49 protein-coding genes and 2 pseudogenes (2 of these 51 running past the window's edge) are annotated in these 57,671 nt (G+C 75.3%); 29 read left to right on the top strand and 22 right to left on the bottom strand.

Translation table 11 applies throughout. The features are described 5' to 3' along the window. Positions 1-406 carry the 3' portion of a CBS domain-containing protein gene (locus J0910_RS10390; RefSeq protein WP_420161945.1) on the top strand. Its footprint begins 23 nt before the window's first position, so the window shows 406 of its 429 coding nt (coding positions 24-429); the start codon falls outside the window, past its left edge; it ends in the stop codon at positions 404-406. Between the two features lie 72 nt (positions 407-478). Here J0910_RS10390 and J0910_RS10395 read toward each other — a convergent pair whose 3' ends face one another. After that, positions 479-796 (bottom strand): hypothetical protein, encoded by a 318-nt coding sequence (locus tag J0910_RS10395; RefSeq protein ID WP_420161946.1) that lies wholly within the window; start codon positions 794-796, stop codon positions 479-481. Between the two features lie 179 nt (positions 797-975). On the opposite strand from J0910_RS10395, the gene J0910_RS10400 reads away from it, so the two are divergent. The 3 genes from J0910_RS10400 to J0910_RS10410 all read left to right on the top strand — a co-directional run bounded on the left by J0910_RS10400 (position 976) and on the right by J0910_RS10410 (position 5,383). After that, positions 976-1,929 (top strand): ornithine cyclodeaminase family protein, encoded by a 954-nt coding sequence (locus J0910_RS10400; protein WP_420158307.1) that lies wholly within the window; start codon positions 976-978, stop codon positions 1,927-1,929. Between the two features lie 280 nt (positions 1,930-2,209). Then, a complete protein-coding gene (locus J0910_RS10405; protein ID WP_420158308.1) occupies positions 2,210-3,949 on the top strand; it encodes an SPFH domain-containing protein in 1,740 nt (579 codons plus the stop codon). Then, a complete protein-coding gene (locus tag J0910_RS10410; protein WP_420158309.1) occupies positions 3,950-5,383 on the top strand; it encodes an SPFH domain-containing protein in 1,434 nt (477 codons plus the stop codon). It abuts the gene before it with no gap. Positions 5,384-5,649: 266 nt separating this feature from the next. Here J0910_RS10410 and J0910_RS10415 read toward each other — a convergent pair whose 3' ends face one another. From J0910_RS10415 to J0910_RS10425, 3 genes are all read right to left on the bottom strand, one after another. Continuing rightward, a complete protein-coding gene (locus J0910_RS10415) occupies positions 5,650-5,841 on the bottom strand; it encodes a hypothetical protein (RefSeq protein WP_017594338.1) in 192 nt (63 codons plus the stop codon). 172 nt (positions 5,842-6,013) lie between these two features. Beyond that, positions 6,014-6,703: a hypothetical protein gene (locus J0910_RS10420; RefSeq protein ID WP_420158310.1), complete on the bottom strand. Its 690-nt coding sequence runs from the start codon at positions 6,701-6,703 to the stop codon at positions 6,014-6,016. Between the two features lie 73 nt (positions 6,704-6,776). Further along, positions 6,777-7,310, bottom strand: a complete 534-nt coding sequence (locus J0910_RS10425) for a histidine kinase (protein WP_420158311.1) — start codon at positions 7,308-7,310, stop codon at positions 6,777-6,779. A 193-nt stretch (positions 7,311-7,503) separates the two neighbouring features. Between J0910_RS10425 and J0910_RS10430 the strand changes: the two genes are divergently transcribed. From J0910_RS10430 to J0910_RS10445, 4 genes are all read left to right on the top strand, one after another. Next, entirely contained in the window at positions 7,504-8,190 is a 687-nt protein-coding gene (locus tag J0910_RS10430) for a ribonuclease HII (RefSeq protein WP_420158312.1), read from the top strand. A gap of 933 nt (positions 8,191-9,123) precedes the next feature. Beyond that, positions 9,124-11,562, top strand: a complete 2,439-nt coding sequence (locus J0910_RS10435) for an AAA family ATPase (protein WP_420158313.1) — start codon at positions 9,124-9,126, stop codon at positions 11,560-11,562. Positions 11,563-11,742: 180 nt separating this feature from the next. Continuing rightward, positions 11,743-12,465: a nucleotidyltransferase family protein gene (locus J0910_RS10440; RefSeq protein ID WP_420158314.1), complete on the top strand. Its 723-nt coding sequence runs from the start codon at positions 11,743-11,745 to the stop codon at positions 12,463-12,465. Between the two features lie 161 nt (positions 12,466-12,626). Next, the gene (locus J0910_RS10445; protein ID WP_420158315.1) at positions 12,627-13,409 is read left to right on the top strand and encodes a tyrosine-protein phosphatase; all 783 of its coding nucleotides are present in this window, start codon (positions 12,627-12,629) and stop codon (positions 13,407-13,409) included. Between the two features lie 209 nt (positions 13,410-13,618). On the opposite strand, the gene J0910_RS10450 is transcribed toward J0910_RS10445, so the two are convergent. After that, positions 13,619-15,220, bottom strand: a complete 1,602-nt coding sequence (locus tag J0910_RS10450) for a hypothetical protein (protein WP_420161947.1) — start codon at positions 15,218-15,220, stop codon at positions 13,619-13,621. Positions 15,221-15,355: 135 nt separating this feature from the next. Beyond that, on the bottom strand, positions 15,356-15,613 hold the full coding sequence (locus J0910_RS10455) for a hypothetical protein (protein ID WP_017594330.1): 258 nt from the start codon (positions 15,611-15,613) through the stop codon (positions 15,356-15,358). A 629-nt stretch (positions 15,614-16,242) separates the two neighbouring features. Between J0910_RS10455 and J0910_RS10460 the strand changes: the two genes are divergently transcribed. Beyond that, positions 16,243-18,282, top strand: a complete 2,040-nt coding sequence (locus J0910_RS10460; RefSeq protein ID WP_420161948.1) for a SpoIIE family protein phosphatase — start codon at positions 16,243-16,245, stop codon at positions 18,280-18,282. 419 nt (positions 18,283-18,701) lie between these two features. After that, entirely contained in the window at positions 18,702-20,303 is a 1,602-nt protein-coding gene (locus tag J0910_RS10465) for an RNA polymerase sigma factor (RefSeq protein WP_420161949.1), read from the top strand. Between the two features lie 422 nt (positions 20,304-20,725). Here the strand turns inward: J0910_RS10465 and yaaA are convergent, their stop codons facing one another. Then, positions 20,726-21,523: a peroxide stress protein YaaA gene (gene yaaA / locus J0910_RS10470; protein WP_420158316.1), complete on the bottom strand. Its 798-nt coding sequence runs from the start codon at positions 21,521-21,523 to the stop codon at positions 20,726-20,728. Positions 21,524-21,729: 206 nt separating this feature from the next. Next, positions 21,730-21,960, bottom strand: coding sequence for a DUF7455 domain-containing protein (locus tag J0910_RS10475; RefSeq protein ID WP_420158317.1), 231 nt, complete (start codon positions 21,958-21,960; stop codon positions 21,730-21,732). 484 nt (positions 21,961-22,444) lie between these two features. On the opposite strand from J0910_RS10475, the gene J0910_RS10480 reads away from it, so the two are divergent. Continuing rightward, on the top strand, positions 22,445-24,550 hold the full coding sequence (locus J0910_RS10480) for a DNA gyrase/topoisomerase IV subunit B (protein WP_420158318.1): 2,106 nt from the start codon (positions 22,445-22,447) through the stop codon (positions 24,548-24,550). A 682-nt stretch (positions 24,551-25,232) separates the two neighbouring features. Continuing rightward, positions 25,233-25,688, top strand: a complete 456-nt coding sequence (locus J0910_RS10485; RefSeq protein ID WP_420158319.1) for an RDD family protein — start codon at positions 25,233-25,235, stop codon at positions 25,686-25,688. Between the two features lie 21 nt (positions 25,689-25,709). Here J0910_RS10485 and cds1 read toward each other — a convergent pair whose 3' ends face one another. From cds1 to J0910_RS10505, 4 genes are all read right to left on the bottom strand, one after another. Continuing rightward, entirely contained in the window at positions 25,710-26,837 is a 1,128-nt protein-coding gene (gene cds1, locus J0910_RS10490; protein WP_420158320.1) for an L-cysteine desulfhydrase Cds1, read from the bottom strand. A 162-nt stretch (positions 26,838-26,999) separates the two neighbouring features. Beyond that, positions 27,000-27,326 (bottom strand): tetratricopeptide repeat protein, encoded by a 327-nt coding sequence (locus J0910_RS10495; protein WP_420158321.1) that lies wholly within the window; start codon positions 27,324-27,326, stop codon positions 27,000-27,002. A 126-nt stretch (positions 27,327-27,452) separates the two neighbouring features. Beyond that, positions 27,453-27,956, bottom strand: coding sequence for a beta-class carbonic anhydrase (locus J0910_RS10500; RefSeq protein ID WP_420158322.1), 504 nt, complete (start codon positions 27,954-27,956; stop codon positions 27,453-27,455). 147 nt (positions 27,957-28,103) lie between these two features. Then, positions 28,104-30,599, bottom strand: a complete 2,496-nt coding sequence (locus J0910_RS10505) for a DNA gyrase/topoisomerase IV subunit A (RefSeq protein WP_420158323.1) — start codon at positions 30,597-30,599, stop codon at positions 28,104-28,106. 516 nt (positions 30,600-31,115) lie between these two features. Between J0910_RS10505 and mbhE the strand changes: the two genes are divergently transcribed. The 8 genes from mbhE (at position 31,116) to J0910_RS10545 (ending at position 39,547) form a co-directional block, all read left to right on the top strand. After that, positions 31,116-33,560, top strand: coding sequence for a hydrogen gas-evolving membrane-bound hydrogenase subunit E (gene mbhE / locus J0910_RS10510; protein ID WP_420158324.1), 2,445 nt, complete (start codon positions 31,116-31,118; stop codon positions 33,558-33,560). After that, positions 33,557-34,168 (top strand): MnhB domain-containing protein, encoded by a 612-nt coding sequence (locus tag J0910_RS10515; protein WP_420158325.1) that lies wholly within the window; start codon positions 33,557-33,559, stop codon positions 34,166-34,168. The genes mbhE and J0910_RS10515 overlap by 4 nt, the downstream gene beginning before the upstream one ends. Continuing rightward, a complete protein-coding gene (locus tag J0910_RS10520; RefSeq protein ID WP_420158326.1) occupies positions 34,165-34,542 on the top strand; it encodes a sodium:proton antiporter in 378 nt (125 codons plus the stop codon). The genes J0910_RS10515 and J0910_RS10520 overlap by 4 nt, the downstream gene beginning before the upstream one ends. Continuing rightward, complete coding sequence (locus tag J0910_RS10525) at positions 34,539-36,065, top strand: Na+/H+ antiporter subunit D (RefSeq protein ID WP_420158327.1); 1,527 nt, start codon at positions 34,539-34,541, stop codon at positions 36,063-36,065. Before J0910_RS10520 ends, J0910_RS10525 begins: the two co-directional genes overlap by 4 nt. Next, on the top strand, positions 36,062-36,652 hold the full coding sequence (locus J0910_RS10530) for a Na+/H+ antiporter subunit E (RefSeq protein ID WP_420158328.1): 591 nt from the start codon (positions 36,062-36,064) through the stop codon (positions 36,650-36,652). Before J0910_RS10525 ends, J0910_RS10530 begins: the two co-directional genes overlap by 4 nt. Beyond that, positions 36,649-36,927: an MrpF/PhaF family protein gene (locus tag J0910_RS10535; protein WP_420158329.1), complete on the top strand. Its 279-nt coding sequence runs from the start codon at positions 36,649-36,651 to the stop codon at positions 36,925-36,927. The genes J0910_RS10530 and J0910_RS10535 overlap by 4 nt, the downstream gene beginning before the upstream one ends. Beyond that, complete coding sequence (gene mnhG, locus J0910_RS10540; RefSeq protein ID WP_420158330.1) at positions 36,914-37,303, top strand: monovalent cation/H(+) antiporter subunit G; 390 nt, start codon at positions 36,914-36,916, stop codon at positions 37,301-37,303. The genes J0910_RS10535 and mnhG overlap by 14 nt, the downstream gene beginning before the upstream one ends. 120 nt (positions 37,304-37,423) lie before the next feature. After that, on the top strand, positions 37,424-39,547 hold the full coding sequence (locus J0910_RS10545; protein WP_420158331.1) for a DEAD/DEAH box helicase: 2,124 nt from the start codon (positions 37,424-37,426) through the stop codon (positions 39,545-39,547). Positions 39,548-39,935: 388 nt separating this feature from the next. Here J0910_RS10545 and J0910_RS10550 read toward each other — a convergent pair whose 3' ends face one another. Continuing rightward, positions 39,936-40,838 carry a carbohydrate kinase family protein gene (locus tag J0910_RS10550; protein WP_420158332.1) on the bottom strand — a complete coding sequence of 301 codons (903 nt, stop codon included), beginning with the start codon at positions 40,836-40,838 and terminating at the stop codon, positions 39,936-39,938. A 254-nt stretch (positions 40,839-41,092) separates the two neighbouring features. Here J0910_RS10550 and J0910_RS10555 point away from each other — a divergent pair, with 254 nt between their 5' ends. From J0910_RS10555 to J0910_RS10580, 6 genes are all read left to right on the top strand, one after another. Beyond that, positions 41,093-43,825: a bifunctional acetate--CoA ligase family protein/GNAT family N-acetyltransferase gene (locus J0910_RS10555; RefSeq protein ID WP_420158333.1), complete on the top strand. Its 2,733-nt coding sequence runs from the start codon at positions 41,093-41,095 to the stop codon at positions 43,823-43,825. Positions 43,826-44,392: 567 nt separating this feature from the next. Beyond that, positions 44,393-44,968: a DUF5998 family protein gene (locus tag J0910_RS10560; RefSeq protein WP_420161950.1), complete on the top strand. Its 576-nt coding sequence runs from the start codon at positions 44,393-44,395 to the stop codon at positions 44,966-44,968. Between the two features lie 49 nt (positions 44,969-45,017). Continuing rightward, complete coding sequence (locus J0910_RS10565; RefSeq protein WP_420158334.1) at positions 45,018-46,187, top strand: alkaline phosphatase family protein; 1,170 nt, start codon at positions 45,018-45,020, stop codon at positions 46,185-46,187. A gap of 61 nt (positions 46,188-46,248) precedes the next feature. After that, positions 46,249-46,722, top strand: coding sequence for a peroxiredoxin (locus J0910_RS10570; protein WP_420158335.1), 474 nt, complete (start codon positions 46,249-46,251; stop codon positions 46,720-46,722). An 81-nt stretch (positions 46,723-46,803) separates the two neighbouring features. Continuing rightward, positions 46,804-47,595 (top strand): enoyl-CoA hydratase-related protein, encoded by a 792-nt coding sequence (locus tag J0910_RS10575; RefSeq protein WP_420158336.1) that lies wholly within the window; start codon positions 46,804-46,806, stop codon positions 47,593-47,595. 8 nt (positions 47,596-47,603) lie between these two features. Then, positions 47,604-48,257, top strand: a complete 654-nt coding sequence (locus J0910_RS10580; protein ID WP_420158337.1) for an MBL fold metallo-hydrolase — start codon at positions 47,604-47,606, stop codon at positions 48,255-48,257. Between the two features lie 429 nt (positions 48,258-48,686). Here the strand turns inward: J0910_RS10580 and J0910_RS10585 are convergent, their stop codons facing one another. Together J0910_RS10585 and J0910_RS10590 are read right to left on the bottom strand one after the other, a co-directional pair. Beyond that, positions 48,687-49,085 (bottom strand): DUF2203 domain-containing protein, encoded by a 399-nt coding sequence (locus tag J0910_RS10585; protein ID WP_420158338.1) that lies wholly within the window; start codon positions 49,083-49,085, stop codon positions 48,687-48,689. Between the two features lie 58 nt (positions 49,086-49,143). Next, positions 49,144-51,588: a CHAT domain-containing protein gene (locus J0910_RS10590; protein WP_420158339.1), complete on the bottom strand. Its 2,445-nt coding sequence runs from the start codon at positions 51,586-51,588 to the stop codon at positions 49,144-49,146. A 260-nt stretch (positions 51,589-51,848) separates the two neighbouring features. Here J0910_RS10590 and J0910_RS10595 point away from each other — a divergent pair. Beyond that, a pseudogene (locus J0910_RS10595) lies at positions 51,849-52,010 on the top strand (helix-turn-helix domain-containing protein); the annotation flags it as partial. A 222-nt stretch (positions 52,011-52,232) separates the two neighbouring features. Here the strand turns inward: J0910_RS10595 and J0910_RS10600 are convergent. Further along, positions 52,233-52,802 (bottom strand): hypothetical protein, encoded by a 570-nt coding sequence (locus J0910_RS10600; RefSeq protein ID WP_420158340.1) that lies wholly within the window; start codon positions 52,800-52,802, stop codon positions 52,233-52,235. Beyond that, positions 52,792-53,418, bottom strand: a complete 627-nt coding sequence (locus J0910_RS10605; protein WP_420158341.1) for an RNA polymerase sigma factor — start codon at positions 53,416-53,418, stop codon at positions 52,792-52,794. Before J0910_RS10605 ends, J0910_RS10600 begins: the two co-directional genes overlap by 11 nt. A 217-nt stretch (positions 53,419-53,635) precedes the next feature. Between J0910_RS10605 and J0910_RS10610 the strand changes: the two genes are divergently transcribed. After that, the gene (locus J0910_RS10610; RefSeq protein ID WP_420158342.1) at positions 53,636-54,130 is read left to right on the top strand and encodes a DUF3145 domain-containing protein; all 495 of its coding nucleotides are present in this window, start codon (positions 53,636-53,638) and stop codon (positions 54,128-54,130) included. Between the two features lie 50 nt (positions 54,131-54,180). On the opposite strand, the gene J0910_RS10615 is transcribed toward J0910_RS10610, so the two are convergent. Together J0910_RS10615 and J0910_RS10620 are read right to left on the bottom strand one after the other, a co-directional pair. After that, entirely contained in the window at positions 54,181-54,651 is a 471-nt protein-coding gene (locus J0910_RS10615) for a DUF1707 SHOCT-like domain-containing protein (RefSeq protein ID WP_420158343.1), read from the bottom strand. Between the two features lie 34 nt (positions 54,652-54,685). Continuing rightward, a complete protein-coding gene (locus tag J0910_RS10620; protein ID WP_420158344.1) occupies positions 54,686-55,117 on the bottom strand; it encodes a DUF1707 SHOCT-like domain-containing protein in 432 nt (143 codons plus the stop codon). A 415-nt stretch (positions 55,118-55,532) separates the two neighbouring features. Between J0910_RS10620 and J0910_RS10625 the strand changes: the two are divergent. Next, positions 55,533-55,751 (top strand): annotated as a pseudogene (locus J0910_RS10625) (integrase core domain-containing protein); the annotation flags it as partial. Here the strand turns inward: J0910_RS10625 and J0910_RS10630 are convergent. The 3 genes from J0910_RS10630 to J0910_RS10640 form a co-directional block, all read right to left on the bottom strand. Further along, the gene (locus tag J0910_RS10630; protein WP_420161951.1) at positions 55,748-56,203 is read right to left on the bottom strand and encodes a DUF1707 SHOCT-like domain-containing protein; all 456 of its coding nucleotides are present in this window, start codon (positions 56,201-56,203) and stop codon (positions 55,748-55,750) included. The pseudogene J0910_RS10625 and the gene J0910_RS10630 sit on opposite strands and share 4 nt — an antisense overlap. A 245-nt stretch (positions 56,204-56,448) precedes the next feature. Further along, entirely contained in the window at positions 56,449-57,264 is an 816-nt protein-coding gene (locus tag J0910_RS10635; protein WP_420158345.1) for a 3'(2'),5'-bisphosphate nucleotidase CysQ family protein, read from the bottom strand. Next, positions 57,261-57,671, bottom strand: partial view of an ATP-grasp domain-containing protein gene (locus J0910_RS10640; protein ID WP_420161952.1) — the 3' end only. Its footprint extends 603 nt past the window's final position; only the last 411 of its 1,014 coding nucleotides appear in the window; its start codon lies beyond the right edge, outside the window; its stop codon occupies positions 57,261-57,263. The genes J0910_RS10635 and J0910_RS10640 overlap by 4 nt, the downstream gene beginning before the upstream one ends.

The following is a 57,671-nucleotide window of genomic DNA, read 5'->3' on the forward strand; positions in this document are numbered from 1 at the left end:
CGCCAAGGGCTCCGACGTGGTGACGGTCCGGCCCGATACCGGGGTGGCCGAGCTGCTCACCCTGCTGGCCCGGCACAACATCGGAGCCGTCGTCGTCCTGGAGGGCGGGAGGATCGCGGGGATCGCCTCGGAGCGCGACGTCGTGCGCCGCCTGGAGGAGCACGGCGCGGAGCTGCTGGAGCGGCCCGTCCGGGACATCATGACCACCAACGTGATCACCTGCAGGACCTCCGACACCGACGACGCCCTCACCGTGCTGATGACCGAGAACCGGGTCCGGCACGTGCCGGTGCTCTCCGCCGGGGAGCTGATCGGGATCGTGAGCATCGGGGACGTGGTCAAGAGCAGGATCCGCCAGCTGGAGCTGGACCGCCAGCAGCTGGAGGCCTACATCACCCAGGGGTGAGGCCGGGCCGTCCGGGGCGAAGGCCGGGCGGTGCCGCGGCGGCCGCCCCGCCCGGCACCGCCCGCGGCCGGCTCAGGCCCCGTCCGGGGCGCCGCCGCGCTCGCCGAAGGCCCAGGCCGCGGCGCCGGTGGCCGCGGTGACCGCGAGCACCGAGGGCCACGCGCCGATCTTCTTGGCCAGCGGGTGCGAGAGGCCGAAGGCGCCGAGGTAGACGCCGGTGAGCGCGGCCGCGGTGGCCGGGCCCGCGGTGCGCCGCCAGGACGCGAAGGCGGCCGCGCCGAACCCGGCGAGCACGGCGCCGCCGAGCGGGCGGACGCCGGTGGCGCGGGCCGCGGCGTATCCGCCGATCAGGCCGGCGGAGGTGAGCACGGGGCTGGGAACGGCGGGCATCGGCACGGTGCGGGCTCCTCACGTACGGTCCGGGGCCGGGCGCCCCGCGGGTCTTCCCGCTCCACGCTATCCCCGGTGCCGGCGGGCCCCGGCGCGGCCCCGGATCCGGCTCCCCCGGGGGAGGGGCGCAGGGGCGGGGTCCCCTGGCTGCCGGCGGCCGCAAGGGGGATGATCGGACTGTGACACTCTGCCTGGGCCGCTCCGACCTGCTCCGCCTGCTGGACGTGCACACCTGCATCGACCGGCTGTGGAGCGGGTTCACCGCGGAGCCGGTCGGGGTGGACGCGCAGCGGGTCCGCGCCGACCTGCCCGGACCCGGCACGGCCACCGCGCTCATCCCCGGCCTGCTCCCCGGCATCCCCGCCTACTCGGTCAAGGTCAACGCCAAGTTCCCCGGCGCCCGGCCGGCGCTGCGCGGCGTCGTCTGCCTGCACGACCTGGGCACCGGGGAGCTGCTCGCACTGCTCGACTCGGCCACCCTCACCGCGTGGCGCACCGGCCTGGCCGCCGCGCTGGCCGCGCACAACCTGGCCCGCTACGACGCCGAGGTGCTGGGAATCGTCGGCTGCGGCGCCCAGGCCGGCCTGTTCACCCGGGGGATCGTCGGGATGCGGCCGGTCTCCGCCATGGTGGTGACCGACACCGACCGCGCCCGGGCCGGGGAGTTCGCCGACCGCTGCGCCGAGGAGTTCGGGCTGCCGGTGCGGGTCGCCGACGACGCGCCCGGAGCGGCCGCCGAAGCGGACATCCTGCTCACCGCGACCTGGTCGCGCACCCCGCTGCTGCACGCCGCCGACGTGCGCCCCGGCACCCAGATCACCTCGCTCGGCGCCGACGAGCCGGGCAAGATCGAGCTCGCCGCCGACCTGCTGCTCGCCTCCCGGGTGGTGGTGGACGACGCGCGGCTCGCGCTGGCCGGCGGGGCGGTGGGCAACGCGGGCCTGGACGCCTCGGCCGTCTCGGCGACCCTGGGCGAGGTGCTCACCGGCGCGGTCCCGGCCCGCGGCGGCCCGGACACCGTCACGGTCTACGCGCCGGTCGGCGTGCCCTGGCAGGACCTCGCGCTGGCCTGGCACGGCTACCGCGCCGCCGGCGAGGCCGGAGCCGGAACGCCGATGGACTTCCTCGGCTAGACCGCTCGGGCGATGATCTCGACGTTGCGGGGGTATCGGAGCGCTCCGATACCCCCGCAACGTCGAGATCATCGGGGAGAGGGGCGGGCGCCCGGTTTCGGCCCGCGCCTCCCGAATTCCGGACACGCTGGGTATCGATACCCGATGGTCACTCGGAAGACGCAGGTGGGCGGGGTCCCGTGTGGGAGGATTCCGCCACCGCGAACGGGACCGTGGGAACCGGGCGAGCCGTGCCCGCGTCGGACCCACAGGTCCGTCACGAGCAAGGAGTCACCAACATATGTCCTTCGCACAGACCGTGCGCGGGGCCGCCGAGAGCATCGCCCAGGGCGGCGATCCGCGGGCGGCGGTCACCGACGCGCTCAGTGAGGGGGCGGAGGGATTCGGACTCGATCCGGGAGACTTTCTGGCCGCCCGGGATCAGGGCGCCTCGACGGGTACCCGGATCGAGCAGAAGACCACGTCGCTCAATAACGCCGGCGAGGCGCTGAACCAGAGCACGTTCGAGCGCGGCTCGGACGGCCCGGTCAACGTCATCTGCCCGATGGTGATCCCGCGCGGCCGGACGTTCGCCGCGCTGCTGCCGTCGATCCTGCTCGCCGTGGTCGGCGGGATCGGCCTGGGCGTCACCGCGCTCCCGCTCGGCTTCCTCCTCAACCCCTTCTTCGGCCCGCACTACTGGGTGGTGCTGCTGCTGTTCACCGCGTTCATGTGGTGGCGGCAGGGCATGGTCATGGTCCCGGACGGCTGCCAGGCGCTGATCACCCGGTTCGGCAAGCTGGAGCAGATCGTCGGCCCCGGCCGGGTCACCCTGTTCAACCCGTGGAAGCGGGTCTCCTACATCGTCAACACGACCCGGGAGTACCCGTTCAACGCGCCCATCCGCGAGGCGCCCACCAAGAGCGGGGTCAAGGCCTCCATCGACCTGTTCGTCCAGTTCCGGATCGAGGACCCCGAGCAGTTCATCTTCGTCCTCGGCGCGGTGCAGGGCTTCCAGGAGAAGCTGAACAACGCGATCAGCGAGACCACCCGCAGCCTCATCTACGAGCAGCAGGCCGCGGAGATCTACGACCTGGTCGGGGAGAGCACCTCCCGGATGGTGGAGCAGCTCAACGCGCAGTTCCTGCCCGCGGTGCGGCTGACCAACGCCAACATCACCCACGCCGAGCCGTCCAGCCAGGAGTACCGGATGGACCTGGCGGCCACCGAGATGGTCCGGGTGGCCAAGGAGGCGTACACCTACCAGTACGAGCTCCAGCTGCGCAAGGAGCAGAACGAGGGCGACCTCAACCGCGAGCTGGCCTCGCTGAACGAGACGCTCTCGGCGATCCAGGCCGACATCGCGCAGTACCAGGCCCAGATGGACACCGCCCTGGAGCGGGAGACCAACCGGGCGCGCGCCCAGGCGCGGCAGCGGTTCGTGGAGGCGGAGAGCACCGCCAACGCCAACGCCGCGCTGCTGGAGGCCCAGGCACTGGACATCCGCGCGGTCAGCGCGGCCGAGGCGCCGGAGATCCTCAACTACCGCTACCAGCAGGACCTGCTGGACAAGCTGGAATCGGTCGCCGACAGCCTGCCCCAGGTGCTGCACATCGGCGGCGCCGACGACTCCAGTGTCGACTTCCTCCGGGTGGCGCAGGGCATCATCGGCGAGTCCGAGGCGCAGCTCTTCGACGAAGAGGACATGGCGGCCATCCGCACCCGGCTGGCGGAGATCTCCGAGCGCATCGCCGCCCGGGAGGCCGAGATCGAGGCGCTGCTCGCCGAGGAGCAGGCCACCGTCGAGACCCCGGACCCCGAGGACCACGAGGTCCCGGGCGAGGACCGGCTGGAGGAGATCCGCAAGTCGGTCTCCGACGACGCCATCGACGAGCGGCTGCAGGCCGCCGCCGACCAGGGCCCGGCGGCTCCGGCCGGGGAGCCCGAGCCGCAGGCCCCGGAGGGGCGGGAGCGGCCCGCGCCGCCCCCGCCGCCCGCCCCGTGGCCGCAGTCCGGCCCCAGCGAGCAGGGAGGCCTGTAGATGAGCCAGTCCAACGCCCCGCAGCGGAGCGGGTCCAACATCAAGGAGTCGGTGGCCTCCTGGGGCGACATCGCCCGCCTGCTCCGCGGCGGCGACCAGGGCGCCCTGGTGCCCGTCGTCATCCCCCGGGACAACCGGGGCCTCAGCTGGACCATGCTGGTCTGGGCCGCGCTCTACCTGCTGCTCGGCGCGCTGGTGGTGGCCGTCATCGGCATCGGCCTGCTGATGTGGCTGGCGGTGCTGCTCTTCGTGCTGGCGCTGGTCGCGCTGGGACTGGGGCTGCTGTGGTGGTGGCGCTCCGCCATCGTGGAGATCGAGCAGGGCACCGTCGGCCTGCTCACCAAGTACGGCGCCATCGTCGGCCAGCTCGACCCCGGCCGGCACTACCTGTGGCACCCCTGGTCGCGGGTGGACTTCGTGGTGGACGTCTCCACCGAGATCCCCTACACCGCCCCGGTGCTGGCCTGCCCCACGCAGGAGAACGTGCCGCTGAAGTCGATCGAGTTCTTCCTGAAGTTCCGGATCGTCGACGCGGTGGCGTTCGTGCGCACCATCGGCGCCTCCAACTTCGACCTGGTGCTGGCCAGCGCGGTGCAGGACGCGATCCGCCAGCGCAGCCGGATGGTGCAGACGGAGAGCGCCTACGACCTGCGCGGCTCCGACGTCGCCGACATGCAGGACCTGCTCAACCGGCAGCTGCGCCGGTACGGCGTGGAGATCCGCGGCTGCAACATCCCCGACGTGCAGCTGCCCAACCAGTACCAGCAGCACCTGGCCACCCGGGAGCGGGTGGCCAAGGAGCTGGACGCCTACGAGCAGGAGTGGGAGCTCACCCGCAAGCGGCGGATCGACACCCTGCTGATGGACATCGAGCGCTCCAAGAAGACCCGCGACGCCAAGATCGTCGAGGTCAACGCGGCGCTGAACAAGGCCCGCAAGGACGTCGCGCAGATGCTGGAGGAGCAGGAGACCGAGGCGCAGCGGGTCCGCTACGAGATCGAGACGCAGGGCCGCGCCGACCTGGTCGCCGCGCAGAACGAGGCCAAGGCGCAGCGCCGCCTGTCCACCGCCTACCGGGACAACCGGGCGGTGCTCCGCTACGAGCTGGCGCGCCGCCGGCTCGACGTCGGGGCCAAGCTCGCCGAGCACGCCCCCACCCCGGTGGTGGTGCGGACCGACGGGAGCGGCGGGGACACCTCGGCGCTGTCCACCCTGCTGCTGGCGCAGATGCTGCCCGGCATCGGGGGCGGGAACCGCAGGGCCCGTGCCGTCGAGAGCGACGCGTCCGGCGCCTTCCAGGAGGCCCAGGGGGCCGTCGCGGCGGCCGCCGGCCGGCAGCAGCAGATGGCCGAGCAGTACCTGCAGGAGCAGCAGCAGGCGATGCGCGAGCAGTTCGAGCGCGGTGAGGGCTACGGCGGCGGCAAGCGCCGCTGAGCCCGCGGCGGTGCGGCCCCTCCGGCCGCACCGCCGCTCCGCCGGAAAAGGGCGGGGAGAAGCGGTGCGCACCGCTTCTCCCCGCCCTTCGCTCGCGGCCGGAGTGGACCCGTATTGGCTCCGGTATTACCCGGCCTTGAATCCCGCCCCGGTACAGTCGGGGCATCGGGGGGAGATTGTTCCCGGATTCCCGGCGCCGGCGAGGCGCGCAGGTCGAATCCGGGAACAATTGTTTTCGGCGGAATTCGCCCGCCCCGCCCCGGGGCTCAGGCCGCTTCCACCAGCGAGCGGTAACCGCTGTCGATGTCCACACCGTGCCGGGCCGCGATCTCCACCAGGTCCTCGATCTCTCCGGCCTGAGCGAGGCAGACCTCCGCGTCTCCGCGCGCGTGCGCCCGGCGCAGGGCCCGCGTCGCGTCGTAGATGCGCAGGTGCAGTGTGGTCAGGAACTCGCTCATCGTGTCCGTCCGTCCCTCTCCAGGGGGGATCCTTCTCGTTCTCGTCGCCCCCTTTTCTACCGGTTCCGGATAAAAGGGCGGTTAGAGGAAAGGGGGACGGAAGGGAAAACGCCGGTGACGAGGGCCACCGGCGCTGCGGGAACCCGCTTCGCGCGGCGGGCCGGTCAGGCGGTCAGTACTCGGTCCAGGAGTACCATCTGCCGCCGATGTGCTCGTAGACCCGGCCGCCGTGGCCGCGGACGAAGACGTCGGTCTCCAGCGGCTCGGCGCTGTAGGCCAGCCCGGACGGGCTGAGCAGCCCGGCGCCCTGCACCGTGTAGAGGGTCAGGCCGTCCTTGATGGTCACCGACTTCAGCGGGTACAGCCCGGCCATCTCGCCGTTCAGCGGGATGGTGGTGGACCGGTTGGTCGTGTCGCGGACGTTCAGCAGCTCGTCGGCGGAGGTGGAGACCCGGCCCTGCAGCGGGATGTCGGCCATCGACAGGACGATCGCGACGGCCGCGACCAGCGGTGCGGAGATCCAGCGCAGCCAGTACCTGCGCACCATCGGGCGGGCCACCGACAGCGCGATGCCCAGCCGCAGCGCGCCCATCGCGGCGAGCAGCGCACCGCCCCCCATGCCCAGCACGAACGCCGGAAGGTGCCCGCCGGGCATGCTGTCCTCGTAGATCAGGACGAGGCCGACCAGGACGCAGGCGGGCAGGTAGAGCCGGCCGGGCGGCCGGGACGCCCAGGAGATCAGCCGCCGGGCGAGCGTCGGCCGGTGGGCGATCTGCAGCAGCGGCGCGACCGGGTCCTGGCCGCCGCGCGGGTCGGAACGGCTCGCCGGATTCGATCCGGGCGTCGGAGCCGAGGCTGTCATGGAGTGCGTTCCCCCAGATGGATGCGGTGATCTCAGGCGCGGTCCGAGGGGTGGGCCACCGGGGACCGCGTCGTCAGGTCCGGGACGGCCGCCGCACAGCGGCCCGCCCTTCAGGATAGGGGAGCGGCGGCGCCTCCTCAGGCCTTCTGAGGGTTCCGTCGCGATCCCCGAACGGGATCTTGGTCGCATCCCGGGCGCCCGCGGTTCCCGCCGCCGCGGGACGGCGCAGCACGCGGTCCGCGCAGAGCCGCCCGGGGGCGACCGCGGCCAGCAGGCAGGCCGCGGCGAGCAGCGCCGGCAGGGCGGGCGGGGCGCCCGCGGGCAGCGAGGCCAGCGCCGCCCCCTCCGGCCAGGCCCCGGCCGCCGCGGGCACCGCGGCCCCGGCCAGCGCGGCCAGCACGGCGCCGCAGACCGGCACCGCCACCCCCGCGGCCAGCAGCGCGGCGCCGGCCAGCTCGAGCCAGGCCAGCGCCGCCCCGGGAGAGGACGGCCAGGAGAGCGGCCGGCCCGCCGCGTGCCCGGCGAACACCCAGGCCGCTCCGGCCCGCACCGCGAGCACCGCCGCGTCGTAGAGCCGCCCCCGGCCCGCGCTCCCGCTCCGCTTCACCTGAGTCCGCCCTCGTCCGCCCGGCAGAGACACCCGGAAACTACTCGACCCGGCCGCCCCCGCCGGGGCGCCACACGCGGGGCCCGCCGATTCCCTCCGGGAACACCGCCCGAGCCGCCCGATTCGCCCGTTCCGCCCGGCGCGGGTCCGCGCCGGGCCGCGGGAGGGGCGGGCACTGAGTAAGGTTGGGCGGGTGGCAGCCACTACCCCCATCGAACCGCCGGACTACGCTCTGGAGCAGGAGCTGGGCGCGGCAGGCGCCGCCCTGGTCGCCGGGGTCGACGAGGTCGGCCGGGGCGCCTGGGCGGGACCGGTCGTGGTCTGCGCGGCCGTCGCCGGCCCGGCCCCCGCCCCCGAAGGCCTCACCGACTCCAAGCGGCTCACCCCCAAGCGGCGCACCGCCATGGCCGAGCTGCTCCGCTTCTGGGTCGCCGACCACGCGGTCGGCCGGGCCGAGGCCGAGGAGATCGACGAGCTGGGCATGACCGCCGCGCTGCGGCTCGCCGCCGACCGGGCGCTGCGCGGCCTGAGCCGCCGCCCCGACGCGGTCATCCTGGACGGCAAGCACGACTACCTCGGCCGCCCCTGGGCGGTGCGCACCCAGGTCAAGGCCGACCTGACCTCGGTCAGCACGGCCGCCGCCTCGGTGCTCGCCAAGGTGTACCGGGACACCTGGATGGCCGGGCTCGACGCCGAGCACCCCGGATACGGCTTCGCCACCGCCGCGGGCTACCCCTCGCCGGTGCACCGCGCCGCCCTGGCCGAGCACGGCCCCACCCCCCACCACCGGATGACCTGGTCCTACCTGGACGGCCTGGAGAAGTGGCGGCACCTGCGCAGGCCCCGCCCCGGCCCGGGCGGGCAGACGGCGCTGCTCTGATGCGGGCGCCGACCCCCCGCCCGGACGGCGCGGCCCCGCGGAGGTCCCGCGGAGGAGGCGGCCCGGCGGGAGCGGGGGCCGCCGTGGGCGCCGCCCCGCACCCCTCCACCGGTGCAGGGGCGCCCGGCCGCATACCGCCTTCGGCCGCGTCCGCCCCGCACCGCCCCCGGAGAACGGCGGCCGCCCGGCGGCCCCTGCCGGGCGGCCCGTTCGACGAGCCCGATCCGCGGCCCCGGCGCGGCGGGCGGCGCTCCCGCCCGCGGCCCCGGCTGCGCCTGGGCCGGATCATCGCGGCCGTGCCGCTGATCGCGGCGGCGCTCCCCCCTGCCGCCTGGGGCCGGGTCCGGTGGACCGCCCGCCGCGGCGGGCGGCCGCGCTCCGACGCGATCGTGGTGCCGGGCGCCGGCCGGTACAGCGGTCCGGCGCCGGTTCCGGGCGCCCGCGGGCCGGGCGGATGCGCCCCGGTGGCGGTGCGCCGGCCGCGGGGCCGGGCCGGGGGGAGTCCTCCGGCCGGTTCCAGCGGCGACCCGCCCGCCTCCCGGGAGGCGGTGGTCCGGTCACCCCTGCCGGGTGCTCCGGGCGGCCCGGTACCGGCTTCACCGGCCTGCGGAACGCGCGGACGCCCTCCGGAGCACGCGAGCAGGGCGCGCCGACGCGCCCCGGGCGGACGTCCGCCCGGGGCGTTCCAGTGCCCTTCCGCCCCGGTCGGGGCCGCCGGCGGCGGTCGGCCCGCCGCCCGGGGCCCGGTGGGCGGTGCAGGGGAGCCGGCGCCGGAGAACGGCCCTTCCGGACGTTCGGTGCGGCGGGGCGGGGAGCGGCTCCGACGGGCCGTTCGGAGGTGCGACACAGCGGAACTTCACGCTTCCGGCGGTTCTGCCGGCGCCGGCCTTCGCGGCAGTATGGGACGGGCCGACAGGCAGAGGGAGGTGCGGCATGCCGCCTGAGGACCGGTCCCGAACGGCCGGCGGGCCCGCGGCGGGCCCGCTGCTGGAGCGGGCGCGGACGGCCTACCACGGCCGGCCCCCGCGGATCCGGCTCGCGGTGGCGGCGGGGGTGCTGCTGGCGGTGGCGCTGGCCGCGCTGCTCCTCCAGCTCCCCGTGCTGCTCAGCGTGGCGGTGGCGGCCGCGGTGCTGTCGGTGCTGGCCGCCCTGATGCACTCCGTCGACGCGGTGGCCACCACCCTGGTCTGCCTGGGCTGGCTGGTCCTGGCCTTCCTGCTGCTGCAGATCCCGATCCCGGTCGCCGACCGCGGCGTCCTGCTGCTGCTCCCGCTGATCCCGCTGCTGGTCACCGTCGCGGCGGTGCGGATCAAGGAGTACCCGGTCTGGCACACCACGCTGCTCGCCCTGCTCGTCGCGCTCATCGCCGGGCTGGCCGTGGGGCTGGGCGGCATGCTGACCGGCGGGGCGCCGCCGGGGCTGGGGCTGGTCAGCGCCGCCTGCGCGGCCGGGCTGGCGCTGGTCTGGCGCGCCGCCGCCGGCTACCGGCTGCGCCGCGGCATGCGCCCGACGCCGGGCTCCGCCGGCGCCGGCGGGCCGGGCGGCCGCCCGGAGGGCCCCCGCCCCCCCGCGCCGCCCCGGCAGCGGGCGGGCGCCGGCGGCCCCGCCGCCCCCCGGCGCTCCGCCGAGGACGGGGACGAGGAGGACCCCGTCCCGGTCGACCAGGCGCTGGCCCGGCTGGAGGAGATGATCGGCCTCGACCCGGTCAAGCAGCAGGTCCGGGCGATCGCGGCGTCCATCGAGGCGGCCCGGCTGCGGGCCGACGCCGGGTACGCCGTCGACAAGCCCCTGCGCCACCTGGTGTTCTCCGGGCCTCCGGGCACCGGCAAGACCAGCGTCGCGCGCACCCTGGCCACGATCTTCCACTCCTTCGGCCTGCTGCCCACCTCCCGGGTGGTCGAGGCGCACCGCGCCGACCTGGTCGGCGAGTACCTGGGCGCCACCGCGATCAAGACCAACGCGCTGGTCGACCGGGCGCTGGGCGGGGTGCTCTTCATCGACGAGGCGTACTCCCTGGTCAACGAGGGCGACGGGCAGCCGGACCGGTTCGGCGCCGAGGCGGTGCAGACCCTGCTCAAGCGGGCCGAGGACGACCGGGACCGGCTGGTGGTGATCCTGGCCGGCTACGAGGCGGAGATGGACCGCTTCCTCGCCTCCAACCCCGGTCTGGCCTCCCGGTTCGCCACCCGGGTCACCTTCCCCAGCTACTCCGCCGAGGAGCTCCGGCTCATCTGCGAGCACCTGTTCGGCCGGCGCGGCGACCTGCTCGACGCGGGCGCGCTGCGCGCACTGGGCCGCGGGCTGGAGGAGGTGGAGCAGCGGGCCGCCGTGGACGAGCTGGGCAACGGCCGGTTCGCCCGCTCCCTGGTGGAGAAGGCCGCCGAGGCGCGCGACGTGCGGGTGGTGACCTCGGGGGAGAGCCGGGAGCCGCCGGCCCCCGGTGACCTGGTGACCGTCCGCGAGCCCGACGTGGACGAGGCCTACCGGCAGCTCACCGCGCGGTTGCCCGGGTTCGGCCAGGCGCCCGACCTGGAGGGGGCGCTGGCCGAGCTGGACGGGATGGTCGGGCTGGAGCCGGTCAAGCGCCAGGTCCGGGCGATCGCCGCGCAGTTGCGGGTGGCCAAGCTCCGCGAGGAGCAGGGGCTGCGCGCCCAGCCGCCGATGCGGCACTTCGTCTTCTCCGGGCCCCCGGGAACCGGCAAGACCTCGGTGGCCCGGGTGCTGGGCCGGGTCTTCGCCGCGCTGGGCCTGCTGACCCGGTCCGAGGTGGTCGAGGCGCAGCGCTCCGACCTGGTCGGCGAGCACCTGGGGGCGACCGCGATCAAGACCAACGCGCTGGTCGACCGGGCGCTGGGCGGGGTGCTCTTCGTCGATGAGGCCTACGCCCTGGCCAACCCCGGCTACAGCGGCGGGGACGCGTTCGGCGCCGAGGCGATCCAGACCCTGCTCAAGCGGGCCGAGGACGACCGCTCCCGGCTGGTGGTCGTGCTGGCCGGCTACCCGGGGGAGATGGACCGGCTGCTGGCCTCCAACGCCGGCCTGGCCTCCCGGTTCAACGTCCGGGTGGCCTTCCCCAGCTACACCGCCGACCAGCTCACCGAGATCGCCGGCGCGGTGGCCGAGCGGACCGGCGACGCCTTCGACGAGTCCGCGCTGGAGGACCTGCGCCGGATCTTCGGCTACGTGTGCGACGAGGGCTGGATCGACGAGCTGGGCAACGGCCGGTTCGCCCGCTCGCTGTTCGAGAAGGCCTGCTCGCAGCGGGACCTGCGGGTCGCGGAAGAGGTGGGCGAGGCCGCCACCGCCGCCGAGCTGACCGTGGTCACCAGCGACGACGTCCGCGCCGCCTACTCCGAGGTGACCCAGCGCTGAGGCGCCCGCCCCGCCGCCCCGCCGCGGGTGTCGCGCCCCGGTCGCGGCCCCCGCGGTCGGGCGGCGCGGCGGGCGGAGCGCGGCGGGCGGGCACCACCTCCGCAGGCGGTGCCCGCCCGCCCCGGGAGCGGGCGCGGGCACGGCGGCGCCCGCCGCGGCCGCCCTGCTAATGTCCGCTCCATGACTTCGAGCAGCGCCCCCGTCCGCGAAGCCGTCATCCTGGCCGGTGGGCAGGCGACCCGCCTGCGCCCCTACACCGATACCCGGCCCAAGGCCATGGTGGAGGTCGCCGACCGGCCGATCATCGACTACCAGCTGGAGTGGCTGGCCGGGCACGGCGTGCGGCACGCGGTGGTGTCCTGCGGCTACAAGGCCGAGGTGCTGCGCGAGCACCTGTCCGGGCGGACCGAGGGCCCGGAGACCACCGTCCTGGTCGAGGACGAGCCGCTGGGCCGCGGCGGGGCGCTCCGCTACGCCGCCTCCGGCCTGCGCGACCCGGACGCCCCCTACTTCGCGCTCAACGGCGACGTGCTCACCTGGTTCCCGCTGGACGAGTTCACCGCCTTCCACCGGGCCAAGGGCGGGCTGGGCACCCTGGCGCTGGCCCAGTACCGGACCAGCTGGGGCATCGTGGACGTGGACGAGGCCGGCTCCGTCGGCGGCTTCACGCAGAGCCCGCTGCTGCCGTTCTGGATCAACGCGGGGGTGTACCTCTTCGAGCCGGGGCTCACCGGCCTCCTCCCGGAGAAGGGCGACCACGAGTCCTCCACCTTCCCCCGGCTCGCCGAGGAGGGGCGGCTCTTCGGGTACCGCATCGACGGGTTCTGGCGGGGCGTGGACACGGCCAAGGACGTCAAGGAGGCCGGAGAGCAGATCCCGGAGCTGCTCGGCCGGGCCGGCTGATCCCGGGCGGCCCCGGCGGGGGACTCCGCCGCGGCGGTGCGCCGGAGGCACCGGGCGCGGTGCGGCGCCGCCGCGGAACCGGGCCGGGGCAAGGGGTCCCGCCTCCCCGGGGCGGGACTCCCCCGAGGTAGGGCGACCGACCGGCGGGTATCGTCGGTCCGGTGACCAACGATTCCGCGATGCTCAGAACCCTCCCCAACTTCCGCGACATCGGCGGGTACCGCACGGACTCCGGAGCGCGGGTCCGCACCGGGCTCGTCTACCGGGCCGACTCCTTCTCCCGGATCGATGACGGCGACTTCGCCGCGCTCGCCGGGCGCGGCCTGCGCCAGGTCCTGGACCTGCGCACGGTGCACGAGCGGACCGCCGAGCCCGACCGGGTCCCCGAGGGCGCCGAGTACACCGTGCTGGACGTGCAGGGCGACCACACCACCGGGGGCGATCTGAACAGGCTGTTCGACGACCCCGAGGCGGCCGCCGCGGCGCTGGGCGGCGGCGGGGCGGAGGCCTTCATGCACGAGGTGAACCGGGCGCTGGTCACCACCGACGACGCGCACGCCGGCTACCGCGAGCTGGTGGAGCGGACCGCCGCCGGCCCCACCGCGGTCGTCTTCCACTGCACCGCGGGCAAGGACCGCACCGGCTGGGCGGCCGCGCTGCTGCTCACCCTGCTGGGCGTCCCCCGGGAGACCGTCTTCGAGGACTACCTGGCCAGCAACGGGCGGATGGAGCGGCTGCGCGGCATGATGCGCCGCCAGGCGGAGCGCGGCGGCGTCGACCCCGACCTCATGGAGCCGATCATCCAGGTCCGCCGGTCCTACCTGGAGACCGCCTTCACCGAGCTGGAGCGGGTCTACGGATCCTTCGACGGCTACGTCGCCGACGGGCTCAAGCTCGCCCCGCGCACCGCCGAGCGCCTCCGCGACCGGCTGCTGGAGGCCTGAGAGACGGTCGGGCGTGCGGTCGGCCTACCGCACCGCCCCCTCGTTGATCTCGGAGTCGCGGGGGTATCGGAGCGCTCCGATACCCCCGCGACTCCAAGATCAACGAGGGCGGGCGGGGAAGCGCGGGGCGGCCCCGCCCGGCGACCGGCCGGATGCCCGACGGCCTCTGAGCCGGCCCCGTCCTCCGGTGGTCCCCGGCGCCGCGGGGCTCAGCCCAGGGCGCGCAGCCGGGAGAGCAGCAGCGGGGCGTCGCCGTCCCCGCCGCCGGCCAGCGCGTCCAGCAGGGTGAGCAGCACCTCGGGTCTGCTCCGGCCCTGGTCGAGCAGGCGCTGCGCGGCGGCCCACAGCTCCGGCGGGTCGCCGTGCCACAGCCGCACCGCGAGCCGCTCGTGCGCGTCCAGGTCGGCCTGGGCCGAGGAGGCGCGGCCGATCCGGCCGGAGCGCCCGCCGTCCACCGCGTGCCGGCCGGGCGGTCCCTCCGGGACGTCGATCTCGCCGAAGTGGTCCAGCCGGAGCAGCGCCCGCCGCCCCTCCGGGGTGGTCGGGTCGAACCCGCCCTCGGCCCGGTCCAGCAGGTCGCCGGCGAGCAGCGGGAAGGCGAACATGCGGCGGGGCAGCGCGGCCAGGTCGCCGTCGGGCAGCAGCCGGCGGATCTCCCGGCGGCCCAGGCCGAGCGCCTCGGCCGGGTCGCGGTAGGTGCGGTTGAACGCCTCGAAGGAGTCCCACAGCGCGTCCAGCGCGGCGCCCACCGCCGGCTCGGGCAGCCCGGCCCGGGGGCCGGCCCACCGGATCCACGCGCCCAGCACGTGCGGCATCGCCTCGCTCTCCTCGGGCAGCAGCACCACCCGCCGGGGTAGCCAGGTGAGCAGGAAGGTCTCCACCTTGCGCGGGCTGACCCGCATCGGGCGCCCGGCGTCGACGTCGCAGCCGTAGCCGATGACGTGGTCCACGCAGCGGCTCGCCGCGTAGGAGTCGGAGAGCTCGGCCGCCTCGTCGGAGGCGAGGAACCGGGCGGCCAGGGTGGCGCGGGCGTCGCGGCGCCACACCGGCTCGCCCGCCGGGCGGCCCTCGGCCGGCAGCGCCCGCACCCGGGAGCGCAGCAGCGCGTGGTGCGCGCCCAGGGAGCCGCCGATCAGGTCGGCCTCGCGGGCCGCGGTGAGCCGGGCCGGGCGCTCGCCGGGGGCGCCGGAGACCACCAGGTCGGTGCCGGCCAGGGCGCGCTCCAGCAGGGTCCGGGCGCGGGCCGGGGCGAGCGGGTGGAACACGGCCATCGGATCGTCCTCGGCCGCGGCCCGGCCGTGCTCCAGCAGCCGCTCCACCTTGGTGGTCACCCAGGCGTCCCGGAGCACCCCGCCGCCGTTGTGGTCGATGACGGCGATCAGCGCGTGGCCCGGGGCCTCCGGGCCGCCGGGGTCGGAGTCGTAGCGGAAGGTGCAGACGACCTCGTCGGCGTCGCCGAACCGGTCGCCGGAGAGGTAGGCCCTGAGCGGGCGGACCAGGCCCACCGCCTCGGCCCAGGCCGGGCGGCGCAGGTCGCCGCGGTCGGCGAGGGCGAGGACGCCCTGCTCGGCGAGCTCGCGCCGGTGCGCCGAGACGCCCAGCGAGGTGATTCCGGACAGCAGCGCCAGGCCCGCCGGGGTGCCCGAAGCGGTGGCGTGCGCGATCAGCCCCTCGGTCAGGTGCCGCTCCAGGTCGGCGCCGGACATGCCCGGTATGCGCTGCCCCCACCAGGCGCCGAGCATCCTGCTGACGACGAGTTCGGCGTCGAGCGGGTCGCGGACCGCCAGCAGGGCGCGGGCCACGCGGAGCATCTCGGCGAAGACCGGGTCGGGGGCTGCGTCTGGGGGCGGCGTCAGGGGAGGTACGGACACCTGACAGAGCCTATGGCACCTGCCGTGCGCCCCGGGTGGAATCGGTCGGGGAGCGGGGTGCTCCCCGGGCGGAGGTCAGGCGATCGCGTCGTGGCCCGGCAGGCGCGGGCCGACCAGCCGCTCCGACGGCGGGCGGGACATCACCATGGCCTGCAGCCGCTCGCGGGCGACCCGCTCCACCAGCCCCGGGGTGGCCTGGAAGCCGAGGTGCTCGGCGCATTTCCAGGTGTCGTGCACGCAGCGGTGCACGTTCCCCGGTGCCAGGGAACTGAACTCGTCGTTCAAACGCCGCGCGACCTGCTGCAGGTCGGCCGCGGGATAAGTCTGGAGCATCCTCGCTCACGCCTCTCGCCGGCGGGTCGGACGGTGACCACCATCCATTTCACTGCTTCGCATCAGGGTGTCAAGCCCCGTCCGGTGAGTCGTTGCCCAGGCTTTGCGGCGCGCCGCGGGGCGCCCCGGCACCGTCCCCGACCGGGGCGGGAGTGCCGGGAGGCGGCCGTGGTGCGGGCGGGGCGGAAGAGAACGCCGGTGACCGTGCGAATCCATGTCAGAACGGAGCGTATTCGGCCTGTCTGCGTATTTTCGGGCGCGGGAGGAGGCGGACCGGAAGGCCGGAGAAACGGGATCGGGCGAGGTAAAAGAAGGCTCCTTCGGAAATGGGCAGCCGAAAATCCGCGGATGGGCCGTGGTTGCACGACGGAGACGTATCATTTACCTTCCGCTATCGCCGCCGGGTTTCCACCGCGGCCCGGACCCGAGCCGGGCGGGTGGCTTATGCTGAACCGGTGGCGGCGGTCGCCCGATGTCGCCCCCAGGCCTCCCCGGCCGCGGTCGCACCCGGTGCGGCCGGCAGGTGGAGGATTTCCACGGCGCCCGCTCACGCGAGCCCCCGTCCGCGGGGGGAAAGGCCCCCGGAGGTGTCATTGGTGAGCACCGATACGTCCGTTCCGCTCCCCCGCATGTCCGGGCTCGGCCCCTCCGAATCGGCGCTGCTGGAGACCATCCTCAAGGAGGCGCCGGTCGGCTTCGCCTTCTTCGACACCTCCGCGCGCTTCCAGCGGGTCAACCCCGCGCTGGCCCGGCTGTACGGCCGCGCGGAGGAGGAGTGCGTCGGCCGGCTCCCGCACGACGTGCTCGGGAGCGCCGCCGCCGACGCGCACGGGGCGGCGATCGCCCGGGTGCTCGCCGGCGAGCCGGTGGTCTACGGGGACCAGTTCCCGCCGTTCGGCCCGGCCGGAGGCGAGGCGGCCCGCTGGGCCCCCTCCTGGTTCCCCACCCACGGCGACGGCGGCGAGGTCGACGGGGTGGCGCTCATCGCGGTCGACCTGAGCGACCGGGTGCGCGCCGAGGGCGAGCTGCGCCGCAGCGAGGAGCGGTACCGCTCGCTGATGGAGGCCACCAACCAGGTGGTGTGGGCGGCCGACCCGGATGGCGCGGTGGCCGAGGACTGCCCGCAGTGGCGCGCGGTCACCGGGCAGAGACTCGAGGAGTACCTGGGCCGGGGGTGGCTGGACTCGGTCCACCCCGACGACCGCCCCCGGGTGGAGCGGTCCTGGGACGACTCCATCGCCGACCGCACCGTCTTCGACGAGACCTTCCGGGTGCGCACCTGCTCCGGGGACTTCCGGCACTTCCGCTCCCGCGCGGTGCCGATGATGCGCGGCGACGAGCTCTCCGAGTGGGTCGGCGCCAACACCGACGTCACCACCCAGCACGAGGCCGACGACATGCGCCAGCGCCTCACCCAGCAGCTCGGCGAGGCCGCGCTGCGCACGGTGCGGCTGCAGAAGGCCACCGCCGACCTCGCCGAGGCCCTCACCGTGGACCAGGTGGTCCAGGCCATGGGGGAGATCGGCCGCTCCGCGGTGGGCGCCGACCGCACCACCGTGGCCGAGATCGGCGGGGACGGCCTGCGGCTGCGCGTCATCGGCCGGGCCGGCGAGCCGTCCGCCGGCTCCGCCCCCGACCACGACGGCCTGATGTCGCTGGCCGTCCGGGAGCAGCGGCCGTGCATCGCGGGCGGTCCGCTGGAGCTGCTCGGCCTGCTGGACGGGGACGAGGAGGCGCCCGCCTTCATCAAGGCCACCGACGAGCGGGCCTGGGCGGCGCTGCCGCTGCTCAGCGGCGGCCAGCCGGTCGGCGCGCTGCGCTTCGCGCACACCTCGCCGCGGGACATCTCCGACGAGGAGAAGGTCTTCCTGGAGGCGCTCGCCGGCCAGTGCGCGCTCGCCCTGGAGCGGGCCAAGCTCTTCGAGCGCGAGCACCGCACCGCCGAGGCGCTCCAGGCCAGCCTGCTGCCCGAGGCGCTGCCGGAGGTCCAGGGCATCCGGATGCGCGCCTTCTACCGCTCGGGCACCCAGCACGTGCAGGTCGGCGGGGACTGGTACGACGCCTTCCCGCTGCCGGACGGGCGGGTGGCCGGGGTGCTCGGCGACGTGATGGGCAAGGGCATCAAGGCGGCCACCGGGATGAGCCGGGTGCGCAACGCGCTGCGGGCGCTGGCCTTCAGCATGCCCGAGCCGGCCGACGTGCTCACCGGCCTGGACCGGATGTTCGACGCCACCGAGGCGGTGGACCAGGTCACCACCCTGGTCTACTTCGTGCTGGACCCCGGCACCGGGCAGATCGACCTGAGCAACGCCGGGCACCTGCCGCCGCTGGTCGTCGCCGAGCGGACCGAGCCGTGGCTGCTGGAGACCGAGCCGGACACCCCGCTGGGGATCAGCTCCGAGAGGGGCCACCACAAATTCTTCGTCCAACCCGGTAACACCGTGGTGCTCTATTCCGATGGTCTTGTAGAGAACCGGAAGCGGTCCGTCGCCTCCGGACTGGAGGAACTGGTCACCGTGGCGTCCCAGGCGCCGCCGGAGGTGGTGGGCGATCCACAGCTGATGCTCCAGTACCTTGTGGAGGGCATGCTCGCAGGGTATGAGCAGGACGACGACGTCACCCTGCTCGCCGTCCACCTACCGGTGATCGAGGCCGCACCGGAGCAGTAGTAGTCCGTAAGAAGAAGTCCGACACTTTGCCTAAGGTGGAGGATCCATCAACCCCGCGCACGCGGGGGGTGGGGTCAGGACCCGACGGTGGGGTTGGATCCGCACGGCCGCGGAAAAAACCCTACTGGGCGCATGCGTCCCGAGCGTTGGACAGGGCGCATACGCTGAAAGGAAGTCGGCATCCCCGCGGCGGGGATGATCCCGGGCTGGGGCCGGGGGGCGGTGGCTCCGCCCTCCGCGAGGCTCCACGGAGGTCTTCGGGCCGCCGGGTCCAGCAATCTCGCCACACGTCCGTTCGAGAGGTGTTTGTGTCACCTGCCAGTTCGACCCGCTCAAAACAGCCGGAGTCGCTGCACGAGCCCGTCATTCAGCAGCTGATCGAGCGTGGGCGGTCCCAGGGGTACCTTGAGCCCGAGGACGTGCGCCGTGCCTTCGAAGAGGCCGACATCCCCATGTCGCAGGCCCAGGCCGTGCTCCGAATCCTGACCAAGGAGGGCGTCACCCTCGTGGTCGGGGCCGAGGAGTCCGCCCCCACGCGCCGGAAGTCCGCGCGCCGCAAGACGGCCGCGCCGAAGAAGAGCGCCGCGACCCGGACGACGACCACCGCCCGGGCCCCCCGGCGCGCGGCCGCCGCGCAGGACCAGCCGGAGACCGTGACCGCGGTCGTCGACTCCGGTCCGGCCAAGGGCGCCGCGAAGCCGGCGCCCGCGGAGGCCTCCGAGCCGAAGGCGGCGAAGAAGGCCGCGCCGAAGAAGGCGGCGGCCAAGCCCGCGGCCAAGGGGGCGGCCGCCAAGCCCGCGGCGAAGAAGACCACGGCCAAGGCCGCGGCCAAGAAGGGCGACGACATCGGCCTGGAGGCCGCCGAGGACGCCGACATCGACCTCGACGTCGACGACGACCTCGAGGACACCGGGGTCGAGCTGGAGCTCGTCGAGGACACCGGCGACGACAAGCCGGAGCCGGTCGGCGGCCCGGTCGCCGGGTCCGGCAGCAAGCCGGAGGCCGTGGGCATCCCGGAGAAGGCCGCCGCCAACACCTCCGAGGACGAGGCCTTCGTCCTCTACGACGATGACGACGACGCCCCCGCCGCCCAGGTGGTCGCCGCCGGCGCCACCGCCGACCCGGTCAAGGACTACCTGAAGCAGATCGGCAACGTCGCGCTGCTCAACGCCGAGCAGGAGGTCGAGCTCGCCAAGCGGATCGAGGCCGGCCTGTTCGCCGAGGAGAAGCTCGCCGAGGAGAGCGGCTCGCTCAGCGTCGAGTTCCGCGACGAGCTGGAGTGGATCGCCGAGGACGGCGCCCGCGCCAAGAAGCACCTGCTGGAGGCCAACCTCCGCCTGGTGGTCTCGCTGGCCAAGCGCTACACCGGCCGCGGCATGCTCTTCCTGGACCTGATCCAGGAGGGCAACCTGGGCCTGATCCGCGCGGTGGAGAAGTTCGACTACACCAAGGGCTTCAAGTTCTCCACCTACGCCACCTGGTGGATCCGGCAGGCCATCACCCGGGCCATGGCGGACCAGGCGCGCACCATCCGCATCCCGGTGCACATGGTGGAGGTCATCAACAAGCTGGCCCGCGTCCAGCGGCAGATGCTGCAGGACCTGGGCCGGGAGCCCACCCCGGAGGAGCTCGCCAAGGAGCTCGACATGACCCCGGAGAAGGTCGTCGAGGTCCAGAAGTACGGCCGGGAGCCGATCTCGCTGCACACCCCGCTCGGCGAGGACGGGGACAGCGAGTTCGGCGACCTCATCGAGGACTCCGAGGCGATCCAGCCGGGCGAGGCGGTCAGCTTCACCCTGCTCCAGGAGCAGCTCCACTCGGTGCTGGACACCCTCTCCGAGCGCGAGGCCGGCGTGGTCTCCATGCGCTTCGGGCTGACCGACGGCCAGCCGAAGACGCTGGACGAGATCGGCAAGGTCTACGGGGTCACCCGCGAGCGGATCCGCCAGATAGAAAGCAAGACCATGTCGAAGCTGCGGCACCCGTCGCGGTCCCAGGTGCTCCGCGACTACCTGGACTGACAGCAGCCGACATGGTGCGCCTCGGGCGCCGGCCGCCGGCGGCGGACCGGCGCCCGAGGCGTCTGCATCTCCGGGGCGCGTCCTGGCGCCGCGTCCGTTCGGCGCCGCCGGCGCCCCGGTGTGCTCCCCGGCCGGAGCCGCCTCGGACCCCCTGCGGTGCGTGCGCGGCCGGCCATCGGGGCCGGCGCGGTCCCGCGCCCCGGGTGTGGCGAGGCCCGGGGAGGGGACGCCGCGCGACGCGTCCGCAGGGGAGGGCCGAGGGGTTCTTCGCGTCCGCCCAGCGGTCCAACATCTCTGCCAGGCCCGATCATCGCGGACACCGCGTATGGGCGAGATAAAGCACCGAGACGCTTTCGTTACGTTCCGCTCCGGTGCGGTTCACGGGCGGTTCGCGGAGGGCTCCCGCGGCCGCCGGGCCGGGCTCAGCCGGGGATGACGACGTCGAGCACCGAGGCCTTGCCGCCGCGGCCGGGCGGGCTCAGCTCGGCCCGGTGCCCCAGGTCGTTCAGGGCCTCGGCCAGCTCGGCGGGGGTCTCGGGGGAGCGGCCCTGGGCGAGCAGGGCGTGCGCGATCGCGCCGCGGGTCGCCTTCGCCATGTGGCTGACCACCGAGCGCTTCACCGTCCCGCCGGAGGCGGTCTCCTTGAGCACCCGGACCGCGGCGGTGCGCTCGGCGGCCGCGCCGGAGGGGCGGAAGGCCGCGGCGTAGGCGGCCGACCGGCAGTCCACGATCAGCCGGTCCTCGGCCAGCTTGCCGAGCGGTTCGGCCAGGTGGGAGCGCCAGTAGGCGCCGAGCCCGCCCAGCGGGGGCAGCTTCACGCCCATCGACAGCCGGTAGGGCGGCACCCGGTCGTTCACCCCGAGGACCCCCCACAGCCCGGAGAAGACCAGCACCGACTCCGCGGTCCGCGCGGCCGCCGGGCCGGCCAGCAGCTCGCCCAGGCGCAGGTTGTCGTAGAGCACCCCGGTGTAGAGCTCGGCCGCGCGCAGCGCCGGGGCGGTGCGCACCTCCAGGTTCCGCGGCACGGCGCCGGCCTGGCCCGCGGTGAGGCCGAGCACCTCCATCGCCGTCTCCCGCGGCCCGGCGCAGAGCGCCTCCAGCGACTCCAGCACCGCCTCCCGGGCCCCGTTCACCTCGGGCAGGACGAGCCCGGACGGCTCCAGCGCGGGCCCCTCGCCCGCCGCCGCCTTCCCCTCCGACGGGGGCAGCAGGATCAGCATCGTCTCCCTCTCACAGCGAACCGGGCTCCGCCAACCAGCTGGTCGGCTGCCCGGTGCGCTTCGCGATCGTCTCGAAGTCCCGATCGTAGTGCAGCGGGACGGGTCCGCCCGTGCCCTGGCGGGGACGCCTCCGGCGGAGGGCCGGGCAAGACGAAGGCGGCGGCCCCGGGGAGGGGCCGCCGCCGTGCGTCTGGGGAGGGGAGTCCTTAAAGCTCCCCGTCGGGAGAAGTGGCCGGGGTCTCCTGGAGTCGGCCGGTCTCGTCCTGGATGTCCGCGGCGATCTTGCGGATCTCTTCGTCGTGCTTGCGCATGTGGTGCGCGCAGAAGAGCAGTTCGCCGCCGGAGTTGAGCAGCACGCGGACGTAGGCCTGCGCACCACAGCGGTCGCAACGGTCAGCAGCCGTCAGCGGCTGGGTGGGGGCAAGGGTTCCAGTCACTTCGCCTTCCTCAATGCTCGGCGCCAGTCACTCCGCACAACATCTAACCGGACCAGGACGTTCCCAACCAGTCCTGATGTACGCCGACAGCGGAATCCCGTCCGGGCCGGCGCCGGCCGGGCGGGGGAGCGGCGGACGCGACACGCCGGAAACCGCAGGGGAGGCGGGCCCGGAGGGGCATTCCGGGGAGGTGGTAATGTCGCTGGGGTTCGGCCGTCGGCCGGATCCGCGAAGGAATGCGGGCCCCGCATCGGAGCGGAGCCGGGTCGCGACGCGGTGCAGCGGGCGGAGCGGCACGGCCGCCGTCCGCCACAGAGGATGTCCCCGGGCGCGGTTAGGCTGGGCCGGGCCCGCGATCCGGTGCCCCGCGGCGCCGCGGCCCGCACCGGCAGGCCCGCGCGGCGAACGCGTACGCCGGCGCTCCGCGCACGCAACCGAGCGGCTTCGCGGCGCGCCCTGTCCAACGAATGCAGGAGACGTCCAGGTGACCGCCCTTACCGCAGCCGTTCATGAGCCCGAGGACTACTCCGCGCGGCATCTCTCGGTCTTGGAAGGACTGGAGGCGGTCCGCAAGCGTCCCGGAATGTACATCGGGTCGACGGACAGCCGAGGCCTCACCCACTGCATGTGGGAGATCATCGACAACTCCGTCGACGAGGCCCTCGGCGGCTTCTGCACCCGCATCGACGTGGTGCTGCACGCCGACGGCTCGGTGGAGGTGCGCGACGACGGCCGGGGCATCCCGGTCGACGCCGAGCCCAAGTCCGGGCTGACCGGCGTCGAGCTGGTCATGACCAAGCTGCACGCCGGAGGCAAGTTCGGCTCCGGCTCCTACACCGCCTCCGGCGGCCTGCACGGCGTCGGCGCCTCGGTGGTCAACGCGCTCTCCGCCCGGCTCGACGTCGAGGTCGACCGGGGCGGCCGCACCCACGCGATGAGCTTCCGCCGGGGCATCCCCGGCCGCTTCGCCGACACCGGCCCCGACGCCGCCTTCACCGCGGGCTCCGGGCTGGACCAGCGCGGCAAGATCGCGAAGAAGACCACCGGCACCCGGATCCGCTTCTGGGCCGACCGGCAGATCTTCCTGAAGGAGGCCGACATCGCGCGCGAGTCGCTGCTGGAGCGCGCGCGCCAGACCGCCTTCCTCATCCCGGGGCTGACCATCGCGGTGCGCGACGAGCGCACCGAGGGCGAGCCGCCCTACACCGAGGAGTTCCACTTCGACGGCGGCATCGGGGAGTTCTGCTCCTTCCTCGCCGCCGACGAGGCGATCAGCCCGGTGCTGCGCCTCCAGGGCAGCGGCACCTTCAACGAGACCGTCCCGGTGCTGGACGAGATGGGGCACATGACCCCCACCGACGTCGCGCGGACCCTCGACGTCGACGTCGCGCTGCGCTGGGGGAGCGGCTACGAGAGCACGGTGCGCTCGTTCGTGAACGTGATCGCCACCCCCAAGGGCGGCACCCACATCACCGGGTTCGAGCGGGCCCTGGTCCGGGTGGTCAACGACCAGCTGCGCGCCACCAAGCTGCTCAAGGCCAGCGACGACGCGGTCACCAAGGAGGACGTCCAGGAGGGGCTCACCGCGGTGGTCACGGTGCGGCTGCCCGAGCCGCAGTTCGAGGGCCAGACCAAGGAGATCCTGGGCACCTCCGCGGCCTCGCGGATCGTCTCCGCGGTGATCGGCAACCAGCTGCGCGAGTTCCTCTCCTCCACCAAGCGGGCGGAGAAGCAGCAGGCCCGCACCGTACTGGAGAAGATCGCCAACGCGGCCAAGGCGCGGCTGGCCGCCCGCCAGCAGCGCGAGACCCAGCGGCGCAAGAACGCCCTGGAGAGCTCGGCCCTCCCGGCGAAGCTGGTGGACTGCCGCAGCGAGGGGCTGGACCGCAGCGAGCTGTTCATCGTCGAGGGCGACTCCGCGCTGGGCACCGCCAAGCTCGCCCGGGACTCGGAGTTCCAGGCGCTGCTGCCGATCCGCGGCAAGATCCTCAACGTGCAGAAGTCGTCGGTCGGCGACATGCTGAAGAACGCCGAGTGCGCGGCGATCCTGCAGGTCATCGGGGCCGGGTCCGGGCGCACCTTCGACCTGGACGCGGCCCGCTACGGCCGGGTCATCCTGATGGCCGACGCGGACGTGGACGGCGCGCACATCCGCTGCCTGCTGCTCACCCTCTTCTACCGGTACATGCGCCCGATGCTGGAGGCCGGCCGGGTCTACGCCGCGGTCCCGCCGCTGCACCGGATCGAGCTGACCAACGTGCGCAAGAAGCGCGGCGCCAAGCCCGAGGACCGCTACATCTACACCTACAGCGACGCCGAGCTGCAGCGCACCCTCCTCGAGCTGGAGAAGAAGGGGCGCAGCTGGAAGGAGCCGGTGCAGCGGTACAAGGGCCTGGGCGAGATGGACGCCGACCAGCTCGCGGAGACCACCATGGACCCGCGCCACCGCACGCTGCGCCGGATCCGGGTGGACCACGCGGAGGAGGCCGCCAAGGTGTTCGACCTGCTGATGGGCAACGAGGTGGCGCCGCGCCGGCGGTTCATCGCCAACGGCGCCCAGGAGCTCGACCTGGACCGGATCGACACCTGATCCCGCCCGGGGCGGCGGCCGCCGCCCCGACCCCTCCATCCCCGGGGGCCCGCCGAGCGGCGGGCCCCCGCGCTGCTTTCCGGGCGGGCTCCGCCGGTCCGGGCGGCGCCCCCGCCGGGAGCGCTCCCCCGGAACCGGCCTCCCCGCCCGCCGGGCGGCGCGCCGCCCCGACCAGCGGTGACAACCCGGTGTCGTGGTCTATTTTCGGAGGGTGAGGGAGGTGTCCGTCGCCTCCGAGTCGGGAGCACGGGAGCGGTGGTGCCGGATGAGCCACGGACAGCAGTACCCGGGGGACCGGGAGGAGCCCGGGGGCGGACCGGAGGGGCCGGCGGGCCCCGGCGGGCCGGGGAGCCCCGGCGGGCCGGGGAGCCCCGCGGGACCGGAAGGCCCCGGAGGGCCCGAGCGGCCGAGGGGCACCGGAAGGCATGCGGCCCCGGAGGGGGGCGGCGGGCCCGGCGGCCCGGGGAGGCCGGAGGAGCCCGCGGGCCCGGGCGGCCCCGGCGGAGGACCCGGTGCCCCCGGAGGGGCGGCGGGCCCGGCGGGCCAGGGGTCCCCGGGCGGACCGGCGGGCGGGGAGCCCGGCCCCGGGCCGGCCCACGGGGGCTACGGTCCCCCCGAGGCGGGGCCGCCCGGGTACGGGACGTCGACGGAGGAGCCGCCGCCCGGCTACGGCCTGCCGCAGATGGCGCCGCCGGGCGACACCGGCGTCGTCGGCCGCCGGGTGGTGCAGTACATCGTGGACGGCTTCCTCTCCTCGCTCCTGCCCGGCCTGGCCTACCTGGCGCTCTTCCCGCTGGCGTTCGCGCCCGCCGAGCCGGACGGGTCGCTGCGCAACCCGGGCCTGGCGCTGATCGCGCTGCTGGTCCTGGCGGTGCTGTGGATCGTCGTCTACATCGGCTACTGGGTGGTGTGGCCGGCCAAGGCCGGCGGCCGGACCCTGGGCATGCGGCTGCTCGGGATCAAGGTGGTCCGGGCCGAGGGCGGCGAGCCGAGCATGGCCCAGCACTTCGTCCGGTGGATCCTGCTGCTCGTGGACGGGCTCTTCGCCGGCCTGGTCGGCCTGGTCGTCATCCTGGTCTCCGACCGCCGGCAGCGGGTCGGCGACATGGCCGCCGGGACGCTGGTGGTGCGGGACTGACCCGCCGCCCCGGGGCCGCGGTCAGCGCTTCTCCGGCGGGGACCACTCGCCGGAGTCCAGGAAGCGCTCCAGGGCGGCGGTGTAGGGCGCCGTGTCCATGCCCTCGGCCGCCACCCAGGCGTCGTCGTAGTAGCTGTGCCGGTAGCGGTCGCCGCCGTCGCAGATCAGTGTGACCACGCTGCCCCGGGTCCCGTCGGCGAGCATCCGGGCGATGAGCTGCCAGACGCCCCACAGGTTGGTGCCGGTCGACCCGCCGGCGCACAGCCCGGTGACCGCCTCCAGGTGGCGCATGGCGGCGATGCTCGCCGCATCGGGCACCGGCAGCATCAGGTCGATGACGTCGGGGACGAAGCTCGGCTCGATCCGCGGGCGGCCGATGCCCTCGATCCGGGACGGCATGCCGGTGGAGTAGTCCCGGGCCCCGGTCACCCAGCCGGGGAAGAACGCCGAGTTCTCCGGGTCGACCACGGCCAGCCGGGTGTGGTGCCGCCGGTAGCGCAGGTAGCGCCCGATGGTGGCGGAGGTGCCGCCGGTCCCGGCGCCCACCACGATCCACTCCGGGATGGGGTGCCGCTCCATGGCCAGCTGTTCGAAGACCGACTCGGCGATGTTGTTGTTGCCGCGCCAGTCGGTGGCCCGCTCCGCGTAGGTGAACTGGTCCATGTAGTGGCCGCCGGTCTCCGCGGCCAGCCGCTCGGCCTCGGTGTACATCTCCGGCGGGCGGTCGACGAAGTGGCACCGGCCGCCGTACCGCTCGATCAGCGCGATCTTCTCCGGGCTGGTGGAGCGGGGCACCACGGTGATGAAGTCCAGCCCGATCAGCCGGGCGAAGTAGGCCTCGGAGACCGCGGTGGAGCCGGAGCTTGCCTCCACGATCGTCGTCCCCTCCCGGATCCAGCCGTTGGACAGGCCGTAGAGGAAGAGCGACCGGGCCAGCCGGTGCTTGAGGCTGCCGGTGGGGTGCACCGACTCGTCCTTCAGGTACAGGTCGATGCCCCAGGACTCGGGCAGCGGGAAGACGTGCAGGTGGGTGTCGGCCGACCGGTTGGCGTCGGCGACCACCTTGCGGACGGCCTCGTCGACCCAGGCCCGGGTGCGCGAGCAGGAGCGGTCGACGGGGTCGCCGAGCGGTTCGAAGGACTCTGCCATGTCCGGCAGGCTATATCCGGCCGCCCGCGCCGCGCACGACCGCCCCCACCAGGGGCGCTACCCGGCGGCCGGGGGTGGTCTGCGCCCCCGGCCGGGGGAGGGAGCGGCGGAGGCCCCGGTCCTCGGAGGAGGATCGGGGCCTCGGGCGGGTCCGCGGCCGGGTCAGTCCAGGGAGCCGCCGCTCATCGCGGCGTGCATCCTGCGGTGCGGAGCGGCCTCCTCGTCGCGGCTCTGCCGCTCCAGCGCGCGGGCCAGGGCGATGTGCGCCCAGCTGTCGCAGGGGTCGAGCTCGATCAGGCGGCGGAAGGTCCGCTCCGCCTTGCCGAGCTGGGCGGAGTGGAAGTAGGCGCGGCCGAGCAGCTCCAGGATGGAGCGGCTCTCCGGCTCGCGGTCGGACAGCGGCTCCAGCACTCGGGCCGCCGCTATCGGGTCTCCCAGGTCGAAGTAGGACCGGCCGACGGCGAAGGTCTCGTAGGTGGAAGCCTGCATCAGCGCCCCTCTCCTCGGGTGGTACGCCGTTACAGGCGTGCCAACCGCCGCCGCCGGCGGGCTATTCCCGGCCGGGGCGGCGGGGGAGCGGGGAGGCCCGCCCGCGAGGGGCGGGCCCGGGGCCCGCTACTCGTCGATGATCTGCAGCTTCCCGGTGTCCACGTCGTACAGGGCGCCCGCCACCGGCAGCCCGTCGGGCAGCAGCGGGTGGTGGCGGATCCGCTCCAGGTCGTGCCGGAGCGCGCCGAGCTGGTCGTCGTCGGTGTGGAACTCCAGGCTGCGGGTGTCCACGCCGTACTGGTCCCGGATCAGGTCGTGCACCTCGTCGTCGCCGGAGACCGAGGCCATCTTGCACTTGGTGTGCGGCATGACCAGCACCCGCTCCACCCCGAGCAGGTAGACCGCGAGCACCAGGGTGCGCAGCGTGTCATCGGTGACCCGGGCGCCGGCGTTGCGCAGGATCTTGGCGTCGCCGGGCTTCAGGCCCAGCATGTCCAGCGGCTCGAGGCGCGAGTCCATGCAGGTGACCAGGCCTATGCCGCGGGCGGCGACCGGCTCCAGGCCGGCCAGTCGGAAGGACTCGGCGTAGTCGGCGTTGGCGCTGAGCACGTCGTCGAATGCGCTGCTCACTCGGTTCTCCTCTGGGTCGTACGTGCGGCCCGCCGCGGCGCGCCGGCCCCCTCCAGCCTGCCCGGTGGGCGGGCGGAGCGGGCGCGGGCGCGCCGCGGCCGGCCGATGGTGCGCGGTCCGGGGAGGCGCGGCCTCCCCGGACCGGGGTCACCCCTCGGCGGTGCCGAGCAGGCCGGTGTCGTGCTGCCCGGTGCCGATGGAGGCGATCGCCCGGGGCTGCGGCTCGCCGGAGCCGTCCCGGCGCGGGTCCAGGTCGGGCAGGCGGAGCGGGCCGCCGTCGGCGCGGAAGGCCCGCGCGGGCGCCCGGCCGACCCAGGCGAACACCAGGCCGTCCTCGCCCTTGAGGAGGCGGTGGCAGCGCACGCCGCCGGTGGCCCGGCCCTTGGCGGGGTAGGCCTCGATCGGGGTGACCTTCGCCGATCCGCCCTCGGAGGGCAGCAGGGCGTCCTCGGGGGTGGCGGCGGACATGGTCACCAGGACCGAGTCCTCGGGCATCGCGACCGCGCCGAACCACAGCACGCGGGCCCCCTCGGCGAGCTTCACGCCCGCCACGCCGCCGGCCGGGCGCCCCTGCTCGCGGACGGCGGAGGCGGAGAAGCGCAGCAGCTGCGCGCTGGAGGTGACGAAGACGAGGTCCTCCTCGCCGGTGGCCAGCTGGGTCGCGCCGACCAGGCGGTCGCCGTCCTTGAGGGCGATGACCTCGTGGTCGTCCCGGTTGGCGGGGTAGTCCCGCACCACCCGCTTGACCACGCCCTGCTCGGTGCCGAGGGCGAGGCCGGGGCCCTCGCCGTCCACCGCCGCGAGCGCGATCACCTTCTCGTCCTCGGCGAGGTCGACGAACTCCTCCACCGGCAGCCCGGAGGCCAGCGGCGGGGCCTCCTCCCCGGAGTCGGGGAGCTCGGGGAGCTCCACCACCGGCACCCGGATGACCCGGCCGAGGTCGGTGACCAGGCCGATGCCGCCCTTGCTGCGCGCGGGCAGCGCCGCGGCGACCGCGTCGTGCTTGGTGCGCAGCCCCTCGTAGACGCGCGGGACCGCCGAGCCCTTGCTCCGGCCGAGCATGCCGTCCGAGCCGAGCAGCACGTTGCACGGCACGTCGTCCAGCTCCAGCGGGACGGCGGCGGTGCGCGCGGCCCCGTCGCTCTCCAGCAGGGTGGTGCGGCGGGCGGCGCCGAACTTCTTGGCGACCTCGGCGAGCTCCTTGGAGACCAGCCGGCGCAGCTTGGCGTCGGACTCCAGGACCGAGGTGAGCTCCTCGATCTCCTTCTTCAGCTGGTCGGCCTCGCTCTGCAGCTCCAGCCGGTCGTACCGGGTGAGCCGGCGCAGCGGGGTGTCCAGGATGTAGCGGGCCTGGATGTCGGAGAGCGCGTAGGCCTCCATCAGCCGCTCGCGGGCCTGCGCGGTGTCGTCGGAGTCCCGGATGAGCGCGATGACGTCGTCGATGTTGAGCAGCGCGACGAGCAGGCCGTCGATCAGGTGCAGCCGGTCCAGCCGCTTGCGCCGCCGGTGCTCGCTGCGCCGCCGGACCACGTCCAGCCGGTGGTCGACGAAGACCTGGAGCAGCTCGCGCAGGCCCAGCGTCTGCGGCTGGCCGTCCACCAGCGCGACGTTGTTGATGCCGAAGGACTCCTCCATCGGGGTGAGCCGGTACAGCTCGGCCAGCACGCCCTCGGGGTTGAAGCCGTTCTTCAGCTCGATGACCAGCCGCAGGCCCTGGTTGCGGTCGGTGAGGTCCTTGAGGTCGGAGATGCCCTGCAGCTTCTTGGACTGCACCAGCTCCTTGATCCGGCCGACGACCTTCTCCGGCCCGACGCTGTAGGGCAGCTCGGTGACGACGATGCCGGTGCGGCGCGGCGAGACCTTCTCGATGGAGACCGTGGCGCGGGTGCGGAAGGTGCCGCGGCCCTTGGCGTAGGCGTCCCGGATGCCGTCCAGGCCGACGATGGTGCCGCCGGTCGGCAGGTCGGGGCCGGGCACGAACTCCATCAGCTTCTCGAGGCCGGCGTCGGGGTGCGCGATCAGGTGCCGCGCGGCCGCGATGACCTCGCCGAGGTTGTGCGGGGCCATGTTGGTGGCCATCCCCACCGCGATCCCCGACGCGCCGTTCACCAGCAGGTTGGGGAAGGCGGCCGGGAGCACCTCCGGCTCCGTCTCCTGGCCGTCGTAGTTCGGCCGGAAGTCGACGACGTCCTCGTCGATGGAGGTGACCAGCAGCTCGGCGGCCCGGTCCATGCGGGCCTCGGTGTAGCGCATGGCGGCCGGGGCGTCGTCGCCGCCCAGCGAGCCGAAGTTGCCGTGCCCGTCGACCAGCGGGACCCGCATGGCGAAGGACTGGCTCATCCGGACCATGGCGTCGTAGATGGCGGCGTCGCCGTGCGGGTGCAGCTTGCCCATGACCTCGCCGACGACGCGGGCGCACTTGACGTGTCCGCGGTCGGGGCGGAGCCCCATCTCGTTCATCTGGTAGAGGATGCGCCGCTGCACCGGCTTCATGCCGTCGCGGGCATCGGGCAGGGCGCGCTGGTAGATCACCGAGTAGGCGTACTCCAGGAAGCTGCCCCGCATTTCCTCCGAGACGTCGATGTCGATGATCTTCTCGGCGAGTTCCTCGGGAGGCGGAGACGGAGACGTTGAACGGGCCATGCCGCCAATTCTGGCCCCACGTACCGACCATCGCGAACCAGGCACCCCCCGCTCGGCCCGGAAGCGGGGCGAGCCCGATGGGGAGAGGGGCGCAGATCACCCGTTAGGGTTCCGTTAATACGGCGTATACGGCGCACTCGCGGCGTTCGTGCGCACTCGGGCGGCACCGAGGCCGACTACTCTGCGTGAACCGCGCCCGGAGCCCGCCCGGGGCGGCCGAACCCGGGGGGCGAGGAACGGGGGCGGTGGATCCGGTGAGAACAACCACGCTTCGAACGGGAATGGGGAAGGGGGTCCCGGCGACGCGGACGGCGTTATTCCTGGTAATCCGGTGGAATTACCGATCGTGATGCTTCCGTATCGTGGAAAGACGCGAGGGCATGGTACGCCCAATCGCCGCGCTGTCAAGGCGGGGGGACGAATCGCCGCTAACCTGGATGGCGCTCGACCGTCCGTCGCCCCAGCCGGAGGCGATGCGCCCCGTCTCTTCCACCGCCGTCGCCGATAACGAGCCCTATGCTGCTGCCTGTCATCCTCGCGCTGCACGCCGCGACCGCGGTGCTGCTGCCGCCCCTGGTCCGCCTCCTGGGCGCCCGGGCCTTCCTCGTCGCGAGCCTGCCGCCCGCGCTGTCCGCGGTGTGGGCCCTGAGCCGGTCCCCCGGGATCGCCGCCGGGAGGCCCGCCGAGGCGTCGGTCCCCTGGGTGCCCGCCCTCGACATCACCCTCGACTTCCGCGTCGACGCCCTCTCCCTCGCCATGGTCCTGCTGGTGAGCGGGGTCGGAGCGGTCATCTTCTGCTACAGCGCCGCCTACTTCCGCGGCGACCGGGCCGGCCTCGCCCGGCTCACCTCGATCATGGTGCTGTTCGCCGGGTCCATGCTCGGCGTGGTCACCGCCGACAACCTGTTCGCGCTGTACGTGTTCTGGGAGCTGACCTCGGTCACCTCCTTCCTGCTGGTCGGCTTCGACCAGCGCAAGGACGCGGCGGGGCGCGCCGCGCTCCAGGCGCTGATCACCACCGCCGGCGCCGGCCTGTTCATGCTGATCGGGTTCATCCTGCTCGGCCAGGCCGGCGGCACCTACCGGATCTCCGAGCTGGTCGCCGACCCGCCGGTGGACTCCCCGCTGCTCCCGGTCGCGCTGGTGCTCGTGCTGATCGGCGCCTTCGCCAAGTCGGCCCAGGCCCCGCTCCACTACTGGCTGCCCGGGGCGATGGTCGCGCCCACCCCGGTCAGCGCCTACCTGCACGCCGCCGCGATGGTCAAGGGCGGCGTCTACCTGATCGCCCGGCTGGCCCCCGGCTTCGCCGACGTCGACCCGTGGCGGGCCCTGGTGCTCGCCTTCGGCCTGGCCACCATGGTCATCGGCGGCTGGCGGGCGCTCCGCCAGACCGACCTGAAGCTGCTGGTCGCGCACGGCACCGTCAGCCAGCTCGGCTTCCTGTGCCTGCTGGCCGGCGCGGGCACGCACACCGCGGCGGTGGCCGCGGTCGGCGCGCTGCTCGCGCACGGCTTCTTCAAGTCCACCCTGTTCCTGGTGGTCGGCGTGGTCGACCACCAGACCGGAACCCGGGACATCCGCCGGCTGAACGGGCTGTGGCGGTCGCTGCCGGTGACGGCCGCCGCCGCCGGACTGGCCGCGGCCTCCATGGCGGGCCTGCCGCCGCTGCTCGGCTTCGTCGGCAAGGAGGCCGCCCTGGAGGCGTTCCTCCCCGGGCACAGCCCGGAGCTCCCGCCGCTCGCCGCCGGGCTGGAACTGGCCGGGCTGGTCCTGGCCTCGGTGCTCACCTTCGCCTACAGCGCCCGGTTCTGGTGGGGCGCGTTCGGCGACAAGCGCGCGTCCGAGACCGACATCGAGCCGGTCTCCGGCGCCGGCGGCGAGGGCGGCGCGGAGCCCCGTATTCCGCGCACCCCGGCCGCCCGGCCCTCGGCGGCCTTCCTCGCCGCCCCGGTGCTGCTCTCGCTCTGCGGCCTGGTGCTCGGCTCGCTGCCGGGCCCGGCCGACGCGATCGCCGCGGCCTACGCGGGCCCCTACCCCGACCACGGCAAGCCCTACCACCTGGCGCTGTGGCACGGGCTGAGCGCGCCGCTGCTGCTCACCGCCCTGGTCATCGCGGCCGGCGCGGCGCTGTTCCGGTGGCGGGAGGGGTTCGCCCGGCTCCAGGACCGCGCCCCCCGGGTGATCTCCGCGGAGATGGGCTACCACCTGTTCCTGCACGGCACCTACACGATCGCGCTGAGCGTCACCCGGCGGCTGCAGACCGGTTCGCTCCCCGCCTACCTGGGCATCATCCTGGCCACCATGCTCGCCCTGCCGGGCGTGCGGCTGGCCGCCGCCCTGATCGGCGGGGAGGTGGCGGTGCCCTCCCCCGGCGACGGGCTGCGGCTGTGGGACACCCCGCTGGAGGGGGTGGTCGCCGCGGTGATCGCGGTGACCGCGATCGCCGCGCTGCGCGAGCACCGCCGGTTCCCCGCGCTGATCCTGCTCAGCGCCACCGGCTTCGGCATCGCCGGGCTGTTCGTCCTGCACGGCGCACCGGACCTGGCGCTGACCCTGATCCTGGTGGAGACGCTCACCACGATCATCCTGGTGTTCGTGCTCCGCCGGCTGCCCGCCACCTTCTCGGTGCGCGCGCCCGGCTGGCCCAAGCGCTGGATGGTGGTGCTCTCCGCGGCGGCGGGCGCCTTCATCTCGGTCTCGCTGTGGCTGATGGCCGGAGCCCGCACCGCCGAGCCGATCTCGGTCGGCTACGAGGCCGCCGCCGAGCAGGCCGGCGGCCGCAACCTGGTCAACACGATCCTCGCCGACTTCCGCGCGCTGGACACCTTCGGCGAGGTCGTGGTGCTGCTCACCGCGGCGGTCGCGGTCGCCTCCCTGGTGCTGCTCAACCGGCGGCACCGCGTGGTGGACGAGCCCTCGGCCGACGAGGAGCAGATCGAAGAGGAAGGGAGCCGACGATGAGACCCCCGCAGAGCGGAGCGGTTCCCGGAGCGGGCGAGGAGCGCCGGCCCACCCCGCCGGAGGGCTGGGAGGCCCCCCGGGAGCGGTGGCTGAGCACCGTCGTCAGCCCGGCGTTCGGACCGCGGTCGGTGCTGCTGGAGGTGGTGGTCCGGCTGCTCATCCCCTCCATCCTGGTCTTCTCGGTGTTCCTCCTGGTCTCCGGGCACGACCGGCCCGGCGGCGGGTTCGCCGGCGGGCTGGTGGCCAGCATGGCGTTCGTCCTCCGCTACATCGCCGGCGGCCGGCACGAGCTGGCCGTGGGCATGCCGCTGAAGCCGAACACGCTGCTCGCCGCAGGGCTGCTGCTCTCCGCGGTGATGGCGGGCCTGCCGCTGCTCGGCGGCGCCCCGCTGCTGGACGTCTTCTACCGCACCTTCGAGCTGCCGCTGTTCGGCAAGGTCAAGGTCGCCAGCTACCTGTTCTTCGAAGCGGGGGTGTTCCTGATCGTCGTCGGGCTCGTGCTGTCCGTCGTGGCCGCCCTGGGCGCCCGGATGGAGGCCGAGGAAGAGGAGGCGCGCGCGGGGCACCGCCGCCGGCGCCGCGCCCGGAGCGGGGGAGGAGAGCGATGAGCGACGCACCCAGCCTCCTGCTGGTCCTCGCCGTCGGAGTGCTCTACTCCTGCGGGTTCTACCTGATGCTGCAGCGCTCGCTGATGCGCGCGGTCTTCGGCATCCTGCTGCTCGGCCACGCCGCCAACGTGTCGCTGATGCTCACCGACCGGGCCATCACCCTGCCGCCGCTGCTCGGCGGCCCCGAAGGCGTGCTCTCCGACCCGCTGCCCCAGGCCATGGCGCTCACCGCGATCGTCATCACCTTCGGCGTGACCACCTTCCTGCTCGCCCTGGCCTACCGGGTCTGGCTCGGCGACGGCAACGACGAGGTCCCCGACGACCTCGAGGACCGGCGGATCGGCCGGCTGCAGGAACCGGAGGACTCCGCGTGAACCTCCTCCTCGCCGTACCGTTCCTGGTCCCGCTCCTCGGGGCCGCGCTCGCCCTGCCGATGCGCCGGGCCCCCCGCACCCAGCGGGCGGTCAGCGCGCTGACCCTGGCCACGGTGGTCGCCGCCGCGGCCGCCCTGGTCCGGCGGACCGCCGACGGGGACGTCATCACCAGCCAGGCCGGCGGGTGGCCGGCGCCGCTCGGGATCACCATCGCGGTGGACCCGCTCTCCGCGCTGCTGCTCCTGGTCTCCTCGGTGGTGCTGCTGGTGGTGCTGCTCTACGCCATCGGCCAGGACGTCGCCGGGCTCAGCCGGGCGATGCCGATGGTCTTCCACCCCGTCTACCTGGTGCTGACCGCCGGGGTCTGCCTCAGCTTCATCGCCGGCGACCTGTTCAACCTGTTCGTCGGCTTCGAGATCATGCTGACCGCCAGCTACGCGCTGATCACCCAGGCGCCCACCCGCGCCCGGGTCCGGGCCAGCATGATCTACACGATGGTCAGCCTGACCTCCTCGATCCTGTTCCTCACCGGGATCGCCCTGGTCTACGCGCTGACCGGCACCGTCAACCTGGCCGACATCGCGGTCAAGCTCGGCGAGGCGCCCCCGCCGCTGCGGATGGTCCTGGCACTGCTCTTCCTGGTGGTGTTCGGGATCAAGGCGGCCATCGTGCCGATGCACTTCTGGCTGCCGGACAGCTACCCGGTCGCCATCACCCGCATCTCCGCGATCTTCGCGGCGCTGCTCACCAAGGTCGCGGTGTACGCGATCATCCGGACCCAGACACTGCTGTTCTCCCGCGACGACGTCTCCGACGTGCTGCTGTGGATGGCCATCGCCACCATGGTCATCGGCATCCTCGGTGCGCTGGTGCAGGACGACATCAACCGGATCATGTCCTTCGCCCTGGTCAGCCACATCGGCTTCATGCTGTTCGGGCTGGGCGTCGGGACCGTCGCCGGGCTCGCCGGGGCCATCGTCTACCTGGTCCACCACATCGTGGTGCAGGCCTCGCTGTTCCTGGTGAACGGTTTGATCCGGCAGTTCGTCGGGCACACCTCGCTGCGCGCGATCCGCGGGCTGATGGCGGTCACGCCGGTGCTGGCGCTGCTCTTCTTCCTCCCGGCGATGAGCCTGGCCGGGCTGCCCCCGATGTCGGGCTTCGTGGCCAAGGCGGCGCTGTTCACCGCCGGCGCCGACGCCGGCGGGTGGCTGCTGTACACCGGCATCGCCGCCGGGGTGGCCACCAGCCTGCTGACCCTGATGGCGATCTTCCGGATCTGGGTCCGCGGGTTCTGGGGCGAGCCGCTGGAGGACATGATCGAGGCCCGGGACCAGCTGCGCAGCCAGGGCATGAGCGGCGGGCGGCTGCTGATGACGGGCTCCACCGCCGCGATGGTCGCGATCGGGCTGGCGCTGGCCGCCGCGGCCGGGCCGCTGACCGGTTTCGCCTTCACCGCGGCCGAGGACCTGCTCGGCGGCGGCGCCTACATCGAGTCCGTGCTGACCGGAGGGGAGTCATGAGCGCCTACCGCGCCCCCGCGCTGCGCCTGCTCGGCAGGGTGCCGACCGTACTCTGGCTGACGGTGATGTGGGCCGTCCTGTGGGGCGACTTCAGCCCCGGGACCCTGGTGGCGGGCGCCATGGTCGGCGCCGGCTGCTACGCCGCGGCCAAGCTGCCGCACCTGCCGGTCCGGCTGCACTTCCGCCCGGTCCGGGTGGTCCGGCTGGGTATGCACATCGCGCTCGACCTGGTGCTGTCCAGCGTGCACATGGCCTACCACACGCTGCTGCACCCGGCCCGGGTGCGCGGCGCGATCGTCGCGGTGCCGCTGCGCACCGACTCCGACCTGCTGATGGCCATGGTCAGCGCCGGGCTCTCGCTGGTCACCGGGAGCCAGACGATCGAACTGGACCGGGAGGGCGGGGTGATCTACGTGCACGGCATCCCCATCCACGACGAGTCCGACGTGCCGAAGCTGCGCCGGTCGGTGCTGCGCACCGAGGAGATGTACGTGCGGGCCTTCGGCACCCGCGATGACATCGCCCAGTTCGAGGCGGCCGAGCGCGAGCTGGCCGGCGCGGGCGCGGCGGCGGAGGAGGAGCGGTGAACGTACTGGACTACGCGATGGCCGCGACCGCGGTAATGCTCTCGGCCTCCGCGGGGCTGGCGCTGTACCGGCTGGTCCGCGGGCCGTCGGTGCTGGACCGGACCGTCTCGCTGAGCACGGTCTCGGTGCTGCTGGTCAGCTTCATCGGGCTGGAGATCGCCTACCGGGGCGACACCGCCTACACCGGGGTGATGGTCAGCATCGCGCTGCTGGGCTTCGTCGCCACGCTGACCGCCGCCCGGTTCGCCGAGAGGAGGGCGCATGACCGCGACTGACTGGGCCACCGCCGTGCTGATGCCGCTGGGGGCGCTCTTCGCCCTCACCGGCACCATCGGCATGGTGCGCTTCCCCACCCTGCTCGGCCGGATGCACGCCTCCACCAAGCCGGACACGGTGGCCCTGGTGCTGATCCTGGCCGGGGCCGCCTTCCAACTGCCCGACCTGCGCGCGGCGCTGCCGCTCGCCCTGGTCGCGGTCTTCCAGTTCATGACGATGCCGGTGCTGGCGCAGACCCTGGGCCGGGTGGCCTACAGCCGCGGCATGGTCGCCTCCGAGCACCTGGTCACCGACGAGCTCGCCGACGACCTGGCCAAGCGCGAGGCGGAGGAGGGCGAGGCCGCCGGCGAGCCCCGCCGGGCCGAGACCCCCTGACCCCGCCCCGGGCCGGCCCCGCCGGGCGCCGCCGCCCCCATGGCGGCGGCCCCCGGCGGCCGTCCACAGCCCGCCGGATCCGCGCCGGGAAAGGGGGCGGGCTCTGGTACCAAGGAGGACATGGTGACCTCCGATTCCCCGAACCCCGCCGACGCCATGCGCGAGGCGGCCGAGTCCCACCTGCGCGCCCTGGCGGGCGACTCCGCCCGGCTGCGCGAGGACCAGTGGACCGCCATCCGCGCGCTGGCCGCCGACCGGCGGCGCGCCCTGGTGGTGCAGCGCACCGGGTGGGGCAAGTCGGCGGTGTACTTCGTGGCCACCGCGCTGCGCCGGGCGGAGGGCGCCGGGCCCACGGTGATCATCTCGCCGCTGCTGGCCCTGATGCGCAACCAGATCGCCGCCGCGGAGCGGGCCGGCATCCGCGCCCGCACCATCAACAGCTCCAACCTCACCGACTGGGAGGAGACCTACGCCGACATCGCCGCCGGCGAGGTCGACGTCCTCCTGGTCAGCCCGGAGCGGCTGAACAACCCGGACTTCCGCGACCGGGTGCTGCCCTCGCTGGCCGCCGGCGCGGGCCTGGTCGTCATCGACGAGGCGCACTGCGTCTCCGACTGGGGGCACGACTTCCGCCCCGACTACCGGCGGATCCGCACCCTGCTCCGGGAGCTGCCCGAGGGCGTCCCGGTGCTGGCCACCACCGCCACCGCCAACGAGCGGGTCACCCGGGACGTCGCCGAGCAGCTCGACGCGGGCGGCGACGCCCTGGTGCTGCGCGGCCCGCTGGAGCGGGAGAGCCTGCACCTGTCCGTGGTCGACCTGCCGGACGGCTCCTCCCGGTGGAGCTGGCTGGCCCAGCGCCTCGCCGAGCTCCCGGGGTCGGGCATCATCTACACGCTGACCGTCTCCGCCGCCGAGGAGACCGCGGCGTTCCTCGCGGAGAGCGGCTACGAGGTCCGCTCCTACACCGGCCGCACCGAGCCCGAGGAGCGCCGCCAGGCCGAGGACGACCTGCTCGGCAACAAGGTCAAGGCGCTGGTCGCCACCAGCGCCCTGGGCATGGGCTTCGACAAGCCCGACCTCGGCTTCGTGGTGCACCTGGGCGCCCCGCAGTCGCCCATCTCCTACTACCAGCAGGTGGGCCGGGCCGGGCGCGGCGTCCACCGGGCCGAGGCGATCCTGCTCCCCGGGCGCGAGGACCGGGAGATCTGGGCCTACTTCGCCGGGCTGTCCTTCCCGCCGGAGGAGACGGTCCGCCAGACCCTGGGCGCGCTGGAGTCCGCCGGCGGGCCCCTCTCGCTGCCCCGCCTGGAGACCCTGGTCGACCTGGGCCGCACCCGGCTGGAGCAGATGCTGAAGGTGCTCGACGTGGACGGCGCGGTGCGCCGGGTCCGCGGCGGCTGGACCGCCACCGGCCTCCCGTGGAGCTACGACACCGAGCGGTACCGCGCCGTCGCCGAGGCCCGGGAGCGCGAGCAGCGCGCCATGCTCGACTACATCGCGCACCCCGGCTGCCGGATGGAGTTCCTCCGCCGCCAGCTGGACGACCCCGAGGCCGCCCCGTGCGGCCGCTGCGACGGCTGCACCGGCCGCCGGCTCCCCACCGAGGTCGACCCGGAGCGCCGCCGCGCCGCCGCCGCGCACCTGGACCGCCCGGGCGTCCCGGTGGCCGCCCGCCGCCAGTGGCCCACCGGGATGTCCCGGCTCGGCGTCGAGGCCTCCGGGAAGATCCCCGAGTCGCTGCGCGCGGAGGAGGGCCGCGCCCTGGCCCGCTTCACCGACCTGGGGTGGGGCACCGAGCTGCGCCGCCTGCTCGCCCCGGACGCGCCGGACGCCCCGGTCGACGACCGGGTGTTCCGCGCCCTGGTGGACGTGCTCGCCGCCTGGCCCTGGGAGCGGCGCCCGGTCGGCGTGGTGGCGATGCCCTCGGCGACCCGCCCGGTGATGGTCTCCGACCTGGCCTCCCGGATCGCGCAGGTGGGCAGGCTGGCGCCGATCGGGTCGCTGGAGTACGCGGCCCCGGTCGGCCCCCGGCGGCACAACAGCGCCCAGCGGCTCGCCTCGGTCTGGCACGCGCTGACCCTCGGCGACCGGCTCCGCGCCGCGGTGTCCGAGGCGCCCGGCCCGGTGCTGCTCGTCGACGACCACACCGACACCGGCTGGAGCCTCGCCGTCGCGGCCCGCCTGCTCCGCGGGGCCGGAGCCCCCGCGGTCCTGCCGCTGGTGCTGGCCTCCGCGGGCTGAGCCGGCCGCCCCCCGCCCAGAGGAGCGAGGGGAAACCCCGCCGGGGCCTGCGGGCCCCGCGCGGCGGTACGGGGCGCCGGGGGAGCGCGGAGGCCCGCGCCGTCCGCGGCGCACCCTCGCCGCCTCACGCCCGCGAGCGCACCGGGGTGCTCTTTCCGGGCGCCCCGCCCGCCGCCTCCCGCCGGCGGGCGGATGCGCCGTGGAGGCGTAGGAGCCGGGTGGCCGGTGAAGCGCACGGCGCGGGTGCGCGGGCGCAGGGCCGCGTCCGAGTGCAGGGCGCACGGGCGGAGGCGGCGCTCACCGGCGGGGAGGGCCGGGAGCACCGCCGGGGCGTGCGGTTCCGGGAGGTCCGGGCGGCGGGCTCCGCCGAAGCGGGCCCGGGGCGGGCTCAGCCGCCGTTCAGGTCGGGGCGGGCGCCCGGCTGGTGCAGGGCGCGCGCGGCCAGGTGCTGCGCGCGGGCCAGGGCGTCCTTGGGGTGCTTGCCGGCCAGCCAGGGCGGCAGGAAGCCGGCGATGAACGCGTCCCCGGCGCCGATGGAGCCGGGGGAGGGCTCGACCGGCTCGGCCGGCACCCGGACGATCTCATCGCGGCCCTTGGCCGCCCACAGCGCGCCCTCGTCGCCGAGCTTCATCACCACCGCCGGGAACCAGGCGGTGAGCACCTTGGCCGCGGCCTCGGGGTCGTCCCGGCCGGTGAGCACCTCGGCCTGGTCGGGGTTGGCGAACAGCAGCCGGGCGCCGCTGGTCCACTCCAGGAAGTCCTCCGCGCCGGCCCGCTTGAGCGGGGCGTGCGAGCCGCCGTCCACCGAGATGGACATGCCGGACTCGCGGGCCATCCGCAGCGCGGTCCGGGCGGCCCGCCGGGAGCTCTCGTGGATCAGGGTGTAGCCGGAGACGTGCAGGTGGCCGTCGGGGCCGAAGACGTCCCGGGGCAGGTCCTCGGGCTGCAGCCGGGCGTTGGCGCCGCGGTCGCTGAGCATGGTCCGGTCGCCCCGGTGGGTGATCATCACGACACAGGTGCCGGTCTGGTGCTCCGGGTCCATGACCAGGCGGGAGTCGACGTTGTAGCCCATCAGCTCCATCTCGCGGGTCCGGCCGGTGATGTCCGACCCGCGCCGCCCGACGAACGTCGTCTCGGTCCCCTCGTTGGCCAGCCAGGCGGCCACGTTCGCGCCGGAGCCGCCGCCGTAGGTGAGGACCGAGGCCGGGGTGTCGCTGCCGCGCGCGAGCGCGTAGTGCGCCCGTGCCACGGAATCGGTCATCAGGTCACCGATCACGACGACTCGTGCCATTGCGTGTGCCACCACCTTGCGGTCCCGCCATGAAGAGGACTGTTGCGCGCCTCCCGAGCACCCGTCGGCCGCCGCCCCGATCCGGTCGGCCGCGTGGGAGACGGGCATGTGCACAGACGTTAACAGGTCCCGGGGAGGCGGTGGGTAACGAAGCGGCACAGGGTGGGACGGGGCGGACCCGCAGGGAAGCGGGCGGCCGCCCCGGCCGGGTGCCCGTCCCCCACGGCCCGGCCGATCTCGTCTAGGCTCAAACCGTGCAGCCATACCCGAAACACTGGGAAGCCGACGTCGTTCTCACCGACGGCGGGACCGCCCACATTCGGCCGATCACCCCAGAGGACGCCGACCTGCTCCGGGCCTTCCACGCACGGTTGTCCCCGGAGACGATCTACTTCCGGTTCTTCGCCCCCTACCCGCGCCTCTCCGACCGCGACGTGAAGCGCTTCACCGAGGTCGACTACGACGAGCGGGTGGCCCTGATCGCCACCATCTCCGGGGTCATGGTCTCGGTGGTCCGCTACGACAAGATCGGCGACGACGAGGCCGAGGTCGCCTTCGTCGTCGAGGACGCGCACCAGGGCCGCGGCCTCGCCTCGGTGCTGCTGGAGCACATCGGCGCGGCCGCCCGGGAGCGCGGGGTGCGCCGGTTCATCGCCGACGTCCTCCCGGAGAACCGGCGGATGATCAACGTGTTCCGGGAGGCCGGCTACACCGCCCAGCAGACCTTCGACGAGGGCGTCATCCGGCTCACCCTGGACCTGGAGCCCACCGACCACTCCGAAGAGGTCATGCGCGCCCGCGAGCAGCGCGCCGAGTCGCGCTCGATCGCCCGGCTGCTCTTCCCGGAGTCGGTCGCGGTCATCGGCGCGAGCCGGGCCGCGCACACCATCGGCCAGACCGCGCTGCGCAACCTGCTCGCCGGCGACTTCCAGGGGCCGGTCTTCCCGGTCCACCCCGAGGCGCGCGCGGTGGCCGGGGTCCGCGCCTACCCCAGCGTGCTGGACATCCCCGACCCGGTCGACCTGGCCGTGGTCGCGGTCCGCGCGGACATGGTCACCGAGGTCGTCCAGGAGTGCGCGCAGAAGGGCGTGCACGGCCTGGTCGTGGTCAGCTCCGGGTTCGGCGAGATCGGGCCGGAGGGCCGGATGCGCCAGGAGGAGCTGGTCAGCACCGCGCGCGCCGCCGGCATGCGGGTGGTGGGGCCGAACGGCCTCGGAGTGGCCAACACCGACCCGGCGGTCTCGCTCAACGCCACGCTCTCCCCGTACGTGCCGCCGCGCGGCCCGATCGGCTTCTTCTCCCAGTCCGGCGCGCTGGGCCGGGCCATCCTGCAGCGGGTCAGCGAGCGCGGAATCGGCCTGTCCACCTTCGTCTCCGCCGGAAACCGGGCCGACGTCTCCGGCAACGACCTCATCCAGTACTGGCAGGAGGACCCCGCCACCGAGGTGGTGCTGCAGTACCTGGAGTCGCTGGGCAACCCGCGCAAGTTCACCCGGCTCGCCCGCCGCCTGGCCCAGCACAAGCCGGTCGTCGCGGTGCGCAGCGGCGGCTCCTCGCAGGGCATCCCCACCGGGCACGCGGCCGGCGCGCTGGCGCTGCCCGACTACGCCGTCACCTCCCTGTTCGAGCAGGCCGGCGTGGTGCGGGTGGACGACATCACCCAGATGTTCGACGTCGCCCAGCTCTTCGCCTACCAGCCGCTGCCCTCCGGCCCCCGGGTCGCCATCCTCGGCAACTCCGACTCGCTGGGGCTGCTGGTCAAGGACTCCGCGGTGCGCAGCGGCCTCAAACCGCACGACCCGGTCGACCTGGGCCCCAAGGCCACCGCCGAGGACTTCGACCGGGCGCTGACCGAGGCGCTCGCCGACGAGCGGGTGCACGCGGTCATCGTGGTCTTCATCCCCGCGCTGATCCCGATCTCCGACGACGTCGCCGAGGTGATGCGCTCCAAGGCGGCCTCCTCCGCCAAGCCGATCCTCACCACCTACCTCGGCCACCAGGGGCTGCCCGAGGAGCTGCGCCAGGTCAACGAGAACGGCGAGACCGCCCGCGGCTCCGTCCCCTCCTACCTGGCGCCGGAGGACGCGGTGCGGGCGCTGTCGCACGCCACCCGGTACGCGCTGTGGCGCGGGCGGGACTCGGGCCGCCACCCCGAGCTGCCCGACGTCGACGGGGCGCGCGCCCGGCAGGTGGTCGACGCGGCACTGGAGCGGATGGAGGCCTCCGGCGGCGAGGAGGGGCGGCGCCCGGTCTGGTTCACCAGCGAGCCGGTGCACAACGAGGAGACGGCGGTGCCCGCGGAGACCGCCCGCGAGCTGCTCTCCTGCTACGGGATCAAGGTCTGGCGGGACGTCCCGGCCTCCTCCGCGGACGAGGCGGTCGCCGCCGCCGAGGAGCTGGGCTACCCGGTCGTGGTCAAGGCCAACGCCCCCGACCTGCGGCTGCGGGCCGGCGGCAGCGGAATCCGCGCCGACCTGCGCAGCGCTGCCGACGTCAAGGGCGCCTTCGAGGCGCTGCACGGCCGCCTCGGCGACGAGGCGATGCTGGTGGTGCAGCAGATGGTGGTCCCGGGCGTGCCCACCGTGGTGCGGGCCGGCGACAACCCGTCCTTCGGCGCGGTGGTCGGCTTCGGCCTGGCCGACGTCACCGCGGAGCTCCTGGACGACCGGGCGTTCCGGCTGGCGCCGCTGAGCAACACCGACGCGGCCGACCTGGTGCACGCGGTGCGCGCCTCGCCGCTGCTGTTCGGGCTGCCCGCCGGGGCCACCAGCCTGGCCGACCAGCCCGACGTCGAGGCCCTCCAGGACCTGCTGATCCGGGTCTCCCGGCTGGCCGACGCCTTCCCCGAGGTCGGCCACCTCGACCTGGACCCGGTCACGGTCAACGCCGACGGCGCGCACGTCCTCGGCGCCCGGATCTGGCTGCGCCGGCCGCCGGAGCTCCGCCCGGACAGCGGCCCGCGCCGGCTGCGCGGCGCCTCCTTCTGACCCGCCGGGGCGGGGCGCTCCTCCGCGCCCCTCCCGCCCGGGCGGGCTTCCGCGCCGGCGGCCCGAGGGCGGAGAGCGCACCGCCCCGCCCGCGGGCGGCCGGGGGCGGGGCGGCGACGGCGAGGCCGCCGTCCGGCGGGGCGAGCGGAAGGGTGGTGTGCGCCCCGCCGAACGGTCTCAGGCGGGGTCCGGCTGCGGCTCCGGGTCGGGCGGCAGCGGTCCCGGTCCCGGACCGGGGCCCGGTCCGGGCGGGCCCGGCAGCGGGGGATCCGGCGGCACCGGGTTCGGTCCCGGCGGAACGGGACCGGGCGGGCCCGGCGGCCCAGGCGGCCCCGGAGGGCCGGGCGGCCCCGGAGGCACCGGGGGCGGATACGTCGCACGCGGCCCCACGCTCCGGGCCGCGTTCCCGGCTCGGCGGAACTCTGTTGCGTCCATGCCCACGCCCGTACCCGCCAGGGGCGCCCGCTACCCATGGCCGGGCCCGCCGCGGCGCCTCCGCCGTCCACAGGGCCGGTGCGATCCGTCGCCGGGAGGGGGCAGGATGGAGGTATGAGGAAAACGCGTGCCGTGCCCACCGACTGGCGTCTGGAGATCGAGCGGAGCGGCTACTACCCCGGCCTCGTGATCGACGCCGTCGCCACCGCCCTCGGCGGCGAGGCCGCCGAGGCCTTCGTCGTCCACCACGAGGCCACGTTCGACCCGGCCATGGAGATGCGGCGGCACATCACCGTGCTGCTGCTGACCCCCACCCGCCTCGTCGTCTGCCACACCGACGAGCACCCGGCGGGCGAGGGCGCGGAGCGTCCGCACGCCTCCACCACCACCGACGCGATCGGGCTCGGCAACATCCAGTCGGTCGCGCTCACCCGGGTCGTCGCCGACCCGGCCGAGTACACCCCGGGCACCCTGCCCAGCGAGGTGGTGCTCAGCATCAGCCTCAGCGTGAACTGGGGCGCGATCGCCCACATCGACCTGGAACCGGCCTCCTGCGCGGACGAGTCCTGCGAGGCCGACCACGGCTACACCGGCGCGGTCACCGCCGAACCGCTCACCCTGCGGGTCAGCCAGGCCGCCGACGGCTCGGACGCCGTTTCCACCGTGATCAACTTCGCCGACGTCCTCTCCGCCGCCACCGCCCGCTGACCGGCGGCGGGCGGCGCCGCGGGCGCCCCGGACCCCTCAGGAGGCCGTGTTGACCACCGCCGTTCCGGGCGGCGACGCCCCCTTCCAGGCCCCGCGCTACGGCGCCGGATCCCTGGCCGACCTGGCCCCGTCGGTGCTGGCCTCGCTGGGGGTCCCCGGCGAGCCGAACGCGCTCGGCCTGCCCCCGGTCCGCCGCGCCTGCGTGCTGCTGATCGACGGGATGGGATGGGAGCCGCTGCTGGCCGCGCGGGAGCACGCGCCGTTCCTCTCCTCGCTGATCGGCGCCCCGGCCGCCCGCCCCCCGCTCACCGCCGCCTTCCCCACCACCACCGCGACCAGCCTCACCACCTTCGGCACCGGCGCGGCCCCGGGCCGCCACGGCATCGTCGGCTACAAGGTCGTCGTCCCCGGCACCGACACCGTCCTCAACCAGCTCCGCTGGGGCCCGGAGAGCGGGGTGGAGCCCGAGGAGTGGCAGCCGCTGACCACCGTCTACCAGCGCGCCGAGCGCGCCGGGGTGGCGACCGGCTACGTCGCCTCCGCCGCCTTCGAGGGCAGCAGGCTCACCCGCGCCACCGCGCGCGGCAGCAGCTACCTGCCCGCCGACGACCTCACCTCGGTCGCGGTGCGCGTCTCGGCGGAGCTGGCGGCGCGCGAGCGCTCGCTGCTCTTCGCCTACCACGCCGACCTGGACTCCTACGGCCACGTGCACGGGGTCGGCTCCGACCACTGGCGCGTCCACCTGGGCCAGGTGGACCGGCTGGTCGAGCAGGTCGCCGACGCGCTGCCGCCGGACACCGCGCTCTACGTCACCGCCGACCACGGCATGGTCGACTCCGACCCCGCGCAACGGGTCGACCTGGAGGCCGACCCCGAACTCGGGCGCGGCGTCCGGGTCGTCGCGGGCGAGGCGCGGATGCGCCAGGTGTACACCGAGCCCGGGGCGGCCGAGGACGTCCGGTCGGCATGGGCCGAGCGGCTCGGCCCGGCCGCGCTGGTGCTCACCCGGGAGGAGGCCGTCGCCGCCGGCTACTACGGCCCGGCGGCCGACGGCGCGGTCCGCGAGCGGATCGGCGACGTGCTGGCCGTCGCCCGCGGCGCCGCCACCCTGGTGCTGCCCGGGGCGGAGCCGGCCGAGAGCCGCCTGGTCGGCCAGCACGGCTCGCTGACCACCGCCGAGCTGAGCATCCCGCTGCTGGCCGCGACCACCGCGACCTGAGCCGCGGGCGCACCCGGGGCGCCCCTGTCGCCCCGCGCTGCGGTGGCTTAAGGTGGCGGCCGTGGACATCGGTGACCATGCCCCCGACTTCTCGCTGCCCGACCAGCACGGCGAACCGCGCGACCTGGGCGGGCTGCTGTCCGGCGGCCCGCTGGCGCTCTTCTTCTACCCCGCGGCGATGACCCCGGGCTGCACCGCGGAGAGCTGCCGCTTCCGCGACCTCTCCGCGGACTTCGCCGAGCTGGGCGCGGGCTGCGCGGGGATCAGCGCCGACCCGGTGGACCGCCAGGCCGCCTTCGACGGGCGGCACGGCCTCGGCTTCCCGCTGCTCTCCGACCCCGACGGCGCGGTGGCCCTGCGCTACGGGGTGCGCCGGACGGCCCCCGGGCTGTCCGCGCTCGCCCCCACCCGCAGGCACACCTTCGTCATCGACACCGACCGCACGGTGCTGCGGGTGGTGCGGAGCGAGATCCGGATGAGCGCGCACGCCGACGGGGCCCTGGAGGCGCTGCGCGCCCGCCGCGCCCGCGGCTGAGCGCCGCGGTACCCCGGGGCCCGGCAGCGGAGCGGACCGGCACCGAGACGACGGAATGACGACGGAAAGGGACGACGCCAGATGGCGGAACCGGACAGCGGGCGACCGCTGGTGCGGCGCGATTCCGACCGCGGGATCGCCACCATCACCCTGGACTCCGAGCACAACCGCAACGCGCTCTCCGCGCGGCTGCGCACGGAGCTGGCCGCGGAGCTCGCCGCGGCGATGGCCGACGGCGGCGTGCGCGCCGTGGTGCTCACCGGCGCGGGCCGGGTGTTCTGCGCCGGCGCCGACCTGAAGGAGGTCGGCGAGCAGCTCGCGGGGAAGGAGCCCGACCCGGCCGCCCCCGGCATGGCGGAGATCTTCTCCGCGATCATGGAGGCGCCCAAGCCCGTGGTGGCCAGGCTCAACGGCACCGCGCGGGCGGGCGGGCTCGGCCTGGTGGCCGCCGCGGACATCGCCATCGCCCCGGAGGAGACCGAGTTCGCCTTCTCCGAGGTGCGCATCGGGGTGGTCCCGGCGATGATCTCCATCCCGGTATCGGCGCGGATGACCGACCGGGCCATGACCCGCTACTTCCTCACCGGCGAGGTGTTCGGCGCCCGGGAGGCGGCCGCCTCCGGCCTGCTCACCGCGGCCGTCCCGGCCGGCGAGCTGGACACCGCGACCGAGGAGGTGCTGGACGGCCTGCGCGCCGCCGCGCCCGGCGCGCTCACCGGCGCCAAGGCCCTGCTCGGCGCGGACGGCGCGGAGGAGCGGGGCAAGGCCTTCGCCCGGATGGCCGAGCTGTCCGCCCGCTACTTCGCGAGCGGGGAGGCCGCCGAAGGACGGGCCGCGTTCTTCGAGAAACGCAAGCCGGAGTGGGTGCTGTAATGGGAGACGTGACCTACTCCGGAGATACGCGGGTCGGAGGACCCGCCGACACGCGCGACCTGTCCGAACTGACCATCAGCAAGCTCGCGGTCGGGGGCATGGACAACAACGCCTACCTGCTCCGCTGCAAGAGGACCGGTGAGGCGGCGCTGATCGACGCCGCGGACGAGGCCGACCGCATCCTGGACCTGATCGGCGACGACGGACTGGCCCGGGTGATCACCACGCACCGGCACGGCGACCACTGGCAGGCCCTGGCCGAGGTGGTGGGCACCACCGGCGCCCGCACCGTGGCGCACCCGGCCGACGCCGACGAGCTCCCGGTCTCCGTCGACGACGCGGTGGAGCACGGCGACCGGATACCGGTCGGCGAGGCGGAGCTGCGGGTCGTCCATCTCCGCGGGCACACACCGGGGTCGATCGCGCTCCGCTACGACGACCCCCCGGGCGGCGTCCACCTGTTCACCGGGGACAGCCTTTTCCCCGGAGGCGTCGGCAAGACCTGGTCCGACGCGGACTTCCGGTCGCTGCTGAGCGATGTGGAGGAGCGCGTCTTCGCCGAACTCGGCGACGACACCTGGGTCTACCCGGGCCACGGCAAGGACACCACCCTCGGAGCCGAGCGCCCCCACCTGGAGGAGTGGCGCGCCCGCGGCTGGTGACCACCGGGCGGTCCGCGGCGGCGCCCCCGCCCCGGACCGCCCGTACTCCGCCCCGGCCGGCCCCTGAGCTTGTTCTTCAACCCGGGCGGGCGTGGTGCCCCTTCGGGCTCATGGTGGCGCGTTCGGCCGCCTTTCCCGCGTCATGGCGCGGTGCCCGGCGCCGGTTCTTCGCCCTCCGGGGGCGTCCGGGGCCCGGAGCCGGGGGTCCGGGCGCACCGGCGGAACGGGCCGCCTCCGCGCGGGCGTCGCGAAGGCCCCGCCGCACCCGCGCCGGGCTCGACCGCCCCGGCGGCCGGGGCGGGCCGGGCGAAGCCGGGTGCGGGCGGTGATCACGAGCCAGGTCCCCCGGCCGGCCGCCTCGATGCTCCGGCCGCCCCCGAGGTTGAAGAGCAAGCTGAGCGGCCCGCCCCGGCGGGCGGCGGGCCCGGGTCAGTCCGGTAGCGGGCGGCGGCCGATGAACCCCAGGTCGCCGCGGTGGTACCAGCCGAGCTCCGGTTCGCCCTCCAGCCAGCAGAGCCGGACCGGGGCGCCGTCGAGCAGGGCCGGCAGGTCGAGCAGGATCGGGGCCAGGCCCTTCACCTCCACCCCGTTCTCCGGGAACCAGGCGCGGAGCTCCTCGAACCGGGCCTCCAGGCCCTTGAGCTCGGCCCGGCCGCCCAGGCCGGACTCGCCGGAGGCGCGCAGGTCGGCGGCGAGCTCGGCGAGGTCGGCGCGGAGCCGCACCAGCTCCGCGGTGCGCCGCCGGATCTCCGGCATCAGGCCGCGGGCCTCCTCCAGGGTGAACACCCGCGGACCGGACGGGGAGGCGTCTTCGGCATCGGAAGTCATGGTCCGACGGTACGCGCTCCGCCGCCGCCCGGGGCGGGCGCCGCGGCCGATCCGCCCCTCAACCGGCGCCCATGCAGACGAAGCCGTGCCCGGCGAGGTGGTCGGCGACGGCCCGCGCCGGCCCGGCGCCCGCCGCCAGGTCGGCGTGGAAGCGCTCCATCGGACCGCGGATGCAGCCGTCCCGGACCGGGAGCACGCCGGCGACGACGGTGCGCCCGCCGCGCGCGAGGAGCGCCGCCGCCAGCCCCAGCGGGGCACCGGAGGGGGCCGGTACCGAGCGCCCGGTCCAGCAGGACGAGAGCACGGTCAGCCGCGGCGCCCCGGCCAGCAGCTCCACGTCGTAGGCGAGCAGCGGGCCGTCGGCGAAGAGGATCCCGGAGAGCATCGGCGCCTCGGCCGGGACCGAGCCGTGCCCGATCAGGTGGGCGACCGGCGCACCGGGCAGGCGGCGCAGCACCTCCGCGGCGCCGGCCCGGTCCCCGGTGAGCACCTCGGCCCCGGCGTAGCGGTGCCGCAGCGCGCGCAGCTCCCGCTCCCCGCCGTCCAGCCCGGGGCCGCAGGCGAGCAGCGCCGGGCCGGCGGCCGCCCCGGCGTCGGCGTCGAGCGCCGCCCAGGTGCGCGGGGACGGGGCGAGGCAGACCTCCCGGCCGCGCAGCGAGGGGAGCATCCCCCAGGGCAGCCCCTGCGCGCAGGGCGGGGGGAGGAGGACCAGCGGGCGGTCCCCGACGGCCGGCGCCACCGGTTCCAGCAGCAGCCGGTCCACCGCGGCGGCGCCGCTCGCGGTCAGCGCCGCGTCCGGATCGCCGTCCAGCACGGCGGCCTGCGAGCGCGCGGCGAAGAGCAGCTTCGCCACGGCGTCCTCGGCCTCCTCCGGGGCCGGCAGCGGGTGCACCCGCACCTCGCCGCCGGCGACCGTGACCGCGGCGTGCGCCCCGCCGCTGCGCGCGAAGCCGACGAACGCCCGGTCGCCCAGCCGCTCCAGCAGCGCTCGGGCGGCGCCGCCGGAGGCCCCCGCGCGCTGCCGCGGCCGGCACCGGTGCCACTGCTCGGACAGCGGCCGCCCGGGCGCCCCGCGGAGCCCGTCGGCGCCCCCGGAGCCGGCCCGGGAGCGCGGCCGTGCTCCGCGGAACCGGGCCACCGACCCGGCCCAGGCCCCGCTGGCGCACCCGCCGGAGGGGGCGGCCGAGCCGGCCCGGCCGGTGAACTCCAGCCAGTCGAGCGCCTCCGCTCCGCTCCCCGCCTCCAGCGCTCGGGCCAGGGCGGCCGAGGCGATCTCCCGCTCCTGCGGGAAGGCGTGCCCGGCCGGCTCCATGTGCCCGGGGAGCCGTGCGGCCCGCACCTCGTCGAGCAGGCGCAGCGCGCCGGCGTGGTCCCCCCGCTCGACCCGCTCCAGCGCGGCGGTCCGGGCACCGGCCGCCCGGCCGCCGTCCGCGGTCGGCGGCCGGTACGGCACGCACCGGGCGGCGGCCCGCAGGGTGTCCGCCCCGAGCGCGCCGGTGCGGAACGGCGCGGTGCGGAAGGGGGCGGGGTCGGGCCGGAGCTGGCAGAGGGCCGCCCACTCCACGGTGCGGGCCAGCGCGGACCAGAGCGATTCCGGCGGGCAGGAGCGCCGCAGGCGGCGGGCGAGGTCGCGGGCGGAGGCGTGGTCGTCCCGGCTGAGCCGGTGCTTGGCGGCCAGGAGCAGGGCGGAGGCGGCCTCGGCGCCCGGTGCGTCCGGGCCGGGCGCCGCGGAGGCGAGGCAGTGCGCCGCCTCGTCGGGCATTCCCGCGCCGAGCAGGACGTCGGCCCGGTCCAGGGCGAGCGCCGTGCGGCGGCCGGGGGAGGCGGTCGCCTCGGCCGCGGTGAGGAGCTCCAGGGCGCGCGCGGTGTCCCCGTGCCACCCGGCCAGGCAGGCGAGGTTCTGCAGCACCGCGCCGCGCAGGTAGCCCAGCGCCCGCTGCTCGGCCAGCCCGAGGGCGCGCTGCAGGTCCTCCTCGGCCTCGGCGGGGCGGCCGGCGTAGGTGAGCGCCCGGCCGCGGTTGCACAGCAGGGCCGGCGGGAGGTGCCCTCCGCCGTCGGGGAGGGCGGCCAGGGCGGCGCCGAACTCTCCGGCCGCGGCGGCGAACCGGCCCCGCTGGGCGTGGTCGACCCCGAGGCGGAGCAGGAGCGCGGCCGGCGGAGCCGACGAGCCGCCCGGGCCGGCCAGGCGGGGCCCGGAGAGCCCGGGGCCGCCGTGCTGGGCCCGGATGGCCAGCCGGGCCCGGCGCGCCCGCTCCGCGGCGCGGTGCTGCCCCGCCGCCGTGCCGATCGCCGCCGCCCGCCGCAGTACGCGCTCGGCTCCGGCGGTGTCGCCCTGCTCGTGCAGGCAGAGGCCGAGCAACCGGGTGGCCTCGGCTCGGGCGGCCGGTCCGGGACGGGAGGCCAGCGTCCGCTCGGCGGTCCGCCGGGCGGCGGCCGGGTCGCGGGCCAGCAGGGCGGCGGAGTCGAAGAGGTCGTCGCTGGGCAGCACCGTCACGGGCAGCACCCTTCGTCCTGGCGGACCAACGGGGGATGAGCGCGGCCCGCCCCGCCGCTCGGCGGAGCGCCCGCACGCCCTTGTCTTAACAGCCCCGGGCCGCCCGGCGGGAGGGGCGGCCGCGAATTCCGCCTCCGGCCCGGTCGCGGATCCCGATAAAGCCGGAGATCCCTCCGCAGGCGCGACAAGCCCCCAACCACATCAACGGGCCACCCGCAACCCCCGCAGAACGCCCGGGGAATGTCGGTGGGGTTCTGGTTTGTGTTGCAATGCACCAGGTAAAGCGCGAAGCAGGGCGAGAGGGGCGGTCCGTGCCGGGCAAGCGGCTCACGGTCACAGAGCGCGAGGAGATCGCGGTCGGGGCCGATCGGGGCGAGCGCGGCAAGCAGATCGCGGCCCGCCTGGGCCGCAGCCCGACCACCGTCCGGCGCGAGCGCAGACGCGACCTCTCCCCCTCGCCCCGGGCCCACCGCGCCTTCCCCGCCCGCATCCGGGCCTCCGCCGCGGAGACCAGGCCGTCGGCGATCGCGCCGACCTCGCCCCCCCCCAGGGCCTCGGCGACGATGCGGCCGCGCTCCGGCGGCTCTTCCGGGCCGCGCTCGCGGATGGCGGCGGGTTCGGGCGTCTGGTCCGCGGCCGTGCTGCGGAGGCGCTCAGACGGTCAGCCAGGGGGTCGCGACCAGGGGGCGGCCGTCCGCCCGGAAGAGGAGCCGGACCGGGCCGCGGGGGACGCCCCGGCTGGTGAAGGCGCCGTCCCGGTCGAGGGGGGCGTCCCGGGCCGAGCCCGGGTTCCGGACCTCCACGCTGCCGGAGCGGGCCGGGGAGAGCCGGCCGACGATGTCCCGGTGCCCCCCGCTCCCGGTGACCTCCAGCCGGATCTCCGCCTCCCGGGTGCGGAGCAGCAGGTAGCGGGGGCCGCCGTCCGGGACGGCCCGGAGGGCGCCGGCGGGGGCCTCCACCGAGTCGCCGACCAGGTCGGCCGTGGGCACCCCGGGGCCGCGCACGGCGAAGACCGCGGCGGCGGCCGCCAGCTCGCCGGCCGGGGCGGGCCGGGCCTGCGGCTGCACCGTGCGGAGCCCGGCCATGAACAGCTCCAGGTCGGGATCGTCCGCCGGCTCCGGTCCGCCGGCGGAAGGGCCGCCGGCGGCCCCCGGGTCCTCCGCTCCGGGGTCCCCGCCGGAACCGTTCGGGTCGTCGTCGGGAGGGCGCGGGTCACGGTTCACGGCGCGGTGCCCTTTCTCGCTCGTTCGGCGGGTCGTCGGGCGGGGGTCCGCCGAACTCCTCGAAGTCCTCGGTGAGCAGCCGCTTCAGCCGGCGGCGGGCGCGCCTGCGGACGGCCTCGACCCGGGCCGGGGGCAGCCGGGCGGCCTCGGCGACGGCGGCCGCGGGCGCCCGCGGCCAGTGCAGGTCCAGTGCGGCCACGGTGCGGTCCGGCTCGTCCATGGCCGCGATGGCGGCGCGGACCAGGCGGCCCCGCTCCGCGGCGAGGACCACCGCCTCCGGCGTCTCGTGGTCCACGGCGTGCAGCGTGTCCGGGTCGACCGGGGCGAGCCGGGCCGCCATCCGGGCCTGCTTGGCGCAGGCGCTGTGCGCGGTGCGCGCGATCCAGGACCCCACCCGCTCCGGCTCGCGGATCCGGTCCAGGTACTCGGCGAGCCGGCACCAGACCAGCTGGCGGGCGTCGGCGGCGTCCTGGTGCGGCAGCCGGTAGCAGTGCACGATCGCGTCGACCATGAGCGCGTACCGGCGGAGCAGCGCCTCCACCGCGGACGGATCGCCCGCGCGGGCCCGCTCGACCAGCTCTCCCGGTGAAGGGCCGTCACAGGTCTGGTCACTCACCCGCACCCCAAGTAGACTCGCGGAACCTGCCACACCTGAGGACCACGCTAACCGCAGCGCGCCGACCGCAGGCGGGCATGCCGGATCCGGCCAGGAGCGACCTGGTGCCCGAGTGGCCGATGGGGCACAATGGGCCACGGAGAACTCTCGAACGGACGGCTCCTCCGCGGTGAACGAGGGCGTCGGGGAAGCGCACTCGTTCGTATCAGGAGGTTCGGTGTCCGCACGTGGCGTCTTGTATGTCCACTCCGCGCCCGCGGCGCTGTGCCCACACGTCGAGTGGGCGGTCGCGGGTGTCGTCGGCGTGCCCGTCAAACTCGACTGGGACGATCAGCCGGCCGCGCCGGGGAACCACCGCGCCGAGCTCAACTGGCAGGGCGCGCCCGGGACCTCCGGCGCGATCACCTCCGCCCTCAACGGCTGGCAGCGGCTGCGCTTCGAGGTGACCGAGGAGGCCACCCCGGGCTGCGACGGCGTCCGCTACAGCTACACCCCCGCCCTCGGCATCTTCACCGCGGTCACCAGCGCCTCCGGCGAGGTCCTGGTGCCCGAGGCGCGGCTGCGCAGCGCCATGGAGCGGGCCGCGGCCCAGGAGGTCGACCTGGTCGAGGAGCTGGACCGGCTCACCGGCCGGGTGTGGGACGAGGAGCTGGAGCCGTTCCGCTACGCCGGCGACGGCGCCCCCGTGCGCTGGCTGCACGCCGCGGGCTGAGCGCCCCGCCGGCCCCGGCGCGGAGCGGGCCGCCGCGGGCGGGCCCGCGCTCACCGGTGGCCGGTGCACCCGCCCCCGTCCCGCGGAGGGTGGCGGCCGAAAGCGCCCACGCAGGTGAACACGGCCATGAAGCCGATCGGGACCAGCGGCCAGAAGACGATCAGCTCCTGGGCGATGACGCTGGTGACCCCCCAGATCGCGACGAGCACCACGGAGATCGCGGCGAGGCCGCGCCACGGCTCCAGGCGGCGGCGCCAGGCCTCGGCGCGGATCCGCGCGGGGTCGGGGGGCGGCCGCACCGGCTCCGGGTGGAGCACCTCCTCCGGAGGGTCGGGCAGGTCGCGGGTGAGGCCCGCCAGGTCGCCCGCGGTGACCGAGCCCAGCGCCAGGTCCAGGCGCTCCCGGTACTCCTCCAGGGTCAGCCGGCCCTCCTGCAGGGCGTGGCCGAGGCGGCGCGCGACGGCGTCGCGGTCCGCGTCCGAGGCGCGCATCCTCTCCGGGGGAAGCGGTTCGTCGCCCATTCCCGTGTCACCCCCTCGGGTCCGGCGGGCGGGTTCACCTTCGGCCGTCGGAGCTCTCGTCCGGCCAGATCGCCGCGGCGACCAGGATCGCGGCCCAGATGCCCAGCGGCACCAGCGGCCAGTAGGGCAGCAGCGCGCCGCCCATGATGCTGGTGACGCCCCAGATCCCGGTCATGATGACCGCGCCGCCGAGCCACCAGCGCCACTCGTCGGTCCACTCCTTCCACGCCGAGGGGGCCGGTCCCAGAGCGGTGGCGGCGGGACTGCCGGACTCCTCCTCGACGGCGGGCACGGCCGGAGCCGGCTCGGGGAGGTCGGCGGTGAGGGCCGCCAGATCGCCGAGGTGGACGGCGCTCATCGCCGCGTGCAGCCGCTCCTCGTACTCGCCGAGGCGCAGCCGTCCCTCGGCGAGGGCGGCGGCGAGGCGTTCCGCGGTGGCGTCCCGGTCGGCGTCCGAGGCGCGCATGCGCTCCTCAGGGACGCGTTCATCCTCCACCGACGCCCACCCCCCTCGCACAAGATGATGGGGAGATTCACGATACGCGGGACCGTGCCGAGAGAAAAGGCCGCCGGCCCGCTCCGGCCCGCCGCGGCGGGGGATCGGAGCCCCGCGGGCGGCGGCCGGCCCGCCGCCGGGGAGGGGAGGGGCCGGTCCGAGCCTGCGTTCGGTCCGCAGCCGGCGGCCCCGGGCCTCGGCGGCGAACCGGCGGCCCCGTCCGCGGGCGGTGGTGCGGGACATGCCCTTCTCGGCGGCGGCGTGAGCGGCCGGGCGGCCAGAGCGGAGCCGATCGGTGCGGAGCCGTCCGCCGTGAGCGGTCGGCCGGGAATCGCGGCGGGACACGAACACCGGCTACGGCTACCTGCACACCGCCATCGACGACCGCACCCGCCCCTACCGGCCCCAGACCGGCGGCACGGTGGAGCGCTTCCACCGCACCCTGGCCGACGAACGGGCCTACGCCCGCCCCTGCCGCTCAGAGGCCGAACGGCGGGAGGCCTTCGGCGGATGGCCGCACCATTGCGATCACCACCGGTTCCCCACCGCGATCGGCGGCCCTCCCGCATCCCGCGTACCCGACCTCTCAGGCCAGTACATCTAGGAGCCGCCCCCGGTCCTGCCGGAGAGCATCCCGGCGAGCAGGACCGCTGCCCAGATGCCCAGCGGGATGAGCGGCCAGAACGGCAGGAACTCGCCGCTGGTGGCGCTGGTGACGCCCCAGATGCCGACCATGATGACCGCGCCGCCGCCCCAGGAGCGCCACTCCTCCGGCCGCCCGCGCCAGAAGGAGGGCCGGGCGGGCGGGGCCATCGCGGCGAGGTCGACCGGGCCCTCTCGGGGCGCGGGGGCGGCGCCGGCCTCCGGCGGCAGGTCGGCGGTGAGCCCCCGGAGGTCGGCCGCGGTGACCGCGGACATCGCCGCGTCCAGCCGATTCCGGTACTCCTCCATGTCGAGGCGGCCCTCGGAGAGCGCCGCGGCGAGGCGCTGCGCCGCCACGTCCCGCTCGGCGTCGGACACGCGCATGTCCCCGCGGTGCTGCGGCTCGGGGTCCATCGGGCGGCCTCCTCGGGGTCCGCTCTCCGCCGGGTCGGCGAAGACGCTGCTCACCACCGAGGCTAGGTCCGCCGCGGGCACCGGGCAATGGACCGCCGGACCGGTCCGGGGTCCTCCGAAAGAAGGACGCCGGGGGAGGGGCCGGCGGGGGCGTTCCGCGGTCCGCCCGGGGCGGCCGCGGGGACGGCGCCGCCGCGGGAGGCCGGCGGGGCCGGGGCGAGGGGGAGGGCGTCCGGGCGGAGGCCTCAGCCGCCCCCGCTCCAGGAGCGGTGCCAGCGGGCCACCTCGGCGCAGGCCGCCTCGTCGGTGCCGGCGATGAGGCCGCCGCTCTCGTACCCTCCGCGGTGGTCGAAGCGGGTGCCGTCCAGCCGGAGCAGCCCCGCCCCGGTCTCCTCCAGGACGAGCTGCGGCGCGGCCACGTCCCAGTCGCGGACCGGGACGTCCTTGATGAAGAGCCGGGCCGCGCCCTCGGCCACCCGGCACAGCTTCAGCCCGATGCTGCCGGACTCCTGGTACTCGCCGAAGCCGAAGTGCCGGTAGGCGGCGAGCGCGACCCCGCGCGGCTCCGGGGTGTTGTCGATGAGCGCCCCGGTGCCGACCGGCGCGGGGGAGAGCCGCGGCAGGTGGTCGCCGTTCCGAGTGGCGCCCATACCGCGCACCGCCGCGTACATCACGTCGTTCTCCGGCGCGTATATCGCCGCCGCCACCGGGACCCCGCCCTCCATCAGCGCGGCCTGGGTGACGTAGCCGGGGTAGCCGTGCACGAAGCTGGCGGTGCCGTCGATCGGGTCGATCATCCAGTGCACGCCGGGGCGGTCGGCGACCAGCGAGGCGGCGTCCTCCTCGCTGAGCACCGGCACCCCCGGCTCCAGGGCGCGGAGCCGGTCGCTCAGCGCGCCGTGCGCCATGGCGTCCGCCTCCGCCTTGAACTGCGAGCCCTCCCAGACGCCGCTGGTCGCGCGGGCGTCGGAGCGCCACTCGCGCAGCAGCACCCCGACCTCCAGCACCGCCCCGGTGAGCGCGGTGGCCAGGGTGTCCGACCGGAGTCTTCGCCGGCTCACTGGGCCGCCTGCGCGATCACCGGCGCCTCGCAGTCCCGGGCGGGCCCGGACCCGGCCGGGGAGATGCCGAACGAGGCGAACCTCCCCTCGTCGATGAACTCGTCGGCCCAGCGGCGGACCATCACGACGCCCTCCCGCCACTCGTCGCGCAGCCGGGGTCCGCCGGAGACGGCCTGGCCCAGCAGCCCGGCGATCTCGTCCACCCCGGCCGCCATGGTCAGCGGCGCGGTGGAGGAGAACCGGGGGTTGATCTCGAAGATCCGCGGTTCGCCGTCGGCGTCCAGGCTGAGCTGGACGTTGAACGGCCCGTCGGCCCGCAGCTCCTCCTGGACGGCCCGGCAGACCTCGACCACCCGCCGGTTCCGCCGGGTCACGGCGAACTTGGTGACGCCCCGCTTGAGCACCAC

Source organism: Nocardiopsis oceanisediminis (genome assembly GCF_048595525.1).
GTDB lineage: Bacteria > Actinomycetota > Actinomycetes > Streptosporangiales > Streptosporangiaceae > Nocardiopsis_A > Nocardiopsis_A oceanisediminis.

Coding starts and splice junctions, on each gene's coding strand:
- J0910_RS10615 (WP_420158343.1), bottom strand. CDS start 54,651: ATGGGCGACGAACCGCTTCCCCCGGAGAGGATGCGCGCCTCGGACGCG.
- J0910_RS10505 (WP_420158323.1), bottom strand. CDS start 30,599: ATGGCCCGTTCAACGTCTCCGTCTCCGCCTCCCGAGGAACTCGCCGAG.
- J0910_RS10585 (WP_420158338.1), bottom strand. CDS start 49,085: ATGACTTCCGATGCCGAAGACGCCTCCCCGTCCGGTCCGCGGGTGTTC.
- J0910_RS10575 (WP_420158336.1), top strand. CDS start 46,804: ATGGCGGAACCGGACAGCGGGCGACCGCTGGTGCGGCGCGATTCCGAC.
- J0910_RS10440 (WP_420158314.1), top strand. CDS start 11,743: ATGACTTCGAGCAGCGCCCCCGTCCGCGAAGCCGTCATCCTGGCCGGT.
- J0910_RS10550 (WP_420158332.1), bottom strand. CDS start 40,838: ATGGCACGAGTCGTCGTGATCGGTGACCTGATGACCGATTCCGTGGCA.
- J0910_RS10530 (WP_420158328.1), top strand. CDS start 36,062: ATGAGCGCCTACCGCGCCCCCGCGCTGCGCCTGCTCGGCAGGGTGCCG.
- J0910_RS10630 (WP_420161951.1), bottom strand. CDS start 56,203: ATGGACCCCGAGCCGCAGCACCGCGGGGACATGCGCGTGTCCGACGCC.
- J0910_RS10415 (WP_017594338.1), bottom strand. CDS start 5,841: ATGAGCGAGTTCCTGACCACACTGCACCTGCGCATCTACGACGCGACG.
- J0910_RS10515 (WP_420158325.1), top strand. CDS start 33,557: ATGAGACCCCCGCAGAGCGGAGCGGTTCCCGGAGCGGGCGAGGAGCGC.
- J0910_RS10620 (WP_420158344.1), bottom strand. CDS start 55,117: ATGCGCGCCTCGGACGCCGACCGGGACGCCACCGCGGAACGCCTCGCC.
- J0910_RS10420 (WP_420158310.1), bottom strand. CDS start 6,703: ATGACAGCCTCGGCTCCGACGCCCGGATCGAATCCGGCGAGCCGTTCC.
- mnhG (WP_420158330.1), top strand. CDS start 36,914: ATGACCGCGACTGACTGGGCCACCGCCGTGCTGATGCCGCTGGGGGCG.
- J0910_RS10410 (WP_420158309.1), top strand. CDS start 3,950: ATGAGCCAGTCCAACGCCCCGCAGCGGAGCGGGTCCAACATCAAGGAG.
- J0910_RS10450 (WP_420161947.1), bottom strand. CDS start 15,220: ATGCTCCGCGTGGCCCGCGCCCTGCTGGCGGTCCGCGACCCGCTCGAC.
- yaaA (WP_420158316.1), bottom strand. CDS start 21,523: ATGCTGATCCTGCTGCCCCCGTCGGAGGGGAAGGCGGCGGCGGGCGAG.
- J0910_RS10520 (WP_420158326.1), top strand. CDS start 34,165: ATGAGCGACGCACCCAGCCTCCTGCTGGTCCTCGCCGTCGGAGTGCTC.
- J0910_RS10495 (WP_420158321.1), bottom strand. CDS start 27,326: ATGCAGGCTTCCACCTACGAGACCTTCGCCGTCGGCCGGTCCTACTTC.
- J0910_RS10395 (WP_420161946.1), bottom strand. CDS start 796: ATGCCCGCCGTTCCCAGCCCCGTGCTCACCTCCGCCGGCCTGATCGGC.
- J0910_RS10405 (WP_420158308.1), top strand. CDS start 2,210: ATGTCCTTCGCACAGACCGTGCGCGGGGCCGCCGAGAGCATCGCCCAG.
- cds1 (WP_420158320.1), bottom strand. CDS start 26,837: ATGGCAGAGTCCTTCGAACCGCTCGGCGACCCCGTCGACCGCTCCTGC.
- J0910_RS10485 (WP_420158319.1), top strand. CDS start 25,233: ATGGCGCCGCCGGGCGACACCGGCGTCGTCGGCCGCCGGGTGGTGCAG.
- mbhE (WP_420158324.1), top strand. CDS start 31,116: ATGCTGCTGCCTGTCATCCTCGCGCTGCACGCCGCGACCGCGGTGCTG.
- J0910_RS10545 (WP_420158331.1), top strand. CDS start 37,424: ATGGTGACCTCCGATTCCCCGAACCCCGCCGACGCCATGCGCGAGGCG.
- J0910_RS10455 (WP_017594330.1), bottom strand. CDS start 15,613: ATGCTCCAGACTTATCCCGCGGCCGACCTGCAGCAGGTCGCGCGGCGT.
- J0910_RS10435 (WP_420158313.1), top strand. CDS start 9,124: ATGCCGCCTGAGGACCGGTCCCGAACGGCCGGCGGGCCCGCGGCGGGC.
- J0910_RS10460 (WP_420161948.1), top strand. CDS start 16,243: ATGTCCGGGCTCGGCCCCTCCGAATCGGCGCTGCTGGAGACCATCCTC.